The following is a 57,179-nucleotide window of genomic DNA, read 5'->3' as shown; positions in this document are numbered from 1 at the left end:
CCCAACCCGCACCGCACTTTGCTGGAAGTGATCAACACGCTTGACCAGTTCCAGAATGCGCCGGTCGCGCACCGCATCGCGCTCGGCCTGTTGCAAGGCAGACTCCCGCTGCTGGCGCATATAGCGCAGCACAAACGCCAAGGTCCCGGCCCACAACAGGGCCAGGACAATCACCGCTGCCTCAAGGAACAATCAGATGCTCTCCAGTTCCGACCATTCTTCTTCGCTCATCATCTTGTCCAGCTCAACCAGAATCAGCAGTTCGCCGTTCTTGTTGCACACGCCCTGGATGAACTTGGCCGACTCTTCGTTACCCACGTTCGGTGCGGTTTCCACTTCCGATTGGCGCAGGTAAACCACCTCGGCCACGCTGTCGACCAGGATGCCAACCACTTGCTTGTCGGCTTCGATGATCACGATACGGGTGTTGTCGCTGACTTCAACCGTGTCCAGGCCGAACCGCTGACGGGTGTCGATCACCGTCACCACGTTGCCGCGCAGGTTGATGATGCCCAGCACGTAGCTTGGCGCGCCTGGAACCGGGGCGATCTCGGTGTAGCGCAACACTTCCTGCACGCGCATCACGTTGATGCCGTAGGTTTCGTTGTCCAGCTTGAAGGTCACCCATTGCAGGATCGGATCATCCAAACCTTGTGCGGACGCTGACTTGTTCATTCATCTGACCCCTTCAAATGCCGCTATCGACGGCGTGTGTGCACGTAGGCCGCGCAACCGCACGGCCCTTATTGTTCAATCAACTGCGTTTGTTCTGTGGCATTGCCTTCACCGCACCACTGGCGATCAACTCGGCCAGTTCGGCGACATCCAGCAACGCGCACATGTGTTCGATCACAGTGCCCGCCAGCCACGGCCGCTGGCCGCGGTGGCTGCGCCATTTGATTTCATTCGGGTCCAGGCGCAGCGAGCGGCTGACTTGATGCACCGCCAGCCCCCACTCGTAGCCCTGCACCGAGATCACGTATTGCAGGCCCTGGCGAAAATCATCGCGGTAGCGGTCGGGCATCACCCAACGCGCCGTATCCAGCACCTTGAGGTTGCCGGCCTGGCTGGGCAGGATGCCGAGGAACCACTCCGGCTGCCCGAACAGCGGCGTCAGCTCCTGGCCTTCCAGGGAATAGATCGAGCCCAGGCACACCAGCGGCACCGCCAGGGTCAACCCGGCGACGTCGAACAGCAGGCACTCGAACGGCTCGGCAGCCCATGAGGGGCGACCGTCGCCCGTCATCGGCGGCGGCGTGATGCTGGGCGGCAGGTGCACGTCCACCAGCGGTTCGACCACCGGGGGCGCCACCACCGCCGGGGCGCTTGGCACCACCACCTGCGCATCCCGTGCCTGTTCTTCCATCACCGCCTGCTGGAATTCATCCAGCGGGCTTTCGGGTTCGACAGCAGGCTCAAGTACCAGAATCGGTTCTGGCAGTTCCTCGGCCGTCGCATCCTGCAGCAAGGCATCCAGGTAGGATTCCAGAGCCAGTTGCGGGCGGGTCTTGAATTCGACAGGACGGTTCATCACGCCACCTGCGCCACAAGCTGTTGCGACAGCAGGTGCTTGAGCAACGCACGGTAGGCCAGCACGCCACGGCTCTTGCCGTCGAACTGCGACGGTGTGAGCCCGGCACGGCTGGCGTCACGCAGGCGCGTGTCCACCGGGATGTAGCCATTCCAGATGGTGTCCGGGTAGGCATCGCGCAATACGCGCAAGGTGCCGAGGGACGCCTGGGTGCGACGGTCGAACAAGGTCGGCACGATGCTGAACGGCAGCGCCTGCTTGCGCGAACGGTTGATCATCGCCAGGGTGCTGACCATACGCTCCAGGCCCTTGACCGCCAGGTGCTCGGTCTGCACCGGGATCACCAATTGCTGGCTGGCCGCCAACGCATTGACCATCAGCACGCCGAGCAACGGCGGGCTGTCGATGATCGCGTAATCGAAGTCCTGCCACAGCTGCGCCAGGGTCTTGGCGATCACCAGGCCCAGGCCGCTCTGGCCTGGCGACTGGCGCTCCAGGGTGGCCAGGGCGGTGCTCGACGGCAGCAGGGAAATGCTTTCGTTGCTGGTGGGCAACAGCAGTTGCCCAGGCAGATCCGCCGGGACGCTGCCCTTGTGTAAAAACAAGTCATAGCAGCTGTGTTCCAGCGCATCCGGGTCGTAGCCGAAATAGCTGGTCATGGAACCGTGGGGGTCCAGGTCGACCACGACCACACGCTTGCCCGCTTCGGCCAGCAAACCGGCCAAGGCGATGGAAGTGGTGGTCTTGCCGACCCCACCCTTTTGATTGGCAACTGCCCAGACTCTCATTCGGTTGGTTCCTCCCGGCGGGCACAGGCGCGACCGAGACATTGCATACGGTTATTGAGCCAGCGACGGAGAATTGACGTTACTCGGTCGGACCGGCGGCTTGACAACGGGCGGTGCAGTTTGTGTGCCAGCACGCTTCAACGCCGCATCCGGGGTGGCATTGGCAGTGCCAGTACCGGTCAGGCTGCGACGCACATCCAGGTTGCGCGAGACCACCAGCACCACCCGGCGGTTACGGGCGCGGCCTTCCACCGTGGCGTTATTGGCCACCGGCTGGAATTCACCATAGCCCACCGACGCCAGGCGCTGGGGGTTCACGCCCTGCATGGCCAACATGCGCACGATGCTCGACGCGCGGGCCGAGGACAGTTCCCAGTTGGTCGGGTACTGCGCGGTGCTGATGGGGAAATTGTCGGTGAAGCCTTCCACGTGGATCGGGTTTTCAAACGGTTTGAGGATCGCCGCCACCTTGTCGATGATCGTGAACGCCTGGTCACTGGGCAACGCATCGGCACTGGCGAACAACAGACTGGAGTTCAGCTCGATCTCCACCCACAACTCATTGCCGCGCACGGTCATCTGGTTGGAGCTGATCAGGTCGCCAAAGGCGGCACTGATATCGTCGGCGATACTTTTGAGCGGGTCGCTGGTGCCGCCGATGCCGGCGGCGGTTTCATCACTGTTATTGACCAGGGGCTTGGCCGGGGTCACCGTCTTGGGCCGCTCTTCGCCGATGGGGATCGGCTTGAGCGCCCGCTCGGCATCGTTGAACACGCCGACCAGCGCCTGGGAAATGATCTTGTACTTGCCTTCGTTGATCGACGAGATCGAGTACATCACCACGAAAAACGCGAACAGCAAGGTGATGAAGTCCGCGTAGGACACCAGCCAGCGTTCGTGGTTGACGTGCTCTTCAGGCTCGCGACGGCGACGGCTCACAGGCAAATACCTCCCTGACCGCTATTGGCCGCTTTACTGTGGCGAGCGAGCTTGCTCGCGCTGGGGCGCGAAGCGGCCCCCATCCAGACAACGCGTTTGTTCAGACAGATTGCGGTACCTGGTTTTGGGGCTGCTTCGCAGCCCAGCGCGAGCAAGCTCGCTCGCCACATAAAGCTCACTGGCCACAGGTCAATGTGCATACCCATCAATCCATGAAGCCCTGAAGCTTCAATTCGATGGAGCGCGGGTTTTCGCCCTCGGCAATCGACAGGATGCCTTCGAGCAACATTTCGCGATAACGCGACTGGCGCATGGCAATCGACTTGAGCTTGCTGGCCACCGGCAGCAACACCAGGTTGGCACTGGCCACGCCGTAGATGGTCGCGACAAATGCCACGGCAATGCCGCTGCCCAGTTGCGAAGGGTCGGCCAGGTTGCCCATCACGTGGATCAGGCCCATCACCGCGCCGATGATGCCAATGGTCGGCGCATAGCCGCCCATGCTTTCAAAGACTTTGGCCGCATTGATGTCACGGCTTTCCTGGGTGTAGAAATCCACTTCGAGGATGCTGCGGATCGCTTCCGGTTCGGCGCCATCGACCAACAGTTGCAGGCCTTTGCGCGCGTAGCTGTCAGGCTCGGCATCGGCCACGCCTTCCAGGCCCAGCAGGCCTTCCTTGCGGGCGGTGAGGCTCCAATTGACCACACGGTCGATACCGCCTGCCAGGTCGACCCGTGGCGGAAAAATGATCCACACCAGAATCTGCATGGCACGCTTGAATGAGCTCAGGGGCGACTGCAACAACGCCGCGCCCACGGTGCCACCGATCACGATCAGCGCTGCCGGGCCGTTGGCCAAGGCGCCGAGGTGGCCGCCTTCCAGGTAGTTGCCACCAATGATGGCGACAAACGCCATGGTGATGCCGATCAGGCTCAACACATCCATCAGAGGCAGGCCTCCACCAGGTGCTTGCCGATGTCGTCCAGGCTGTAGACCGCATCGGCCAGGTCAGCCTTGACGATGGCCATGGGCATGCCATAGATCACGCAACTGGCTTCATCCTGGGCCCAGATGGCGCTACCGCCCTGTTTGAGCAGGCGCGCACCTTCACGGCCATCGGCGCCCATACCGGTGAGCACCACCGCCAGAACTTTGTCGCCATAGGACTTGGCTGCAGAACCGAAGGTGATGTCCACGCACGGCTTATAGTTCAGGCGCTCATCGCCCGGCAGGATTTTGATCGCGCCACGCCCGTCCACCATCATCTGCTTGCCGCCCGGCGCCAGCAGTGCCAGGCCAGGACGCAGGATGTCGCCATCCTCGGCTTCCTTGACGGTAATACGGCACAGCTTGTCCAGGCGCTCGGCGAAGGCTTTGGTGAACGCCGCCGGCATGTGTTGCACCAGCACAATCGGCGCCGGGAAGTTGGCCGGCAGTTGGGTCAGGACCCGCTGCAAGGCCACCGGGCCGCCAGTGGAGGTGCCGATGGCGACCAGTTTGTAAGCCTTGCGCTTGGGCGCGGGCGAATGCGCACTCGGCGCTGCGGCGGCACGTACCGGCGCTACCGCAGGCCGGGCCACGGGCGCAGGCGCCGGGCGCGCAAACGACGAGGTCGGCGCCGCTGCTGCGGGCGCAGGCGTGGCAGCTGGCGCGGGCGTGCTGAACAAGCTGCGACGGTTACTGCGGGAAATGCTGTGCACCTTCTCGCACAGCATCTGCTTGACCTTGTCAGGGTTGCGCGAGATGTCTTCGAAATTCTTCGGCAAAAAGTCCACCGCGCCGGCATCCAAAGCGTCGAGGGTCACCCGCGCGCCTTCGTGAGTCAGCGAGGAAAACATCAATACCGGTGTAGGGCAGCGTTGCATGATGTGGCGCACGGCCGTGATGCCATCCATCATCGGCATCTCGTAGTCCATGGTGATCACGTCCGGCTTCAAGGCAATGGCTTGATCGATCGCCTCTTTGCCGTTGGTGGCCGTGCCGACCACCTGGATCGTTGGATCAGCGGAAAGAATTTCCGAGACGCGGCGGCGGAAGAAACCCGAATCGTCCACCACCAGGACCTTGACTGCCATAAACACTCCGTTAGGCGGGGCGGGCATGACCGCCCTGCCCCTCCAGAATCAAATACGCCGTGCGGCGTAACGCTTGAGCATGCTTGGAACATCGAGAATCAGCGCGATGCGACCGTCACCGGTAATGGTCGCGCCCGACATGCCCGGGGTGCCCTGCAGCATCTTGCCCAAAGGCTTGATCACCACTTCTTCCTGGCCCACCAGTTGATCGACCACAAAACCGATGCGCTGGGTGCCCACGGACAGAATCACCACATGGCCTTCGCGCTGTTCTTCATGGGCGGCCGAGGCCACCAGCCAGCGCTTGAGGTAGAACAGCGGCAACGCTTTGTCGCGCACGATCACCACTTCCTGGCCGTCCACCACGTTGGTGCGCGACAGGTCGAGGTGGAAGATCTCGTTGACGTTGACCAGCGGGAAGGCGAACGCCTGGTTGCCCAGCATCACCATCAGGGTCGGCATGATCGCCAGGGTCAACGGCACCTTGATGACGATCTTGGAGCCCTGGCCCTTGGTCGAGTAGATATTGATCGAGCCGTTGAGCTGGCTGATCTTGGTCTTCACCACGTCCATGCCCACGCCACGCCCGGACACGTCGGAGATCTCGGTCTTGGTCGAAAAGCCCGGGGCAAAGATCAGGTTGTAGCACTCGGTATCGGTGAGGCGGTCGGCGGCGTCCTTGTCCATCACGCCGCGCTTGACCGCGATATTGCGCAAGATGGTCGGGTCCATGCCTTTGCCGTCATCGGTGATCGACAGCAGGATGTGGTCGCCCTCTTGCTCCGCCGCCAAAATCACCTTGCCGTTGCGGGACTTGCCGGCGGCTTCGCGTTCTTCCGGGGTTTCTACACCGTGGTCGACCGCGTTGCGCACCAAGTGGACCAGCGGGTCGGCCAGGGCCTCGACGAGGTTTTTGTCGAGGTCGGTTTCTTCGCCCACCAGCTCCAGGTTGATTTCTTTCTTGAGCTGGCGCGCCAGGTCGCGAACCAGGCGCGGGAAACGGCCGAAGACTTTCTTGATCGGCTGCATCCGCGTTTTCATCACCGCGGTTTGCAGGTCGGCGGTGACCACGTCGAGGTTCGACACGGCCTTCTGCATGGCTTCGTCGCCACTGTTCAGGCCCAGGCGCACCAGGCGGTTACGCACCAGCACCAGTTCGCCCACCATGTTCATGATGTCGTCCAGGCGCGCGGTATCCACACGCACGGTGGTTTCGGCTTCGCTGGCAGGTTTTTCCGCTGCCGCTGGGGCCGCTGCACGCGCAGGGGCCGGGGCGGCGGCAGGTGCTGGCTTGGCTGCCGGCGCAGGTTTGGCAGCAACCGGTGCCGCAGTGGCAGCGGCTGGTGCTGTAACCTGGGCGGCAGCGGCCGGGGCCACTTCGCTGAACTTGCCTTTGCCGTGCAACTCGTCGAGCAGAGCTTCGAATTCGTGATCGGAGATCAGCCCATCATCGGCAGGTGCTGCGCTGGCCGCTGGCGCAGCGGCGGCAGTGGCCGCCACCTCAGGCAGGGCTTCAGCCACAAAGGTGCCTTTGCCATGCAGTTGGTCGAGCAGTGCCTCGAACTCGTCGTCGGTAATGTCGGTGCTGGCGTTGGCAGCGGGTGCTTCTGGCGCAGCGGCAGGCGGGGCCACGGCATCTGCTGCGAACTGGCCTTTGCCGTGCAACTGGTCGAGCAACGACTCGAATTCGGCGTCGGTAATGTCTTCACTGCTCGGCGTCGCGGCGGGCTGCACCGGCGCTTCAGCTTCGGCCTTGACCGCGCTGAGGGAGTTGAGCAGTTGTTCGAACTCACTGTCGGTCACGTCCGGCTCGGCTTGCGCCACCGGCTCCGGCGCAGCCTCGACCACCGGCGCAGCCGCGGTGTCGGCAGGTTCGGCCAGGCGCGCCAGGGCGGCCAGCAGTTCCGGCGTGGCAGCGGTGATCGGTGCACGTTCACGCACCTGGCTGAACATCCCGTTGACCGCATCCAGTGCTTCGAGAATCACGTCCATCAATTCCGAGTCGACGTGACGCTCACCCTTGCGCAGGATGTCGAAGACGTTCTCGGCGATGTGGCAGCACTCCACCAGCTCATGGAGCTGGAGGAAGCCGGCGCCCCCTTTTACAGTGTGAAAACCGCGAAAAATTGCATTGAGCAGGTTCGCATCATCCGGTCGGCTTTCCAGCTCGACCAGTTGTTCGGACAGTTGCTCTAGAATTTCGCCGGCCTCTACAAGGAAATCCTGAAGGATTTCTTCATCGGCGCCGAAGCTCATGTGGGTGCTCCTTAGAAGCCTAAACTGGATAACAGGTCATCTACGTCATCCTGACCTGACACAACGTCTTCACGTTTATCGGCATGAATCTGCGGACCTTCACCCTTGGCGAGATGTTTTTGTGGATCTTTTTCAGAGAGGATCGCTTCACGGTCATGTTCGATGCCGGCAAAACGATCGACCTGGCCGGCCATCAGCACCAATTTGAGCAAGTTGCTTTCCACTTCGGTAACCAACTGGGTCACGCGCTTGATCACCTGGCCGGTGAGGTCCTGGTAATCCTGGGCCAGCAGGATGTCGTTGAGGTTGCTGGCCACCGTGCGGTTTTCCTGTTCGCTGCGCGACAGGAACCCGTCGACGCGACGCGCCAATTCACGAAACTCTTCAGCGCCCACTTCGCGGCGCATGAAGCGGCCCCAGTCCTGGCTCAAGGCCTGGGCTTCGGTGGCCATGCCGTTGACCAGGGGCGTGGCGTTTTCCACCAGGTCCATGGTGCGGTTGGCCGCTGCCTCAGTCAGCCTGACCACATAGGACAGACGTTCAGTGGCATCAGTGATCTGGGAAATTTCTTCGGCCTGGGGCATGCGCGGGTCAATCTGGAAATTGACGATTGCGCTGTGCAGCTCGCGTGTGAGCTTGCCCACTTCCTGGTACAGGCCGCGGTCACGGGTCTGGTTAAGCTCATGGATCAACTGCACCGCATCGGCGAACTGGCCTTTTTCCAGGCTGTCGACCAACTGGTGAGCATGTTTTTTCAGGGTCGACTCAAAGTCGCCCTGTGACGTTTCGTTATGCTCCATAGCTCCCCCGCGATGGCATTAGCCGTGGATGCGTTCGAAGATTTTCTCGATCTTCTCTTTCAAGGCCAGTGCCGTGAATGGCTTGACCACGTAACCGTTGACCCCGGCTTGGGCGGCTTCGATGATCTGTTCGCGCTTGGCTTCGGCGGTCACCATCAGCACAGGCAGGCTGCGCAGTTTTTCATCGGCGCGCACATGGCGCAGCAGGTCGATACCGGTCATGCCCGGCATGTTCCAGTCGGTCACCAGAAAGTCGATGCTCCCGCTGTTGAGGATCGGAATGGCCGTCAGGCCGTCATCCGCCTCGACCGTGTTGGTGAACCCAAGGTCACGCAACAGGTTTTTAATGATCCGCCGCATCGTTGAGAAGTCATCAACGATGAGGATTTTCATGTTCTTGTCCAATTCGACCTCCAAGCAGTCTTAAACGCGCCCAGCACCTGGACGCGCCATTTCAATCAACAGGCGTTACACAAAAAGGACTGCCCAGGGCACCACGGCACATAGCCGCGAAACCTTGCGATCTCACGGCAGCGTCTGCAGTGCCCCCACACTGCCTGTCAGCGCGCGCGCCACTCGGCCAATCGGCCCCGCAAGCGGGCTGCGCACTGGCTATGCAACTGGCTGACACGCGATTCGCTGACCCCCAGGACCTCACCGATTTCCTTGAGGTTAAGCTCTTCGTCGTAGTACAGCGCCAGCACCAGCCGCTCACGCTCTGGCAAATTGGCGATTGCATCGGCCAACGCGCCCTGGAAACGTTCATCTTCCAGGTCGCGCGACGGCTCCGTATGCGCGCTCGCGCCGTCCTCGTGCAGCCCTTCGTGCTCGCCGTCCTGTAAAAGGTCGTCGAAACTGAACAGGCGGCTGCCCAAGGTATCGTTCAAAATCCCGTAGTAATCGTCGAGACTCAATTGGAGTTCGGCCGCAACTTCATGATCTTTAGCGTCACGGCCGGTTTTTGCTTCAATTGCACGAATTGCATCGCTGACCATGCGCGTATTGCGGTGTACCGAACGCGGCGCCCAATCGCCTTTACGCACTTCATCGAGCATCGCGCCACGGATACGGATACCCGCATACGTTTCGAAACTGGCACCCTTGCTGGCGTCGTATTTGGTCGAGACTTCAAGCAGGCCGATCATGCCGGCCTGGATCAAGTCTTCGACCTGCACACTCGCAGGCAGGCGCGCCAACAGGTGATAGGCAATGCGCTTGACCAACGGCGCATAGCGCTCGATCAATTCGCCCTGGCTGTCACGTGCCGACTTTTTGTAAAGGTTGTAGCCGCTGGATGTCATAGCACCGGTCCTGCGCTCGTCTGATGCACCAAACGCTCGACGAAAAACTCCAGATGCCCCCGCGGGTTGGCGGGCAACGGCCAGGTATCGACCTTCTGGGCAATGGCCTTGAACGCCAGTGCGCATTTCGAACGAGGGAACGCTTCGTAGACCGCACGCTGCTTTTGCACGGCCTTGCGCACACACTCGTCATAGGGAACTGCGCCGACGTATTGTAAAGCCACATCGAGGAAGCGGTCCGTGACCTTGGTCAACTTGGCGAATAGGTTGCGCCCTTCCTGCGGGCTCTGGGCCATGTTGGCCAGAACGCGGAAGCGGTTCATGCCGTAGTCACGGTTAAGCAGCTTGATCAGCGCGTAGGCATCGGTGATCGAGGTGGGCTCGTCGCACACCACCAACAGCACTTCCTGCGCTGCGCGCACAAAGCTGACCACCGACTCGCCGATCCCGGCGGCGGTGTCGATCACCAGCACGTCGAGGTTGTCGCCGATGTCGCTGAACGCCTGGATCAGCCCGGCATGCTGCGCGGGGCTCAGGTGCACCATGCTCTGGGTGCCCGAGGCCGCCGGCACGATGCGAATGCCTCCGGGGCCCTGGAGCAGCACGTCGCGCAGCTCACAACGGCCTTCGATCACATCGGCCAGGGTATGTTTGGGTGTCAGCCCCAGCAGAACGTCCACGTTCGCCAAGCCCAGGTCAGCATCCAGCAGCATGACGCGACGGCCAAGCTCTGCCAGGGCCAGGGACAAATTCACTGACACGTTAGTTTTCCCGACGCCACCTTTGCCGCCGGTCACCGCGATCACCTGTACGGGATGCATGCTGCCCATTTTATTTCTTTACCTTGTCTTGCTTAGACGCAGGCTACATGGCTTGGCCGCGTGAATCGCTTGCAGACCATCGATGTAGGTACATTTCACGGTGTTCATCCTGCCTCAACCCACCCGTTTAGCCGGGTGGTGGTAAAGGTCGGCGAACATATCGGCCATCGCTTCCTCGCTAGGCTCGTCTTGCATTTGCACACTCACGGCACGGCTGACCAACTGATGACGGCGCGGCAGATGCAGATCATCCGGGATCCGCGGCCCGTCGGTGAGGTAGGCAACCGGTAACTCATGGCTGATGGCCAGGCTCAACACCTCGCCCAGGCTCGCGGTTTCGTCGAGCTTGGTGAGGATGCAACCGGCCAGGCCGCAACGCTTGTAACTGTGATAAGCAGCGGTAAGAACCTGTTTCTGGCTGGTGGTTGCAAGCACCAGGTAATTTTTTGACTTGATGCCTCGCCCGGCCAGGCTTTCGAGCTGCATGCGCAGCGCCGGATCACTGGCTTGCAGGCCGGCGGTATCGATCAGCACCACGCGCTTGCGCAGCAACGGGTCGAGGGCATTGGCCAGGGACTGGCCCGGGTCGACATGGGTCACCGGCACGTTGAGGATGCGGCCCAGGGTCTTGAGCTGCTCCTGAGCGCCGATACGGTAACTGTCCATGCTCACCAGGGCGATATTCTGCGCGCCGTATTTAAGCACGTAACGGGCCGCAAGCTTTGCCAGGGTGGTGGTCTTGCCCATGCCGGCGGGGCCGACCATGGCGATTACACCGCCCTCTTCCAGGGGTTCGATTTCCGGCGTGGCAATCATGCGCGCCAAGTGCGCCAGCAGCATGCGCCAGGCCTGCCGCGGCTCTTCGACTTCAGCGGTCAAGGCCAGCAGGTCGCGGGACAACGGGCCGGACAGGCCGATGCGTTGCAGGCGACGCCAGAGGTTGGCTTGCTGCGGCTTGCTGCCTTGCAGTTGGGTCCAGGCCAGCGAGCCGAGCTGCACTTCGAGCAATTCACGCAGGCCGTTGAGTTCAAAACGCATCGAGTCAATCACGCGCTGGTCAACTGCGGCAGCCGGGGCAGGCGCTGCAGGACGCGGCGGTTCGACAAAGGTGGGTTCAACCAGCGGCTCGGCGGCGGTCAGCGGCAGGCCGGCAAACAGCTGGCGATTGGTGCTGGCATCGCTGTCGCCACGCATGCTCAGTTCAGCCTGGGCCGACACAATGCGCGAGGCGGTCTTGCGCAGCTCGTCTTCGAGCTCCATGTTTGGCACGCGCGGGGCCAGCGCCTGGGGCGTGTAATCCAGGGCAGCCGTCAGCTCGACACCGCCGGCAATCCGACGGTTACCGATAATCGCGGCATCGGCGCCCAGCTCATCACGGACCAGTTTCATGGCCTGACGCATATCGGCGGCGAAAAAACGCTTAACTTGCATAACCCACTACCTCAGCCATTGGGCCCAACTGTCGCGACAATAGTCACTTGCTTATTGTCAGGAATTTCCTGGTAAGCCAACACGTGCAAATTCGGTACGGCCAGGCGTCCGAACCGCGACAACATCGCGCGAACCGGGCCGGCCACCAGCAGGATCACCGGGTTGCCCTGCATTTCCTGGCGCTGTGCGGCGTCGATCAACGAACGCTGCAGCTTTTCAGCCATGCTTGGCTCCAGTAAAACGCCCTCTTCCTGGCCTTGCCCTGCCTTCTGAATACTATTGAGCAATATTTGTTCCAACCTGGGCTCCAGGGTGATCACAGGCAGCTCCGACTCAGTCCCTACAATGCTTTGCACGATTGCGCGGGACACGCCGACACGCACCGCCGCCACCAGAGCGGCAGTATCTTGACTCTTGGCGGCATTGTTGGCGATGGCCTCGGCAATGCTGCGAATGTCGCGCACGGGCACCTGTTCGGCCAACAGCGCTTGCAACACCTTGAGCAACTGCGACAGTGACAGCACGCCAGGCACCAGCTCTTCGGCCAGTTTTGGCGACGATTTGGCCAGCAAGCCCATCAATTGCTGGACTTCCTCGTGGCCGATCAACTCGTGGGAGTGCTTGTAGAGAATCTGGTTGAGGTGCGTGGCGACCACGGTGCTGGCATCCACCACGGTGTAACCGAGGGACTGCGCCTGGCTGCGCTGGCTGACTTCGATCCACACCGCTTCCAGGCCGAAAGCCGGATCTTTGGCGGTAATGCCGTTGAGGGTACCGAACACTTGGCCGGGGTTGATCGCCAGTTCGCGGTCCGGGTAGATCTCGGCTTCGGCCAGGATTACCCCCATCAGGGTCAGGCGATAAGCGCTGGGGGCCAGGTCGAGGTTGTCACGGATATGCACAGTGGGCATCAAGAAACCCAGGTCCTGGGACAGCTTCTTGCGCACACCCTTGATCCGCGCCAGCAGTTGCCCACCCTGGTTGCGGTCGACCAGCGGGATCAGGCGGTAACCGACTTCCAGGCCGATCATGTCGATGGGCGTGACGTCGTCCCAGCCCAACTCCTTGGTTTCCTGGGCGCGGGCCGGGGATGGCAGCAGCTCCTGTTGACGGGCGATTTCCTGCTGGGCCTGGACTTTGACCTGGTTCTGCTTTTTCCAGAACAGGTACGCCGCACCACCCGCCAGGGCCGCCATGCTCAGGAACGAGAAGTGCGGCATGCCCGGCACAATGCCCATGATCGCCATGATGCCCGCCGCCACGGCCAGGGCCTTGGGCGAAGCGAACATCTGCCGACTGATCTGCTTGCCCATGTCTTCGGAGCCCGAAGCACGGGTAACCATGATGGCCGCCGCTGTGGATAACAACAGTGATGGCAATTGCGCCACTAAACCGTCACCGATGGTCAGCAAGGCATACACCTTGCCGGCATCGCCGAATGTCATGCCGTGCTGAAACATACCGACGGCCACACCGCCGATCAGGTTGATGAACAGAATCAACAGGCCGGCGATGGCGTCGCCGCGCACAAACTTGCTGGCACCGTCCATGGAGCCGTAGAACTCGGCTTCCTGGGCGACTTCCGCCCGACGGGCCTTGGCTTGGCCCTGGTCGATCAGGCCGGCGTTGAGGTCGGCGTCGATGGCCATCTGCTTGCCGGGCATGGCGTCGAGGGTAAACCGCGCGCTCACCTCGGAAATCCGCCCGGCGCCCTTGGTCACCACGACGAAGTTGATGATCATCAGGATCGCGAACACCACGATACCGACCACGTAGTTACCGCCGATGACCACCTCACCGAAGGCCTGGATTACCTTGCCGGCGGCGGCGTGGCCGTCCTGGCCGTGGAGCATCACCACCCGCGTGGAAGCGACGTTCAATGCCAGACGCAGCAGGGTCGCCACCAGCAGAATCGTCGGGAACACCGCGAAATCCAGCGGCCGCAAGGCGTACACGCACACCAGCAACACAACGACGGACAGGGCAATGTTGAAGGTAAAGAACACGTCGAGCAGGAACGGCGGCATCGGCAACATCATCATTGCCAGCATCACCAGCAACAACAACGGCACACCCAGATTGCCCCGCGACAGGTCAGTCAGGGTGCCACGGGCCGTGTTGAGCATTTGAGAGCGATCTACCACCGGTATTCCTCGGGTCCTTGAAGCAAAGTTTTGACGCTGGAGGGCGACTTGGAGGCGGGGTTGCAAGAAGCCTTCCAACTTTGCTTTCGGGGCCGATTTTCGAGTGGTAAACCGATTCAAGTGTGGGAGTTGGCTTGCCTGCGATGCGGTGTGTCAGGCGCACGACTTGAGTACTCTGCAAGGGTGACGCAGAGCGTCACGCGATGCGTTCCCACGCGGGAGCGTGGGAACGATCAAGAGGCTTGATACCTGAGGCTAGAACAATAACGCGGTTCCCTGGATCATTCCCACGCTCTGCGCGGGAATGCCGCCTGGGACGCTCCGCGTCCCGAGCCAGGCGCACGACTTGAGCACTCTGCAAGGGTGACGCAGAGCGTCACGCGATGCGTTCCCCACGCGGGAGCGTGGGAACGATCAAGAGGCTTGATACCTGAGGCTAGAACAATAACGCGGTTCCCTCGATCATTCCCACGCTCTGCGCGGGAATGCCGCCTGGGACGCTCCGCGTCCCGAGCCAGGCGCACGACTTGAGCACTCTGCAAGGGTGACGCAGAGCGTCACGCGATGCGTTCCCACGCGGGAGCGCGGGAACGATCAAGAGGCTTGATACCTGAGGCTAGAACAATAACGCGGTTCCCTCGATCATCCCCACGCTCTGCGTGGGAATGCCGCCTGGGACGCTCCGCGTCCCGAGCCAGGCGCACGACTTGAGCACTCTGCAAGGGTGACGCAGAGCGTCACGCGATGCGTTCCCACGCGGGAGCGTGGGAACGATCAAGAGGCTTGATACCTGAGGCTAGAACAATAACGCGGTTCCCTCGATCATTCCCACGCTCTGCGTGGGAATGCCGCCTGGGACGCTCCGCGTCCCGAGCCAGGCGCACGACTTGAGCACTCTGCAAGGGTGACGCAGAGCGTCACGCGATGCGTTCCCACGCGGGAGCGCGGGAACGATCAAGAGGCTTGACACCTGAGGCTAGAACAATAACGCGGTTCCCTCGATCATTCCCACGCTCTGCGTGGGAATGCCGCCTGGGACGCTCCGCGTCCCCAGCCAGGCGCACGACTTGAGCACTCTGCAAGGGTGACGCAGAGCGTCACGCGATGCGCTCCCACGCGGGAGCGTGGGAACGATCAAGAGGCTTGATACCTGAGGCTAGAACAATAACGCGGCTCCCTGGATCATTCCCACGCTCTGCGTGGGAATGCCGCCTGGGACGCTCCGCGTCCCGAGCCAGGCGCACGACTTGAGCACTCTGCAAGGGTGACGCAGAGCGTCACGCGATGCGTTCCCACGCGGGAGCGTGGGAACGATCAAGCCCGCACCCACATGTGATCCAGTTTTTAAACTGGCCGCACATTCTCAGCCTGGGGGCCCTTTGGTCCTTGCATGATGTCAAATTCTACTTTTTGGTTTTCAGCCAGGGTTTTTAGCCCCTGCGACTGGATTGCCGAGTAATGGACGAAAACGTCATCCCCCCCATCCTCCGGGGCAATAAAACCAAACCCCTTCTCCTCGTTAAACCATTTCACAGTACCCGCTGCCATTGCCGATCTCCTTACACTCACTCAGAACCCAACCCACCCCGGTGACGCACCCTGACGGGCAACGCATAGATGCCCTTGGGCCGATGGACCATTTGAAACCTCAGTTGCTTACCCACCGACAGCGCTGTGCAACGCCAATCCTTGCGATTGATAAATACCTCTTCTGCCTCATCATCCAATTCGATCAGCCAATCGCCCCTGACCCAGTCATAGGATTTGACAGTTCCTGTAGCCACCTTCAATCCCGCTCTCCCTGCATCTCGTTTACTACATACGCGCAGTGTTTGGTTCAGTCATAGAACAACGGGAAACATCCTTTGGCTACTGTCAGAGTTGACAGGTAGACGCGAGCTGCCGATGGGTGGTAGCGGTGGAACAGCAGAAGATTCATGCATCCGAGGGTTTCTTGCGCTTGCGGGGTTTTCGCGGTTTGGGAGGGGTGGGTGGAACGTTACCGTGTTGAGCGCCTGTCGACTGAACGGCAACCTCGTTGCCATCGCGATCCCGGGCAATAAAGCCGATGCCTTTGACCGCATCAAACCACCTGACCGTACCCCTATCCATCACCGCCTCCCGAGTCGTGCAGAGCTGCACGTCTCATCGCTGTATCAAACAGTGAAGGCGGCGTAATGGCTACTGTCAAAGTTGACAGGTAAACGGCACACCACTGTAGGAGCGAGCTTGCTCGCGGAGATGGGTAACGATAACGCGGGGAGCCAGGATGAACGCGACGACGGTGAGTTTTTCGCGAGCAAGCTCGCTCCTACAGTGAGCAGCAGCGTTCAGGAATCGCGACGCAGGTCCGGCGGGATCGGCAAATCCTTGAGCGGATCAGGCCGCTTGCCCTTGCCGGCGCGGTATTGACGGATTTGGTAAACGTAGGCCAGTACCTGTGCAACGGCCAGGTACAAGCCGGCCGGGATTTCCTGGTCCAGATCGGTGGAGTAGAAAATCGAGCGCGCCAATGCTGGCGACTCCAATAACAGAATGTCGTTGGCCACCGCGATTTCGCGGATTTTCAACGCGGTAAAATCACTGCCCTTGGCCAGCAGCATCGGTGCGCCGCCCTTCTCCGGGTCGTACTTAAGCGCTACGGCGTAGTGAGTCGGGTTGGTGATGACCACATCGGCGTCGGGCACCGAGGCCATCATCTTGCGCTGGGACATTTCCCGCTGCAGTTGGCGGATGCGTTGCTTGACCTCGGGGCGGCCTTCCTGGTCCTTGTGCTCGTCGCGCACTTCCTGCTTGGTCATCAGCAGTTTCTTGTGGCTTTCCCACAACTGGATCGGCGCATCCACGGCGGCGATGAGGATCAGCCCGGCCGCCATCCATAGCGCACTCCAGCCCACCACTTGCACGCTGTGGATGATCGCTGATTCCAGCGGCTCATGGGCAATGCGCAGCAAATCGTCGATATCGGACGACAACACCGCCAGCGCCACGAACAGAATCAGGAAAAACTTGGCCAGGGCCTTGAGCAATTCCACCAGGGCCTTGGCGGAAAACATGCGCTTGAGCCCCGCCCCCGGGTTCATGCGGCTGAACTTGGGCGCCATGCTGCCCGCGGCAAACAGCCAACCGCCGAGGGCCACCGGGCCGATCAGCGCGGCCAGCAACAAGGTGATCAGGATCGGCTGCACCGCCAGCAGCGCGATTTTGCCCGAGTGCAGCAGGTACTGGCCCATGGCATCGGGGTTGAGCAACACTTCGCGCGGCAAGCTGAAGTTGTGCTTCATCATCTCCAGCAGGTCCAGCGCCAGGCCACCGCCGTAGATCAGCAAGGCACCGGCGCCGGCGATCATGGTGGCGAAGGTGTTGAGCTCTTTGGAGCGCGCGATCTCGCCCTTTTCCCTGGAGTCCTTTTTACGTTTCTCCGTGGGGTCTTCTGTTTTGTCCTGACCACTCTCGCTCTCGGCCATGGCTCAGCGCGCCCGTGCCAGGTCACGTAAGAACTGCAAGGCATCGGTGGCCAGCGGTTGATACTGATTGAGAATGTCAGCCAGGCCGACCCAGAAAATCCCCATACCCAACACCAGGGTCAGCGGGAAACCAATCGAGAAGATATTCAGTTGCGGCGCCGCACGGGTCATCACGCCGAAGGCGATATTGACCACCAGCAGCGCAGTGATCGCCGGCAGCACCAGCAACAGCGAAGCCCCCAGTACCCAGCCGAGGCGCCCCACCAGCTCCCAGAAATGGTTGACCACCAACCCCGAGCCCACCGGCAAGGTGGTGAAGCTTTCGGTCAAGACTTCGAACGCCACCAGATGACCGTTCATGGCCAGAAACAGCAAGGTCACCAGCATGGTCAGGAACTGCCCTATCACCGCCGCCGACACGCCGTTGGTGGGGTCGACCATGGACGCGAAGCCCATGCCCATCTGGATCGAGATGATTTGCCCGGCGATCACAAACGCCTGGAAGAAAAGCATGAGGGAAAACCCCAGCATGGCACCGATCAGAATCTGTTCGGCAATCAGCAGCAAGGCGCTCAGGTCGAGGGCGTTCACCGGCGGCATCGGTGGTAGGCCAGGCACGATTACCACGGTGATCGCCACCGCGAAATACAAGCGCACGCGACGCGGAACCAGGGTGGTGCCGAACACCGGCATGGCCATCAGCATCGCCGTGACGCGAAACAGCGGCAGGATGAACGAGGCCACCCAGGTACTGATCTGGGTGTCGGTCAAGGCCAGCAACGATTGCATCGGCTCAGCCGATCAACTGCGGAATACTGCCGTACAACTGCAGGATGTATTCCATGAAGGTTTGCACCAGCCACGGGCCGGCGACAATCAGGGTCACCAGCATCACCAGCAGGCGCGGCAGGAAGCTCAGGGTTTGTTCGTTGATCTGGGTGGCGGCCTGGAACATCGCCACCAGCAGGCCCACCAACAGGCTCGGCACCACCAGCACGGCGACCATCAGGGTGGTCAGCCACAGCGCTTCACGGAACAGGTCGACGGCGACTTCTGGCGTCATAGCGCTATACCCCTCCGAAACTGCCGGCCAAGGTGCCAATAATCAGCGCCCAACCGTCCACCAGCACAAACAGCATGATCTTGAACGGCAACGAGATGATCAGCGGCGACAGCATCATCATACCCATGGCCATCAACACGCTCGCCACCACCAAGTCGATGATCAGGAACGGGATGAAGATCATGAAACCGATCTGGAACGCGGTCTTCAATTCGGAGGTGACGAACGCGGGTACCAGGATGGTCAGCGGTGCCTGGTCCGGGGTGGCGATGTCGGTGCGCTTGGACAGGCGCATGAACAGCTCAAGGTCGCTGGAGCGGGTTTGCGACAGCATGAAGTCCTTGATCGGGCCCTGGGCCTTGTCGATGGCATCCTGGGCTGTGAGCTTTTCCGCCAGATAAGGTTGCAGGGCTTGCTGGTTCACCTTGTCGAACACCGGCGCCATGATGAACAGTGTCAAAAACAGTGCCATGCCGGTGAGGATCTGGTTCGACGGCGTCTGCTGCAGGCCCAGGGCCTGGCGCAGGATCGAGAAGACGATGATGATCCGCGTAAAGCTGGTCATCAGCATGACGAACGCTGGGATGAAACTCAGCGCCGTCATGATCAGCAGGATCTGCAGGCTGACCGAATATTCCTGGGCGCCCGCCGCGTTGGTGCCCAGGGTGATCGCCGGGATCGACAACGGGTCGGCGCCCAGGGCCATCGGCGCGGCCAGCAACAGCATGAGCGTCAACAAAACGCGCATTACTTCTTATCCTTCTGATCCTTGCCCAGCAACTCCATCAGGCGCTGGGCGAATTCTGGCGTGGCGGCTTCGGTCTTGACCGCGTCCACCGGGGTCTTGAGTACATGCAGCGGGGTGATGCGGCCGGGGGTGATGCCGAGCAGGATCTGCTCTTCGCCCACCTGCACCAGCACCAGCCGATCACGCGGGCCGAGGGCCCGCGAGCCCACCAGCTCTATCACTTGGCCGTTGCCCGGGCCGATGCGCTGCACGCGGCGCATCAACCAGGCCAGCAGGAAGATCAGGCCGATCACCAGCAACAGGCCCAGCACCAGTTGCGTCAACTGCCCGCCGACGCTGCCGACCGCTGGCGCCGCAGCCACCTGCGCCACCGGCTCAGCCGCCAAGGCGCTCAATGGCAGCGCCAGCAACAGTCCCGCCATCGAGTACTTCATCTCAGCGCAACTTCTTGATGCGTTCGCTCGGGCTGATCACGTCGGTCAGGCGGATGCCGAACTTCTCGTTGACCACCACCACCTCGCCATGGGCAATCAGGGTGCCGTTGACCAGCACGTCCAATGGCTCGCCGGCCAGGCGGTCCAGTTCGATCACCGAGCCCTGGTTGAGCTGCAAGAGGTTGCGGATGTTGATTTCGGTGCTGCCCACTTCCATGGAAATCGACACCGGGATGTCGAGGATCACATCCAGGTTCGGGCCATCGAGGCTCACCGGGTCGTTGTTCTTCGGCACGCTGCCGAATTCTTCCATGGCCAGGCGGTTGCCGGCCGGCGCGGTGGCGGCGTCGGCGGCCAGCAGCGCGTCGATGTCGTCCTGGCCAACATCGCCGGTTTCTTCCAGGGCCGCAGCCCACTCGTCAGCCAGGGCCTGGTCTTCGGCGGAAGTGTTTTCGTGTTCGGTAGCCATTACATGTCCTCGGCGCAGCAAACAATCATGAATTGGGGTTGAATCAGCGGCGGTTGATCGGCTCAACCACTTGCAGCGCCAGGTTGCCCTTGTGGGAACCGAGCTTGACCTTGAACGACGGCACGCCGTTGGCGCGCATGATCAGCTCTTCCGGCAAGTCGACGGGGATGATGTCCCCAGGCGCCATGTGCAAAATATCGCGCAGGCGCAACTGGCGGCGGGCCACGGTGGCGCTCAGCGGCACGTCGACGTCCAGCAGGTCTTCGCGCAGGGCCTTGACCCAGCGTTCGTCCTGGTCGTCGAGGTCGGACTGGAAGCCGGCGTCGAGCATTTCGCGCACCGGTTCGATCATCGAGTAAGGCATGGTCACGTGCAGGTCGCCGCCACCGCCATCGAGTTCGATGTGGAAGGTCGACACCACAATGGCCTCGCTGGGGCCGACGATGTTGGCCATGGCCGGGTTCACTTCCGAGTTGATGTACTCGAAATTGACCTCCATGATCGCCTGCCAGGCTTCCTTCAAGTCGATGAAGGCCTGCTCCAGCACCATGCGCACCACCCGCAGTTCGGTAGGGGTGAATTCACGCCCTTCGATCTTGGCGTGACGGCCGTCGCCACCGAAGAAGTTGTCCACCAGCTTGAACACCAGCTTGGCGTCGAGGATGAACAGCGCGGTACCGCGCAACGGCTTGATCTTGACCAGGTTGAGGCTGGTGGGCACGTACAGCGAGTGCACGTATTCACCGAACTTCATCACCTGCACGCCGCCCACGGCCACGTCCGCCGAGCGGCGCAGCATGTTGAACATGCTGATGCGGGTGTAGCGGGCAAAGCGTTCGTTGATCATCTCCAGGGTCGGCATGCGTCCCCGCACGATGCGATCCTGGCTGGTCAGGTCATAACTTTTGACGCTGCCGGGTTCGGCAGCCATTTCGGTCTGTACCAGACCATCGTCCACGCCATGCAACAGCGCGTCGATTTCATCCTGGGACAGCAGGTCTTGCACGGCCATGTCGTGATCCTACTGCAATACGAAGTTAGTGAAGAGCGCCTGCTCGACCACGACTTTGCCGAGTTCTTTCTGGGCCACTTCCTGCACGCTGGCAGTGACCTTCTGGCGCAGCATTTCCTGGCCGACTGGCGTGGCCAGGCTGTCGAAGCTCTGCCCGGAGAACAGCATCACCAGGTTGTTGCGGATCACCGGCATATGCACCTTGAGGGCATCCAGGTCCGCCTGGTTGCGCGCCAGCAAGGTGATGCTCACCTGCAGGTAGCGTTGACGACCATTCTGGTTGTAGTTGGCGACAAAGGCCGGAAGCATCTGCTCGAAGATTGCCGGTTGCTTGACGTTCGTGGCAGTTTCGGCGGTGGGCGCCGGTTTACTCGCACTGCTGTGCATGATGTACCAGGTGCCGCCCACCGAGGCACCGATCGCCAGGAGCAGGCCCAGCACAATCAACAGGATCAGCTTGAGCTTGCCTTTGCCTGCGGGGGGAGTTGCTGCGTCGTCGCTCTTCGCCATGCCAATAATCCGTCACTATTCGGGGATTCGTAGATCTATGGCAAGGCAAGAGCAAGTGTTATGCCAGAGTTGTCTGGCAGGCGCAGGAAGATGATCGTTCCCACGCTCTGCGTGGGAATGCATCTTGTGACGCTTCGCGTCACCGTGTGCAATGGTCGAAAACATCGCCGACTTCGGGACGTGGAGCGTCCGGGGCGGCATTCCCACGCAGAGCGTGGGAACGATCAGCCACTGACCGGGTTTGAGCAGGAAGTCAGGCGTAGTAGTCGACGGCGCTGGAGCCGATCACGCTCTGGCTCACGGGCGCTGCCACTTCGGCCACATCCACAGGGCCACCGGCGTCGCCGCTGTCAGCGCGCCTGCCGCTGCTACTGACGCCTCGCGCCTGGCTCTGCTGTTGCTGCTGGTCCTGGCCCCGCGACTGGTCGGAGACATTCACATCCACCTGCCCCATGCCCTGCTGGGCAAACATCTCGCGCAAACGGCCAGACTGGCTTTCCAGCGCTTCACGCACCACCGCATGGCCGCTCATGAAGTTGACCTGGGCCTGCTGGTCCGCCGTCATGTTGACCTTGATGTCCAGGCGCCCCAGCTCAGCGGGCTGCAACTGGATCTCGGCCGACTTGAGGTTGGCGCTGGACAGGTACATTACGCGGTTGACCACCTCCTCGGTCCAGCCGCTCTGGTGCATGGCCAGGGGCGCATTGGGGACGGGCGGCAAGGCATTCGCGGTTTTCGGCGTGGCCGCCTGGGTCAGCGCAGCCAGGCGGTTGGCGAAGTCATCCACACGGGTGTCGCTGCTGGCGTTCTTGAGGTCCTTGAGGCCGTCATCGATCAGCGCGCCGAAGGCCTTGTCGCCTCCCTGGTCGGTGCTGTCCTTGGTGGCTTGCTGGTCGACCATGTTGGCCAGGCCGGCGGCAAAGCTCTGCGCGGCGGTCGGCTGGTCCTGAGTGGTGGGCGCGGCTTTCTGCGGCGCCTGGCTGCTGGCCGAGACATGACCGCCCTGCTCCATCGCCAGGCGCACGGCCGGCATCGAATCCAGCGGGTCGGCCTCAGGGTCGAAGGTTGGCTGCTTGGGCTCCTCGGTTACCGCGATGAGCGGCTGGGCGTTGTCATCTGCGGCCGTGACGGCAGGCGCTTGTACCGGTACGGGGACCGCCACAGGCGTCACGGTGGCAACCAGCGCCGGGTCGGCAACCGGTTGCAACGCCAGGGACGGGTCGGCAGGTTGCTCACCCTCAGTGTCAGCGCTGTCGTCGCTTTTGGCCGGCTTGGCAGGCAAGGGATTGCCGCTATCGGCAACCGCTGGCGCGCTGGCGGCAGGTTTATCGTCGCCGGCGGCCGGTTTGGCGCTGGCATCAGAAGCCTTGTCGCGCACCGGTTTGGCTGGCGCGTCGTCGCTCTTGGCCTGCGGCTTGGCAGCTTGCTTGGCAAACACTTGAGCGAAGCCAGCGCCCTTGTCCCGCGGAGCCGCAGGCGCTACGGCAGGCGTGGCGGCCGGCGCTTGAGGCTTGGCCGCAGCGGCAGCCTGAAGAAGCGAATTGGGAGCGACTGGCATAAGTAAGGGTCTCCACTGCATGGGGTCGGGAATGCAGTCTGTGGAGGTAGAGCAAGAGTCGGGCCAAGTCAGGCCAATAAAATATCAAACCCCAGAAAACCGCTCCCGTTCATGCTCATAAAGCGGCCGAACCAGCGCAAACTCACGATCAATCTGATCCACCAACGCCCCCAAGTCGGAAGCAGACTTGAAGGACTCGGTCTCCAACCGCTCACACAACGTTGCCAACCGCAGCGCCCCCAAGTTGCCACTACTGCCCTTGAAGCTGTGTGCGATGCGCCCCAACGTCTTGGCGTCGTCCCGCGCCTTGCGCAGCGCTTGCACGCGCTCTTCAGAATCATGCAGAAAGGTGTCCAGCAGCGTGGGGTATTCGCTTTCCATGACTTCCTGCAAACCCGACAACACCTCGGGGTCCATATGAATCTCAGCCACTTGCTCGCTCCTTGATCAAGAATCGGCGGATTATGCCAGAGCCGCCCAACAAAACTCCACGCAGACAGTGCGCCCGCCATCGGACCAGCCTACAGCGCTGCTCAGTTGACGCACCAGGCTCAGTCCCCGACCAGACAGACGGTCGATGTCCACGGGGCGCGCCAGCTCTTGCTCCACATCAAAACCCTGCCCGCTGTCTTCGAGGCGCAAGGTCAGTTTGCCGCCCTTGTCGGTGGGCACCACCTGCATATGCACGCGCACATAGCCGCTGTCCAACTGCGCCAGGCGCTCATGGCGCTGGCGATAATACTGCGCAAACCCTTGGGCATCGCGCTTGAGGCGTGAGTCCAGGCCCAGCACGCCATGCTCCAGCGCGTTGGAATACAACTCGGCCATCACACTGTAAAGCGCCCCGCTCTGCTCGCGCAGGCCGTGGATCTCCAACAGCAGCTGCAGCAGGTACGGCAGCGGGTTGTAGGTCCTGAGCGTCTGGGCGCGGAATTCGAAACTCACCGACCAATCCAGCGGGCACGACTGGCCGCTGTCGGCATACATCGATTCTGCCGCCCGCAAGGGTTGGCCCGCCTGCAACGTGATCTCGACCATGCTGACGTCATCGCGCGCCTGGCCGCGAAAGGCCGCCAGGGCCTGCTCGATGTCCTCGAACAGGCGGTCGGGCTCGCGGTTGGCGGCGAACACCTGCTGCAAGCGCTCGGCACCGAACAGTTGATCGTTGGCGTCAGCGGTGTCCAGCACGCCGTCGGAGAGCAGGAATACCCGGTCGCCCAACGCCATGGGCCAGACCTCGGTGCTGTCATCGAACGCCTCTGCCGACAACACCCCCAACGGCAGGTGCCGCGACATCAATGGCGTGCGCCTGCCCGTGGCGACTTCATGCACGTAGCCTTCGGGCATGCCGCCGTTCCACACCTCCACCGCACGCCGCTGGGCGCTCAGGCACAGCAAGGTGGCACAGCAGAACATGTCTACCGGCAGGATGCGCTTGAGCTTGGCGTTCATTTCCCGCAGGGTCTGCGTGAGGCCGTAGCCCTTGGCGGTCATGCCGTAGAACACCTCGGCCAGGGGCATGGCACCGATAGCGGCCGGCAAGCCATGGCCAGTGAAATCCCCTAGCAGCACGTGCATATCGCCGGACGGTGTGTAGGCCGCCAGCAACAGGTCACCGTTGAACAACGCATAAGGCGATTGCAGGTAGCGGATATTCGGCGCGGCGTTGATGCAACCGGAATGGGCGACCTTGTCGAACACCGCCTTGGCCGCCCGCTGCTCATGCATCAGGTGTTCGTGATGCCTGGCGATCAGGTCACGCTGTTGCAAAACCGTGGCTTGCAGGCGGCGCAGGCGGTCCATGGCGTTGATCTTGGCCGCCAGGATCAAGGGGTTATAGGGCTTGGGCAGAAAGTCATCGCCGCCGGCGTCCAGGCACTGGGCCAGGGCTTCGCTTTCGCGCAGCGACGTGAGGAAGATGATCGGCACCAGCGCCTCCCCCGCCAGTTGCTTGATCTGCCGCGCGGCTTCAAAGCCATCCATGACCGGCATCAGTGCGTCCATCAACACCAGTTGCGGACGCTCGCGGGCAAACACCTCAATCGCTTCGGCGCCATTGCTGACAGTCAGCGCCTGATGGCCTTGGCGGCGGATGATGCTCGCCAGCAACAGGCGGTCGGCGGCGCTGTCTTCGGCGATCAGGATGGTCAGCGCCTCCAGGACAGGGGCCAGGGCGCTCAATTGATATCGAACAGTTTGTCGAAGTTGGAGATGGCGAGGATCTTGCGCACGTCGTTGCTGCTGTTGATCACTCTGACTTCGGCGTCATCACCGCCGGCATGATCCCGTAGCAACAGCAGCATGCCGAGGGCTGAACTGTCCATATAGGTGGCATCCTTGAGGTCGACGATATAGGTCTCGGGGACCTTGTAGAAACGCTCGTAGGCTTCCCGAAACGCCTGGTGGCTGCCGAAATCGAACCGGCCCTTGATTGCGATCGTCAACTTCTTCCCGTCCAGGGATACTTCTGACTCGACTGACATGTGACTGCTTCCTTGTCATTGCACTAGACACAAGGTGTAGCAGTTGAAGCGCATCTGAGCAACACAGTGAATCAACTGTGGGAGCTGGCTTGCCTGCGGTGGCGGCGTGTCAGCCACTGAATCTTTAACTGAACCACCGCCATCGCAGGCAAGCCAGCTCCCACACTGGATTTGTGGTGCCGGTTAGAACTGTTCTGGGCGGGGAAGGCGCTGGGACAATTCATCGAGCAGTTTTTGCTCGCGCTTGTCTTCGATGGCTCGCGCTTCGTCGATGTAGCGCTGCACCAGCTTGCGCAGCCCCTCGACCCGGGCAAACGCCTGTTGCCAGGCCTCGCGGGCTTTGTCGAGGTTGGCCTCGTGCCAGGCCAGGCTCTGGCGTTGCTGGCCGACGGCGGTTTCAAGCTGATTGAGAAAGCCCTGGTACCCCATCAACCACTGGCCGGAAACACCCTGGCTGCCGCGCTCGATCCACTGTTGTTGGTACTCGCCACGAAAACGCTCCAGGTCGCCCAGCTTGCTTTGGGCCAACCGCACCTGGCCCTGGAAGTAACCCAGGCGCTGTACGGCGGCTTTCTCGGCCTTTTCGGCCATGTCCACCACCGGGGCCAGGCGTGCGGCGCGGCTGTTGGCCATGGATTAGCCGCCCGGCGCCGGGGCGAAGATGGACTGCAAGTGCGACTGGCTCTCGCCCATGGTGATCTTGTCGTTGAGACCCTGGCGCAGGTAAGTCACCAGTTGCGGCTGCAAGGCGATGGCCAGGTCAGTGTCGCGGTCGCCACCGGCCACATAGGCGCCGACGCTGATCAGGTCACGGCTTTGCTGGTAGCGCGACCACAGCTGCTTGAACTGCTGGGCACGGGCCATATGCTCCGGCGTGACCACCGCCGGCATCACCCGGCTGATGGACGCTTCGATATCGATGGCTGGGTAATGCCCCTCTTCCGCCAGGCGCCGCGACAGCACGATGTGGCCGTCGAGCACGCCCCTGGCCGAGTCGGCAATCGGGTCCTGTTGGTCGTCGCCTTCAGACAACACGGTGTAGAACGCGGTGATCGAGCCACCGCCGGCTTCGGCATTACCGGCACGCTCTACCAGCTTGGGCAGCTTGGCAAATACCGACGGGGGGTAACCCTTGGTCGCGGGCGGCTCACCGATGGCCAAAGCGATCTCGCGCTGGGCCTGGGCGAAACGCGTGAGGGAGTCCATCAGCAACAGGACGTTCTTGCCCTTGTCGCGAAAATATTCGGCGATGCGCGTGCAGTACATCGCCGCACGCAGGCGCATCAACGGTGCATCGTCTGCCGGAGAAGCGACGACAACAGAACGCTTGAGCCCTTCTTCACCGAGGCTGTGCTCGATGAACTCCTTCACTTCGCGGCCCCGCTCGCCGATCAGCCCCACCACGATGATGTCGGCCTCGGTAAAGCGCGTCATCATGCCCAGCAATACCGACTTACCCACGCCGGTACCGGCGAACAGGCCCAGGCGCTGGCCGCGACCGACCGTCAATAAACCGTTGATGCTGCGAATGCCCACATCCAGCGGCACGCTGATGGGGTTGCGCTTGAGCGGGTTGATGGTGGGGCCGTCCATCGGCACCCAGTCTTCGGCCTTCATGCCGCCCTTGCCGTCCAGCGCACGGCCGGCACCGTCGAGTACGCGGCCCAGCATGCTCATGCCCATGGGCAGGCGGCCGGTGTCGGCCAGCGGTACCACGCGGGCGCCGGGGGCAATGCCGGTGAGGCTGCCGACCGGCATCAGGAAAATCTTGCTGCCCGAAAAGCCCATCACCTCGGCTTCGACTTGCACCGGGTGGTAGCTGTTGTCGTTTATCACCAGGCAGCGGCTGCCCATTGCGGCGCGCAGGCCCTCGGCTTCGAGAGTCAGGCCGACCATACGCAACAGGCGCCCTTCGAGGACCGGCTGGCCGGGCAACTCCGTGGCCTCGGCGTAGCTGCCCAGGCGCTTGGCGAAGCTCGTGCGATCAAGGCGCATCGGTGGCGTCCAGGTCAACGCTCAGGTCCGGCTCGGCGGGGTGCAGGGCTTGTTCATGCAGTTGATCGAACAACTTGGCCATGATCTGGCTGATACGGGTTTCCACCGTTGCATCGATGCGGCTGTGCTCGGTTTCGACACGGCAACCACCGGGCTGCAACGAAGCGTCTTCGACGATGCGCCAGGTTTCTTCATGACGCTCGCGCAGGGCTTTGACCTGTTCGAAATCCTGCGGATTGATGTACAGCCGCACATTGCCGACGCCCAGGGGCAGCAGCTTGAGGGCTTCACGCATCACGCCTTCGATCTGGCTGGAATCGAGCACCAGCTCGCGCTGGATCACCTGACGAGCAATGTGCTGCACCAGGCCAACCATGGATTTTTCCAGCTGCGAGTCCTGTTCGGCGATAGGGTCGAACAGGTTGCCCATCAGGCGCTCCAGGCTACCCAACTTGGTGGCCAGCGCCGCTTCGGCCTCCTGGCGAACCTTGAGGGTGGTGCTGCGAAAACCGTCTTTTTCCCCCGCCGCGAAGCCTTCGTTGTAGGCCTCCTGGCGAATGGTTTCCAACTCTTCGAGGGTCAGTGGCTGGACTTCATCCAGCGGCACTTCTTCCATCTCTGCCGGAGGTTCTTCAACCGGTTCAGGCTCGGGCTCCGGCACATGGGGGTCGAAACTGGGCAGCGACCAGATGTCGAAGCCGCCGACATCCCGCGCGCGAATCAGATCGCTGGGTGCCTCATCTTTATTCGACATGCAAGGCGCCTTAGATCATTTCTTCGCCGCCCTTCCCGCCGAGAACGATTTCTCCGGCTTCGGCCATACGGCGGGCAATGGTGAGGATTTCTTTCTGGGCGGTTTCCACGTCGCTGACGCGCACCGGGCCCTTGGCTTCCAGGTCGTCGCGAAGCAATTCGGACGCACGCTTGGACATGTTCTTGAAGATCTTTTCTTTGACGTTTTCGTCCGAGCCCTTGAGCGCCAGCACCAGCACGTCCGAGGACACTTCGCGCAGCAGCGCCTGGATGCCGCGGTCGTCGACATCGGCCAGGTTGTTGAACACGAACATCAGGTCTTCGATCTGGCCGGACAGGGTGTCGTCGATCTCGCGGATCGAGTCCATCAACTGGCCTTCGACTGAGCTGTCGAGGAAGTTCATGATGTCGGCTGCGCGCTTGATGCCACCCAGGGTGGTGCGCGAGGCGTTGGAATTGCCGGAGAACTGCTTCTCCAGAATGGTGTTGAGTTCTTTGAGCGCCGCCGGTTGCACAGTGTTCAGCGACGACACACGCAGGATGATGTCCAGGCGCACTTTATGGTCGAAGTGGCCAAGCACTTCGCCGGCCTGGTCCGGGTCCAGGTAGGCCACCACGATCGCCTGGATCTGCGGGTGCTCGTAGCGGATCACGTCGGCCACTGCCCGCGGCTCCATCCACTTGAGGCTATCCAGGCCGCTGGTGTTGCCACCCAGCAGGATGCGGTCGATCAGGCCGTTGGCCTTGTCTTCGCCCAGGGCCGAGGTGAGCATCTTGCGAATGTAGCTGTCGGATCCGACGCCCAGGCTGGTCTGGTCGCCGACGATCTCGACGAACTCGCTCATCACCTGCTCGACTTGCTCGCGGTGCACATTGCGCATCTGCGCCATGGCCACGCCCACTCGCTGGACCTCTTTAGGGCCCATGTGGCGCAGCACTTGGGCAGCGTCGGTTTCACCCAGGGACAGCAGCAGCACGGCGGCTTTGTCGACCCGGGACAGCTTGGCCACAGCGGCTCGATCATTCATCTGCGTTAATCCACTCTTTCACGACCTGAGCCACACGGCCCGGGTCTTCTGCCACCAGACTCTTGATTGCGTTCAACTGAGCGTCATAGCCTTCGCTCGGGCTTGGCAACAGGATGCTTTGCGGGCCGCCGAGGCTGACGCGGTCGTTGGCCAGTTCGCCGTCCAGGCCGCCCATGCCACCCAACTCGACGTCACCACCGGCCAGCGCCAGTTGCTTCTTGCCGCCGCCGGTGATGTTGTTGAGCACCGGGCGCAATACGCCGAACACCAACACCAGGATGAACAGCACCCCCAGCACTTGCTTGACGATGTCCCAGAACCACGGCTGGGTGTAGAACGCCGGGTCGGCGATCACTTCACCGCGCTCGGCGGAGAACGGCATGTTGATCACGCTGACGCTGTCGCCACGGCTGGCGTCGAAACCAACGGCGTCCTGCACCAGGCGGGTGAAGCGCGCCAGTTCGTCAGCCGTCCACGGTGCACGGGTCACCGCGCCGTCCGCTGGGTTGACCTTGACTTGGTCATCGACCACCACCGACACCGACAGGCGATTGATCTTGCCCTGCTGCTGCTTGGTGTGGCTGATGGAACGGTCGAGTTCGAAGTTCTTGGTGGACTGGTTACGCTTGTCCGCAGGGTATGGCGCAAGCATCGGCTGGCCGGTGGCCGGGTCCATGATCTGCTGGCCGTTGGCGTCCAACAGCGGCTGGCCAGGCTGGATCGCGCCAGCCGTGGCGGCGGCGCCACCAGTGGTTTGCGGTGCCGAGGCCGGCGCGGGTGGCTGGTTGCTCAGGGCGCCTGGCACACCTTGGGGGCCATTGCTGGCGGTGCGTTGTTCGCTGGTGGACTGCTCGCTGCGCAGGGCCGGCTGGTCCGGGTTGAACTGTTCGGAGGTGGATTCGACGGCGCTGAAGTCCACGTCGGCCGACACTTCAGCCTTGTAGCGGTCGTTGCCCAGTACCGGTTGCAGGATGTTATGCACGCGCTGGGTGAGCATGCTTTCCATGCGGCGGCTGTAGTCGAACTGCTTGCCGGCCTGGGTCAGCGCGGAGTTTTCGGCCATGTCGGACAGCAGGTTGCCCTTTTGGTCCACCACGGTGATTTGCGACTTGCTCAATTCGGGAACACTGGTGGCAACCAGGTTGACGATCGCCAGTACCTGGCCAGGCTCCAGGGAGCGGCCAGCAAACAGCTCCACCAAGACCGAGGCGCTGGGCTTGCGTTCGTCACGCACGAACACCGAGCTTTTCGGAATCGCCAGGTGCACACGGGCGGCCTTGACGTTATTGAGGCTGGAAATGGTGCGCGCCAGTTCGCCTTCCAGGCCACGACGATAGCGGGTGGCTTCCATGAACTGGCTGGTGCCCAGGCCCTGGTCCTTGTCGAGGATTTCAAAACCAATGTTGCTGTCGGACGGCGCCACGCCAGCGGCGGCCAGTTTCATCCGCGCGCGGGCTACGTCATCAGCCTTGACCAGCAAGGCGCCGGAGTTGGGCTCCACGGTGTAGGCGATGTCGGCGGCGGCGAGGGTTTCCATGATCTGCTTGGAATCCATGCCCGACAGGCTGCCGTACAGGGGGCGGTAATCGGGTTGCTGCGACCACAGCACCACGGCAAAACCAATCGCCACGCTGGCGGCCAGGCCCACCATCAGGCCCACCTGACGCAGCATGGTCATTTCCGAGAGGTTTTCCAGGAACGACAGGCCAAACAACGGCGGTTTGCCGTCGGCCTTGGCGGGGAGGTTGTCGGAGACTGCTTCAGCCATGACTTAAATCTCGTCCTTAAACCGGCATCTGCATGATGTCTTGATACGCCTGAACCAGCTTGTTACGCACTTGGGTCAAGGCCTGGAAGGACACACTGGCCTTTTGCGAGGCGACCATCACATCGGTGAGGTCCACGCCGCTTTTACCGATCTCGAAGGCCGTCGCCAACTGGCTGGACGCCTGCTGGGTATCGCTGACTTTATTGATTGCCTGACCGAGCATGTCGGCAAAATTGCTTTGGCCCAATTCCGGCGCTGGCGCGACGGATTTCGGTTGAGCCATGGCGTCCATTTGCATGGCGCGCATATCCAACATCAACCGATTGAACTCAATACCCTGGCTCATGACCTTCTCTCTCCGACGACCCGCAATTTTTTGACACTACGCAGCGGTTACTAGGGGTGGTAGCAACAAGGGTGCCAGCTCTGTGACAACTCGTAAGAAAAGGCGACAAAGCTTGTCGAACTTGTTACCGGTCATGTGGCGAAAAGATACGCTTCCACATCCGTACCGGCGTCGCGCATCTGCGCCAGCTTGTAGCGCAAGGTGCGCGGGCTGATGCCCAGGCGCTCGGCCGCTTCTTTGCGACGGCCGCGCTCGGCGCGCAGGGTGTCGATGATCATCTGGAATTCACGGCGGCGCAGGTCATCGCCCAGGGCACCGGCTGATTCCGCCTCGGCGACCACTGGAGCCGGGGCCAGGCTCGGCAACGGCGCAGCGCCATTGCCCATGGCCAGGCAGAAATCCTGGGGCTGGATCAAACCGCCCTGCTGCAAAATCAGCGCACGCTGGATCGCGTTGTCCAGCTCGCGCACGTTGCCCGGCCATGGGTAACTGACCAGGCACGCCTGGGCCTCGGGCGATAAACGCGCCTGGGCATGCTTCATTTTTTTGACGTGGTTGTTGAGAAGACGCTCGGCCAGGGGAATGATATCCGCCGGCCGCTCACGCAATGGGCGCCAAGCCAGCGGGAACACCGACAACCGGTAAAACAGGTCTTCACGGAAGCGCCCCGCCGCCACTTCGCCCGCCAGGTCGCGGTTGGTGGTGGCAACCACGCGGATATCCAACTGGATCGGCTTGCGTGCGCCCACGCGCTCCACTTCACGCTCCTGCAATACTCGCAGCAACTTGGCTTGCAGGCCCAGGGGCATTTCCGAGATTTCGTCGAGCAGAATGGTGCCGCCGTCGGCTTGTTCGAACTTGCCGGCCTGGGCCGCGATGGCGCCGGTGAACGAGCCCTTTTCATGGCCAAACAAGGTGGCTTCCAGCATGTTGTCGGGGATCGCCGCGCAGTTGATCGCAATGAACGGTTGTTTGGCACGGCCCGATTGCTGGTGGATATAACGCGCCAGCACTTCTTTACCGGTGCCGGACTCGCCGGAAATCAGCACAGTGGAATCACTGCGCGCCACCCGCGCCGCCAGTTCAAGCAACTGCGCGCTGGCCGGTTCAAAGGCAATCGGGCCATCGCCGTCGGCTGCGGGCATCACGCCCAGGGCATGCCGGGCGACCAGTTCGATCAAAGCCTTGGGCTCGAACGGCTTGACCAGGTAATCCGCCGCGCCCTGACGCATGGCATCCACCGCCCGCTCCACCGCGCCATGGGCGGTCATCAGCAGCACCGGCAGCTGCGGCTGGCGCACCCGCAGCAGGCCGAGCAACTGGTGGCCGTCCATGCCGGGCATGTTGACGTCGCTGACCACCAGGCTGAAGGTTTCCTGCTCGACCGCCTCCAAGGCTTCCTCGGCAGAGCCGACCGCACGGTAGTCATGGCCCGCCAACAGCAGCGTGTCAGCCAATGCTTCACGCAGGGCGCGATCGTCTTCCACCAATAAAACCTTGATAGCCATCATCCTCTTACTCCGCGCTTGCCGCGCTGGAAAACAGCGGCAAGGTCATCAATGCACAGGTGCCACGCCCCAGGCGCGAACGCAGCTGCAATTGTCCCTGATGGGCACGGGCCACTGCCTTGACCACGGTCAGGCCCAGGCCAGTGCCGTTGGTCTTGGTGGTAAAAAACGGCTCGCCCAGGCGCTGCAGCACCTGCGGGGCGATACCGCTGCCGCTGTCGCTGACGCACAGGCGCAGGGTTTGTCCGCGGCTATACAGGTGCACTTTCAGGCGCGCCCCGGGGCCACTGGCCTGGGTAGCGTTTTCGATCAGGTTGAGCAGCGCGCCCACCAGGGTGTCGCGGTTGCACAGCAATTCGCCCTGGTGGCTATCGCACTGCCAGCGCAGGTTGGCCTCCTGCACATGGGTCGCCGCTGCCGCTTGCAGGGACTGCATCAAACCGGCAGGGGTAACGCGATCGGTCAGCGGCAGTTCGCCGCGGGCAAATACCAGCATGTCACGTACTTGGTGTTCCAACTCATGCAGGCGCTCCTTGAGGCGCCCGGCAAAGCGTTGGTGGGTGGCCGCTGGTAATTGCTCGTCAGTCAAATGGCTGGCGTAGATCAATGCCGCCGACAACGGCGTACGAATCTGATGCGCCAAGGAAGCGACCATCCGTCCCAGGGACGACAGCCGCTCATGGCGAGCCAACTGATCTTGCAGGTGCCGGGTTTCTGTCAGGTCATTGAGTAGCACAAGCTGGCCGGGCTCGGCGTCCAGGGAACGGGTCGCAATGGACAGCCGGCGCCCGTCCTTGAGTGAGACTTCGTGGCCGTCGTCTTCACGGGGGGCAAAACAGCGGGTGATGACTTCACGCCACAGCTCGCCTTCCAGCGGCAAGCCAAGCAGGTCGCAGGCCGCCGGGTTGGCTTCGCGAACGCGGCCTTGGTCGTCGATGACGATCACGCCACCGGGCAACAGGTCCAGCAGGTTTTGCAGACGGTTGGCCAGACGCTCTTTCTCGGCCAGCTCTTGCATGCGCTGGGCGCTGACCACCGCCAGTTCGCCTTTAAGCTCGGAAACCCGGGCCTCAAGCAGGCTGTAGGAGTCGGTCAGCTGGTTCGACATCTGGTTGAACTGCGAGAGCGCGTGCTCCAGGCCCTGGCGGGTCGGCGGTTCTACAGGCGAAACCAGCCCCTGGATGGCAGGGGCCGAAGATAGTTGGGCGGCGTGGGGCATGATGCTCTCTCGCTTGGCTGACCGTCAGTTAAACGGAACGTTGCGAGGGCTGTAGCAATACCCGTGCCGAAAAAAAACCACCTATAAATCAGGTAGTTGAAAAACAGGCGTCAATCATCCGCCTGTTCATCACCTTCTTTGCGGCTCATACCGTACTTGCGCATCTTCTCCACCAGGGTGGTGCGACGGATACGCAGGCGCTCGGCGGCCCGGGCGACGATGCCGTTGGCATCGTCCAGCGCCTGTTGGATCAGGCCTTGCTCCAGGTTGCCGAGGTAGTCCTTGAGATCCAGTCCTTCGGGCGGCAACATCGCGCTAGCGCCAAAGTCTGGAGTATGGCCGTTGATTGCCACGCGCTCTTCCATGTCGCTGCGCAGGCTGTCCATCTGCTCGTCCTCGTCGTCGACGTAGCGGAATTTCTTCGGCAACTCGACCACGCCGATCACCCCGTACGGATGCATGATCGCCATGCGCTCCACCAGGTTGGCCAGCTCGCGGACGTTGCCCGGCCAGCCGTGGCGGCACAGGGACATGATTGCCGCGGAGTTGAAACGAATGGAGCCGCGCTTCTCGTGCTCCATGCACGAGATCAGTTCGTTCATCAGCAACGGGATGTCTTCCACGCGCTCGCGCAGCGGGGCCATCTCGATAGGGAATACGTTGAGGCGGTAGTACAGGTCTTCGCGGAAGCTGCCGACCTCGATCATGCTTTCGAGGTTCTTGTGGGTGGCGGCAATGATGCGCACGTCCACGCTCTGGGTCTTGTTGCTGCCCACGCGCTCGAAGGTGCGTTCCTGCAATACGCGCAGCAGCTTGACCTGCATCGGCAACGGCATGTCGCCGATTTCGTCGAGGAACAGTGTGCCGCCATTGGCCAGCTCAAAGCGCCCGGCACGGCTGGTGATTGCCCCGGTAAAGGCGCCCTTCTCGTGGCCGAACAATTCGCTTTCCAGCAGCTCTGCCGGGATCGCCCCGCAGTTGACCGGCACAAAGGGCCCGTCGCGACGCTTGGAGTGATAGTGCAGGTTGCGCGCGACCACTTCCTTGCCGGTGCCCGACTCGCCGAGGATCAGCACGCTGGCGTCGGTATCGGCCACTTGCTGCATCATCTGGCGCACGTGCTGGATGGCGCGGCTGGTGCCGACCAGGCTGCGGAACAGGTTGGGTTCACGGTGACGGCCGCGCTCGCGGGCCTGGTCGTACATCTCGCGATAGACCTGGGCACGGTGCAGGGAATCGAGCAATTTGCTGTAGCTGGGCGGCATTTCCAGGTTGGATAGCACGCGGCGGCGCTGGTCTTCCGGCAGGTCCACGGAAGAAATATCGCCCATTAGCAACACCGGAAGGAACTCATCCCAGGTAGACAGTGTCTTTAACAGGCCCAGAACTGCGCCAGGAGCGTTTACCGTCCCGATCAATACACAAATGACTTCACGGCTCGACGACAACGAGCTGACCGCCTGCTGCCAATCGTGGCTGCCGCAGGGCAAATTTTCTTCACCGAGAAAATTTAAAATCACCGCTAAATCGCGGCGGCGGACGCTATCGTCATCGATCAGCAGAATTTTGGTTTCACGCCACATGCAATAGCAACTTCCCTAGTAAAACTTCCTGCCCCGGAATGAGGGCAATCAAGACGTCTGTAAGATTTCTTACCTTCTAGACGTCTGAAATCTGAAAACAGCACTAGTTAAGTCAAAAATGATGGCATAGTCAAATATATGACGCGCCGTTCGGATTAACTGCGCCCTTTCAACCGAACAGATGGTAAACCTTTGACGCATTTTTCGCTTGGTTGATCTGCGACATCTCTTCGAAAATCGCCTGGCGCTCGCCGGTCGTCACTTCAAGCAACTGCTGGTAAACCGCCAACAGGCTTTCCAGCTTTCCACGCAGCGCATCCTCATCCACCGGCGCTTCGCTCAGCACCTGATCGATCACACTGCGGCAGCCCAGGTCGAGCTCGCTGATGGCATCCCAGTTGCGCGCAGCCAGCGCGTCGACCAGGGCTTCACGGGTTTCATCAATGCGTTGCAGTGCGTGGCTCATGACGAGTTCCTCAAGGCCCGTGGCCTTATTCTGCTGCGCCTTGTGGCGCGCCGATAGCATCCCAGCCTTCTTTTACGGTAATCATCAAGCGAGCGACTTCGTCGATGATCTCGGCGTCGTTTTGTTGGTTAGCCTCCATCAACCGGTTGGTCATGTACACATAAAGGCTTTCCAACTGCTGAACATAAGCCGGGTTATCACTCTTTTCAGCATCCAGGCCATCGCGCAGCCCGATAACGATGTCGATGGCCTTGCCGAGCATCAAACCCTTCTGTGCGATGTCACCACGCGCCAGGGCGCCCTTGGCCTGGGACATGCGATCCAGGCCGCCTTCCATCAGCATCTGCACCAGGCGATGCGGGCTGGCTTCGGAGATCTGTGCGTGGGAATTGACCTTCTGGTATTGGCGAAGGGCTCGCATGGGGTTCATGTTTCTACCTCGTGACAGGCGACAGCGAAAAGGATTCTAGTAACCAATATGTCGACTGGGCCGCAAAAAGCTTTAACACCGGTCGTCTTTCGGTACGAAAAGGCCAGGCAGGTTGCCTGGCCTTTTGCGTGAGTGGCGATCAGTTATTGGTTTTAGGGTTGTTCAAGGCATTGAGCGTGGTCATGACGCTGGTGCTTTGCTGGCGCAGTTGGGCAACCAGGGTGTCCATGGCGTTGTATTTGGCGGAGAGGCTGTTGGTCAGCAGTTCCATGCGCTCGTTCAGGGTTTCCTGCTGCTTTGCGATGTCCTTGAGACTGTCGGTCAACGAGGTAGAACGCGTTGCCAGAACCCCGGTAGAGGCCTTGGCAAAGTCATCCGTTGCACTTTTCATGCGCGCCAACATGCCGTCTTTGCCGCTGAACATACTGTTGATATCGGCTGCATTAGTCTTGACTGCAGCGTCCCACTTTTTGTCATCGATTGTCAGCAAGCCGGTGGTAGAGCTTGTGCTCACGCCAAATTGAGCCAACGACTTGAAAGTGCCAGTCCCCGAAAGGGTATTGAATTCATTGCGGATCGCCGCCTGCAGCGAACGCATGGTCGAGTCACCCGTCAATGCCGCAGCCGTTGTGCTGCCGTCAAGATTCTTGGTGACCTTGGTTTCGGCATTCATTGCGGAGATCAAAGCATTGTAGGTATCAACGAAGCCTTTGACCCCGGACTTGAGCGCCGTGTTGTTGGTACTGACGGTGATCAGCGTAGCGTTTTTATCGCCAGAGGTGCCCGTCTTGTAAGTCGAAGGCGCCACCAGCTTGATGTTCACACCACTGAGCGCGCCCTCGATACTGTTGGTCTTGGACACAGACGCAACACCATCAATGCTGTACAGCGCATCCTTGGGCAGATCGACGACCGTTGAACCCACATCCAGGCCGGAGGTGCCGGAAAGCGTAAGGTCGGAACCGGTACCCATGGTGGTAGAGGTCAGGATCAATCGGGAACCATTGGAGTCGGTCTGGATATTGGCACTGAGCCCGGAAGTACCAAACTGGGTATTGATCGAATCCCGCACCTGCTGCAAGGTCGCGCCGGCTGGAACATTGACGCTGTAATCCTTGCCCGACTGAGAGATGGTCAAGGTGGTCGGCTTATCCGTAGCGTTCACCACAGAAGAGGTGCCACCGGAGAAGTTCTTGCTGGATAATTTTGACGCCTGGGCCAACTGGTCAACGATCAGTCGGAAGCTGCCGTTCGAAGCTGTGTTATTGGCAGTCATGGTCGCCGTTTTTTCATCCGAGGACGAGCCGGTCAATCCGGTGAAACTACTGTCTTTGGTCATGGCGTCCAAAGCACTACGAAACGCATCCAGTGCCGCCTGAATCTTGCCGATCGAAGACAGCGTGGTGGTCGCCTTCTGGGACGCGGTATTGATCTGCGTCTGCTTGGGCACCTTTTCGGCGTCCACCAAGGACTTCACGATCGCTTGCGTATCGATGTTCGAACCGATACCACTTACCGTTGAACCCGCCATCATCTATCTCCTGTTCGGTGGCTGCCGTTATCTTGACTTATTACGCCTCAAGACCTGACAGCAACAAATTTCATGCCAGCTCACACCTTGTCGTCAAACAACACGTTGCTTGCGCTGGAAAGGTTCTGTGCCAGTTTCAACGCCGTTTCCGACGGAATCTGACGGATCACTTCACCACTGTCGGTGGCAATGACCTTGACCACGACCCGGTGGGTCGAATCGTCAATGGAAAAATCCAGGCTGCGCTGGGCAGCCTGGACGAATTCGCGAATGTCGGTTACTGCTTTTTCCAGGTCCGCGCGCTCAGGCTCTTTGCCGGTTGCCGCTACTTCCTGAGCCTTGCTGCTGTTTTGATCGGCAGTTGCCTTGGGAGGCGCGCCTTGAGGGGCAACCGGCGGATAAGACTGGTTCAGCTTTACACTCATGTCCATGTCCAATCTCCTCTAAACCGAAAAAACGGAAGGGCACGTAAACGCGCCCTTCCGTTAGTTACCAAGCGCGCTGATTACTGAAGCAGTTTCAGTACAGCGGATGGCAGTTGGTTAGCCTGCGACAGGATCGCGGTGGAAGCCGACTGCAGGGTTTGCTGCTTGGTCAGTTCCGCGGTTTCGGCAGCGAAGTCGACATCCTGAACGGTGGAACGCGCAGCGGTAGAGTTTTTCTGGATGTTCTGCAGGTTGTCTGCAGTGGTAGTCAGACGGTTCTGGGTGGCACCCAGACCCGAACGAACGCTGTCGATGGTGCCGATGGCCTTGTCGATAACCGACAGTGCGTTTTGAGCCATATCAGCGCTGGTCACATCAGTATTGGCGATGGTGGTTTTGGTGGAAGCAGCAGTGGTAGCCGCAGCTGCACCGAACAGCCCCCCAACACCATCCCCCGACAAGGAGTAACCCTTGGAGGAATCCAGCGATACTTGGCCGGTGGCAGTCATCTTGGTTGTATCGGACAGAGCGGTGCCTGCGCCGGTAGGGTATGCACCGGAACCATCTTTGGATTTGATAGTGATAGCGGCCGCACTGGCAGCGCCGGCTGCAACAGCACCAAACTCGATGTTCTCACCAGTATCGGACTTGACCGAAAGCGTTTTCTTGGCTTCGTCGAAGTTGACACTGATACCCAGCTTGGCGGCGTTGGACTTCAATTGATCAGCCAAGCCAGCCTGGCTAGTTACGCCCGTCATTGTGACAGTCTGGCCATTGACAGTCATTGAAAACGTGGCAGCAGCGGCAGGTGTAGCGCCCGTGGTAAACGCGGCATTATCAACTTCAATCTGAACTTCAGTGCTCGCGGTAGCTGTGAGGCCGCCAATTGCACCATTCATTTTGCTGGCGATACTCTGCGCCGAAGCACCAACCGGGACAGCAATTGCACTGCTCACCTGGCCATTACCGGTCACGGTAATAGTGCCAGCTGCACTGCCGATACCATTCTCGGTAGGAGTAATTGCAACACTCTTGATCTGCTGCGAACCAATATTGTTGGCGGCAACGTTTTCCAGGCTCAGGTTGATGGTTTCGTTAGCATTGGCACCCACTTGGATAGCCTTGGTGCCATACGAACCGTCCAACAGTTTCTGGCCACCGAAAGTGGTGGTTTGCGAGATACGGGTCAGTTCTGCGGTCAGGGCCTGGTATTCGTCGTTGTTCGACTTACGGTCGTCGGCGCTCAGGGAGCCGGTAGCCGAGGACAGGGCCAGGGTACGCATTTTTTGCAGGATGTCGGTCGAAGCCTGCATCGCGCCTTCAGCGGTCTGAGCGATGGAGATGCCGTCGTTCACGTTTTTTACAGCTTGGCCCAGGCCGTTGATTTGGCTGGTCAGGCGGTTAGCGATCTGCAGGCCGGCAGCGTCGTCTTTAGCGCTGTTGATACGCAGGCCGGAAGACAGGCGCTGCATGGAAGTGGCCAGGGCGCCGCCAGCTTTGTTCAGGTTGCCCTGAGTCGTGATGGAAGCAATGTTGGTGTTTACTGTTAAAGCCATGACGAAATCCTCGTTGGATGGATACTGCGGCTTCCGGCCCTGGCAACCGCCGGGTGTGGCCTGAGAACCTACGTAATAGTTATCGTCGTGGTAGCCGGTTGCTTGAGGGTTTTTTTGATTTTTTTTACTAGCCCTGTGCCAGCCCTTGTATTTCAACGGCTTATAGAGGCGTGAAACGCCAGTAATCACGGGTTACTGGCGCCAAAACTTCGCCTTCAAGACGCCCCCCCTGGTAGGAGCGAGCTTGCTCGCGAAGAACGTTAACGATGACGCGGGCATTCAGAATGCACGCGGCGCCCTCAGGTTCTTCGCGAGCAAGCTCGCTCCTACAGGGGGCGCAAAAAAAACGCCGATGATCATTCGATCATCGACGTTTTTCATGAAGCCGCTAAAGCATCACGGACGATAGAGAATCGCCGAGCCCCACGACAGCCCCACACCAAAGCCGCTGATTGCCACGCGCTTCCAGGCGGCGTCCATCACGTGCTTTTCCAGCAGCAACGGAATGCTCGATGACACGGTATTGCCGGTCTCGACCATGTCCTTGATGAACTTGTCCACCGGCGCTTCTTCAAAGCGGCGCGCCACGGCGTCAACGATGGCTGCGCTGCCCTGGTGGATGCAGAACGCATCAATGTCATCTGCCTTGAGGTCCGACTCATTGAGCAGTTCGTGCAAGTGTGCCGGCACCTTGAGCAAGGCGAAGTTGAACACCTGGCGGCCGTTCATGAAGAACACACCATCGCTGACCTTCAAGTGAGGCGCGCCGGAACCGTCGGTACCGAACTTGGATTTGCCCAGCAACCACGGCGCGTCCTCGCCCATCCAGGTGGCGGTGGCGGCATCACCGAACAGCATGGTGGTGTTGCGGTCTTCCGGGTCGACGATCTTGGAATACGGGTCGGCGGTGATCAGCAGGCCGTTTTTCAGGCCGGCGGCTTCCATGAAGCCTTTCATCGCGTAGATGCCGTACACGTAGCCGGAGCAGCCCAGGGAAATATCGAAAGCGGCAACGTGAGTCGGCAGGCCCAATTTGTCCTGGACGATGGCGGCGGTGTGGGGCAAGCCCTCTTCATCGCCGTTCTGGGTGACGACGATCAGCGCGTCGATGGACTCGCGCTTCAAATCCGGGTTGTTGGCAAACAATGCATTGACGGCTTCGACGCACAGGTCGGAAGTCTCCTGTGCAGCTTCCTTGCGCGGCAGGAACGCCGAACCGATCTTGCCGATGATGAACTCTTCATCCTTGGCGAATTTGGCACCCTGGGCGTAGTTATCGATCCCGTCTGCCGGCACGTAACTGGCGATGCTTTTTATGCCAATCATTGTGGCTTCCCAATACTAAATAGCTGGAGAACACCCCTCGGACTACGCCGGGAGTGCTGACAATAAAGGGGATAACCCCATGAAAATCTCGCTGAAAGCCGCCCGATAAAGGCCCTGTGACGACTTATCCTTTTCACACGATACAGTGAAGATGCGCTTTATGACTCACAGGTCACTCAATTTTGCGCGCTTTGTGCAAAAACCGGCAACATTTCCAGGCCAGAAACGACAACGGCCTCCCCTGTCGCCAGGGGAGGCCGTTGTTCATTGCGACGATTACATGCGGCTGAACAGGTTCAGCTGGGAGATTTTAACGAACGCCAGTTGCGAGGCCTGCAACATGGTTTGCTGCAAAGTGAGGTTGATCGCCGCTTCGCCCATGTCAATGTTCGCCAGATCGCTCATGGTGCTTTTGTTTGCAGTGCCGATACTGATGTTTTCCGCCGACTGGATATCCAGTGCAGCTTCGCGGGCCCCGATGGAACCGCGCACGTTGTCGACCTGGGCACGTGAATTGGCAAAATTACTGATGGAAGCGTCGAGCGCATCCTTGAGCTTGACCATCGCAGCCGGGTTGCCGTCGGCCGGTTGCTCCAGCGCCTTGCGCAGTTGGCTCAGGGTATCCAGCGCATTCTGGGTCTTGGCAGTGCTGGCAGCGACCGCAAACTGATCGCCGGCTTGCGGTGTGCCGCTGACATCAAAGGTCACGCCTGCTGCCGTCACGGTCGTACCGCCACCGGTGTCGCCGGTGGCGATCGCTTTGCTGTCGGCACTGTAGGGCTGGGCATAGACTTCATACGCCGTGCCACTGGTGAACTTGATCACCGCCCCGCTGTTAGCCGGGAACGTACTGGCATAGGTGGCCGGGTTGCTCACCTGCGCATTCGTCAGCTGCGCAGTGGAGGCATTACTGGGCGTGCGCGAAACACTGAAGGTGTCGGGTTTGGCGGCCAGGCTGAACGAACGGTCCTTGACCAGCGCATCGGCGTCCGGCCCCGTCGCCATATCCTTGAGATCCACCGCAATATCAAAATTCACGCCGCGCAGGCTCACGGTGGAGCCGCCTTCCTTGGTGGAATCAAAGGTGCCGTTGCCAGGGATTTCCGACGTGATGTCGTTGCCGTTCTTGTCGGAGACCTTGTACTGAGTGCTGCTGGTAAAGGTCAGCTTGTAAGGCTCGCCATCGGCGAATTTATTCGTGTAATCCGAGCCTGAAGTCACCAGGCCGGCCGACACTGAGACTTTATGATCATTGGGCACTGGCGCCGTCGCCGGCGGCACGATTGCAGGTGCGATCCAGGTCGCCTGGGTGCGGCCCGAGTTAACGGCACCGTCCATGATGCTCTTGCCGGTGTCACCGGCACTGACTCTCAGGGAATCGGAAACCTGCAGGCTCAGCGGCGTTTCATCACCCTGATAGGTGTAGGTGCCGTCGCTGTTACGGCTATAGGGCGGCGTCGAGGTCTTGGAGCCGGAAAACAGATAGTTGCCCGAGGAATCCTTGCTGTTAAGCAAGCCCAGCACCTGGTCTTCAAGCGCACCGATCTGGCCGGCAATCGACTTGCGGTCGGCATCGCTGCGCGAACCGCCCGCTTCAATGGCCAAGGTACTGGCCGCCTGCAGTGCCTCGTTGATTGCACCCAATACGCTTTCCTCGTTGGTCAACGAGTTCTTCAAACTGGTGATATTGCCGTTGAACTGCCCGAGCATGTCCTTCTGCTGTTGCAGCAACAACAACCTCGCCGCCGCCACCGGGTCATCCGCTGCGGTTTGCACGCGCACACCGGAACTGGCCTGCTCCTGGGCCTTCACAACGCTGGAATAGTTGTCCGTGTACTTGGCGGCACTGGTTTCAAAATACTGTGCAGTGGAAATACGCATCGTCCCAGACTCCCTTAAAGACTATTGATCAGCGTGCTGAAGGTTTCTTGCGCAGCCTTGATGATCTGCGACGAGGCGGTGTAGTACTGCTGGAATTTGATCATGTCGCCCGCCTCTTCATCGAGGTTGACCTGGGACACGGAGTTGCGCGCATCCTGGTTGGCCTTGAGCAAGGCGCCCGTGGCCGTGGTGTCGGTATTGGCCGACGCGGCCTTGGCTCCGACGGTCGACACCAGGCGACTGTTGGCCGCCACCAGGCTCACTCCGCCGCCACTGCCATCGGACAGGCCGACGGTGGCTTTGGTTTGCAGGTCGAGCAACGCCTGGGCGTTACGGTTATCCGACTTGCCCGAGGCGTTGAAGGAAAACGTGGTGCTGTCGCCAGCGGCGGGCGACCCGGCGACCGTGGTATCGAACTTGAAGCTTTTGGCCGGCACCAGCAGCGTGCCGTTGGCATCCCGCATCGGTACATCGACCGTGATTTTGTTGCCTTGGCCCGGCACGATGGTGCCGGTGCCAATCGGGTTGCCCTGGGCATCGTTGAGCGTGTAGCCCTGGGTGCCGTCGGCGGCCGGCTTGCCGAATACCATCTTCACTGGCATCGAGTGCTCAATGCCGGTACGCAGTTGCGCGGTATCGGCGCCACCATGAATATCGATAGGCAGGGTCAGGGTCGGCGGTGTAAAGGTGCCGGTACCCTGGTTGGTCTTGCTGCCCTCGCCCAGCAATGGCCCGGCGAACGCGATTTTATTGGCGTCCGTCAAAGTCGTGCCGATGTTGGTCGCACCGCTGGCGGTAGGGCTGACTTTGAAACTATCGCCCGCCGCCATCGGCCCCTTGCCATCCAGCGCCAGGGTGAACCCATCGATCACCGGCGGCGGCGCGGTATTGGTGTCGAACGCGCCCATGGCCTTGCCGTCGGAGCGCACCACCGTGTAGTTGTTGCCGCTGGTAAAGGTCACTTTGTAGTCGTAGGTCGACAGCTTGCTGGTGTCCGCAATGGTCACATTCAAATTGCCGGAGCCCGTGCTGTTGCCCAGCGCGCCCTGACTGCGCTGGGCAATGGCCGCCGCGCTGTTGATGTCCTTGAACAGCGATGAGCCGAAGTCACCGTTCAAGTCCAGGCCCTGCCCCAGTTGGCTGTTGATGGTATCGGCTGTCGCCAGGGCGATACGCCCCAAGTCATTGATGGCCGGCATCAGGGCATCACTGCGATAACGCAACAGGCCGCCGATGCTGCCCCCACTGAGCACGTTGCCCAAGTCGATCGCCGTACCGCCGCCGGCATTGAGCGCAATGGTGTACTGGCTTGGGTCGCTAGCGCTCGGCACTGCCGAGAGGGTGTTGGACCGGTCGCCCAATACCAGGGATTGGCCCGTGCCGGTGCTGACGCTGAACACACCATTCTGTTCACTGGTGGTCACACCCACCAGTTCATTGAGCGAGCGCACCGCCTCGTTACGGGCATCCAGCAGGTTGGCCGGGGCGCTGTTGCTTGAGCCCTGGGCCTGGGTGATCTGCTTGTTGAGCGAAGCAATCGAGGAGGTCAACTGGTTGACCTGGTCACTCATGGTGCTCAACTGGCCATTGATCGACTCTTTCTGTTGAGTCAATTGGCTGGAGATGGCGTTGAAACGGTTACTCAGGGTCTGGGCGCTGGTCAGCAGCACTTGCCGGGCAGACACGTCGCTGGGGTTGGCCGCGGAGGTCTGCACAGCGGCAAAAAACGCGCTGAGCACCGAAGACATGCCGGTTGTCTTGTCCGACAAAGTCTTGTCGATAGCGCTGGCCTGGCTGGAATAAGCCTTGGCATCGTTATTGAGCGCCGTGCTGTTCTGGTAGGCCGCGTCCAGGAACTCGTTATAGACCCGACGCACATCCGCCAGCGTGGTGCCGCTGCCAATGTACACACCGCCGTACGGGTTGTTGGCACTCGCATTCTGCGTGGTCTGCTGGCGCGAATAACCCGAGGTGTTGGCGTTGGCGATGTTATTACTCAAGACCGACAACGATCCTTGAGCGGCATTGAGCCCTGACATCCCGATACTGAGCAAACTCATGGTTCAGACCTTATAAATGTGTGGTTGCGCCAGCGGCAGCGTAGTTCTGGTAACTGTTCATGTTTTTTGCGATCTGCGAAATCTTGCTGGCGTAATCCGGGTCGGTTGCATAACCGGCTTTTTGCAACTCGCGTACAAACTGTTCCGGGTTGTCGGCTGATTTCACAACTTCTTTATAGCGATCATGGCTTTGCAGCAGGGTCACGAGGTCGTGGAAGCTGTCTTGGTAGGAGCTGTAGGAACGGAATTGCGCCGTTTCCTTGACCATCGCCCCATCGCGAAACTCGCTGGTGATCGCCCGGGCCTGACCGCCCTGCCAGCTCTGCCCGGCCTTGATGCCGAACAGGTTGTGGCTGCTGCTGCCGTCTTCGGCACGCATGACTGATTTGCCCCAACCGGTTTCCAGTGCCGCCTGGGCCACCAGGTATTTGGGGTCGATACCAATCCGTGCGGCAGCGGCCTTGGCCATCGGCAACATGGTGGCGACAAATTCATCCTGAGAGCTGAAGGCTTTCTTGGCCGGCGCCAGCGGTGGCTGGGCAATGGCGCGGCCATACACCTGCATGCGCCCGCTCGGCACGGCAAAGCTACGTGCACTGCTGTTGATGACCGTGTCGTCGGCAGCGCTATTACGCAGGGGCGCGGCTTTGGCTTCGACCGGAGCGTTCGGCACGATGCCCGCCAGCAGGCGGTCGGCCAGCTTGCTGGGCAAGGCGATACGGCGCTGGTTCATCAGTTCCATGTCGTTGGCATGGGTGCTGGCGCCCTCAGGCACGGCCACACGATACGCCCACAAAGGCCGCTGGCCATTGGAGCGGCCCAACGGGCCTTCGGCCTGGGTACCGGCGGCAATCTCGGTCGGCACATCGACTTTCTTCACCGGCGCGTCCGCCGCCGGGCCTTGCAAGGTGGCGGCCTGGGCCTCCACCGGCTTGTTCTTCTGCATCTGGCGCATCAGCACATCGGCCAGGCCGATACCGCCACCTTCGCGCGACATCGACACTGCCAGTTGCTGGTCGTACATTTCCTGGTACTGCTTGGCGGCCGGGGTGTTCAGCGGGTTGTCCTTGCCCAGGGCCTCGGTGGCCGAACGCATGGACTTGAGCATCTCGTTCAAAAACAGCGACTCGAATTCCTGCGCCACTTTGCGCAGGTTGCCTTCGCTGTTTTTGTCGTCACCGACCTTGAGCTGGTTAAGCCGGTTCAGGTCGGAGTAAGACCCCGAGTCCGCCGTGCTGCTGATGCCGCTCTTGCGCATATCCATGGCCATGGCCTCAGATCACGATCAGGTCGGCTTGCAACGCGCCAGCCTGCTTCAAAGCTTCGAGGATCGCCATCAAGTCGCCGGGCGCAGCGCCCACCTGGTTCACCGCACGGACAATCTCGTCCAGGGTGGTGCCGGGGCCGAACTTGAACATCGGCTTGGCTTCTTGCTGGGCATTGACGCGCGAGCGCGGGACCACGGCCGTCTGGCCACCGGACAACGGCCCAGGCTGACTGACGATCGGGTCTTCGGTGATGGTCACCGTCAGGCTGCCGTGGGTCACCGCCGCTGGCGAAACCTTGACGTTCTGGCCGATCACGATGGTGCCGGTGCGCGAGTTGATGATGACTTTGGCCACGGCCTGGCCGGGGTCCACCTCAAGGTTTTCCAGGATCGACAGGTAGTCCACACGCTGGCTTGGGTCCAGAGGCGCAGTGACGCGAACCGAGCCGCCGTCGATGGCCTGGGCCACGCCAGGGCCGAGCATGTCGTTGATCTTGTCGACCACGCGCTTGGCGGTGGTGAAGTCGGAGCGGTTGAGGTTCAGGGTCAGGCTGTTGCCCTGGTTGAAACCACTCGGCACGGTGCGTTCAACCGTGGCGCCACCGGGGATACGCCCGGCCGACGGCACGTTGACGGTGATCTTCGAGCCGTCGCGGCCTTCGGCGTCAAAACCGCCGACCACCAAGTTGCCCTGGGCAATGGCGTAGACGTTGCCGTCGATACCTTTGAGCGGCGTCATCAGCAAGGTGCCACCGCGCAGGCTCTTGGAGTTACCCATGGACGACACGGTGATGTCCACCACCTGCCCCGGCTTGGCAAACGCGGGCAGATCGGCGCTGATTGACACCGCTGCGACGTTCTTCAACTGCACGTTGCCCGAGCCTGGCGGTACCTTGATGCCGAACTGCGAGAGCATGTTGTTGAAGGTTTGCAGGGTGAACGGCGTCTGGGTGGTCTGGTCACCCGTGCCGTTAAGCCCCACGACCAGGCCATAACCGATCAACTGGTTGGAGCGCACGCCGGAAATACTGGCGATGTCCTTCAGGCGCTCGGCCTGGGCCACAGCACTCAAGGCCAGCAAAAGCGCCATCGCCATCAGCAGTTTGAACTTCAAAATGGCCACCTAGAAAGGGAACAGCGGGCTGAGGAAGAAGCGGTCGAACCAGCCCGGCTGGCTCGCATCGGCAAACGAACCGGTGCCCGAGTAGGTAATGCGTGCATCGGCAATGCGCGTCGACGGCACGGTGTTATCGGTGGAGATGTCATCGGCGCGGACCATGCCGGCGATGCGCACCAGCTCGTCGCCGGTGTTGAGGGTCATCCACTTTTCACCGCGCACGGCAATGATGCCGTTGGGCAATACATCGGCGACGGTCACGGTGATCGAACCGGTCAGGCTGTTGCCCTGCCCGGCCGCGCTCTTGCCGTTGGTGGCGCGGTCGCCGCTGTAGCCGGCGTCCAGGCTCAGGTCACCACTGCCCAGCGGGTTGTTGGTGTTGAGGCCGCCGCCGAACAGCGAAGTCAGGCCGATGCTGGTCTTGCTGTTTTTGCCGATCTGCGAGTTGGCGTTCTTGCTGGCCTGGGTCTTCTCGTTCAGGGTGATGGTGATGATGTCACCGACCCGGAACGCCTTGCGGTCGCTGTACAGGTTCTGCTCGAAACCGGCCTGGTAGATCGAGCCATTGTTGGCCGCCGCCGGCAGCGGTGTGCGTGGCAACACCGGCGCGTAGTACGGGTCATTGGGCTTTGGCGTAGGGGCGACACAGCCCGCAAGCACGGCGATCCCACTCAATGCCAACACACAAACATAGCGATTCATGACCCTAACCTCACGGTGTTGCAGGCACCCTCAAGGGCGCCCCATAGACTTGATTACAGATTCTGCGTAACGAACGAAAGCATCTGGTCGGCGGTGGAAATCACCTTGGAGTTCATCTCGTAGGCGCGCTGGGTGGTGATCATGTTGACCATCTCCTCAACGGTGCTGACGTTGGAGGTTTCCAGGGTGCTTTGCAGCGTGGTGCCGAAGCCGTTCAAGCCAGGGGTGCCGATTTGCGGCGCGCCACTGGAGGCGGTTTCCAGGAACAGGTTGTTGCCCATGGCCTGCAGGCCGGCCGGGTTGATGAAGTCGGCGGTTTGCAGGTTGCCGATCACCTGGGACGCTGGGTTGCCAGCGACGGTGATGGACACGGTGCCGTCGTTGCCGACGGTGAAGGTCTTGGCGTCGGGCGGCACCACGACAGCAGGCTCCAGGGCGAAACCGTTGGCGGTCACGATCTGGCCGTTGGAGTCCAGGTGGAAGGTGCCGTCACGGGTGTAAGAAGTGGTGCCATCCGGTTGCAGCACTTGAAAAAAGCCCCGGCCGTTGATCGCCATGTCCAGGGGCTGGCCGGTTTGCTGCAGGTTGCCGGCGCTGAAGTTTTTCTGGGTGCCGACGATCTGCACACCGGTACCCAGTTGCAGGCCCGACGGCAGTTCGCTGTCCTGGGTCGATTGGGCGCCCGGTTGCTTCTTGATCTGATAGAGCAAGTCCTGGAACTCGGCGCGGTCACGTTTGAAGCCCGTGGTCGACACGTTTGCCAGGTTGTTGGAAATGGTCGTCAGGTTGGTGTCCTGGGCGGACAGGCCTGTCTTGGCAACCCATAGAGCCGGAAGCATGCTGTTCTCCTTCGTGCGCCGGATGGTTGGCGCTGCGTTGCAAATTAGTTAATGGGCTTGGATCAGCTCATCTGCATGACGCGCGTCATGGCCTGGTCGTCTTCTTTAGCGCTGTTCATCATCTTGATGTGCAGCTCGAACTGCTTGGCCAGCGCCAGCACTGCGGTCATTTCTTCCACGGCATTGACGTTGCTCGCCTGCAGGAAACCCGAGGTCAGCCGCACGTTCGCGTCAGCCTGGGCCGGTTGGCCATCCTTGGTGTGGATGGTGCCGTCCAGGCCCTTGGTCATGTTCTTGAGGTCAGGCTGGACCATCTTGATACGGTCCACTTCCGCCATCACCCGCGGGCCTTCGCCCATGGCGCGGATACTGATAGTGCCGTCCGAACCCACTTCGATTTTCTGCTGGGGCGGCACGGCGATCGGGCCACCGTTGCCCATGATCGGCATACCGTTGCCGGCCCGCAGCACGCCCAGGGCATCCACGTTCATGCTGGCGCTGCGCACGTAGGCTTCGCCGCCATCGGGGGTCTGCACCGCCATCCAGCCGTCGCCGCTGACGGCTACGTCCAGGTCGCGGCCGGTCTCGATCATCGCGCCCGGTGAAAAGTCGGTAGCCGGACGTTCGGTCATGGCAAACGCCCGCGCCGGAAAGCTGTCACCGAACACCGGCATCGAACGCGCCTGTTCCAGGTCGCGCTGGAAGCCGTTGGTGGAAATGTTCGCCAGATTGTTGGCATGGGCCTTCTGCGCCAGTGCATTCTGGCTGGCGCCGGTCATTGCCACATAAAGGTACTTGTCCACGCTCTATCCTCTTTCTGACGGACGCTTGCCGCCCACCGCTGTACTGAGGAGGCTTAAGCAATTTGCGAACCAACTTTTTAAAAGAGGCGCAAATCCAGGCGCGGCGGGGGTTTCGTGGAGGTATGTGAAATTGGTAGGGGAGAAACAGTCGAAAAAACGGCGGACTACTGCCGCCTGCGGCAAACACCGGCCTTAAATCCGGTACAGATCAAAGCCGGCTTGCCTGCGATAGCGTTGGTTCAGTGACAGACTCATTGACTGACATGCCGCCATCGCGGGCAAGCCCGCTCCCACAGGGGATTGATGCCGGGCGCTGATGCCGTGGGCAATACCCAACCAATGTGGGAGCTGGCTTGCCTGCGATAGCGGTGGTTCAGTCACAAATTCATTGACTGACACGCCGCCATCGCGGGCAAGCCCGCTCCCACAGGGGATTGATGCCGGGCGCTGATGCCGTGGGCAATACCCAACCAATGTGGGAGCTGGCTTGCCTGCGATAGCGGTTGGGCGGGCACTGATATGCCAACTGACAGTCCGTTATCGCCGGCAAGCCAGCTCCCACCGTTTTAACTACGATCAGCCTTGAGCACTTCGTAATCACGCAGTTTGTTGGCAATGGTGGTGTGCGACACCCCCAGGCGCTTGCCCAACTGGCGACTGCTCGGGTGTTCGGCGTACAGGCTTTCCAACACCGCCTTCTCAAAGCGCCCGACGATATCCTCCAGGCTACCCTCCAGGGAAAAATCGCCCAGCGGCTGACGCACGCCATAATCCGGCAACCGAATATGCTCAACCTTGACCGTACCGCCCTCACACAACGACACCGCCTGGAACAGCACGTTTTCCAGCTGCCGCACATTGCCCGGCCAATGGTAGTGGCTGAGCTTGTCCATGGCCGCAGGTGCCAGCTTGGGCAGTGGGCAACCGATCTGCCGGCTGGCCTGGTCGAGAAAGTGCTCGACCAACGGCGCAAGGCCATCCAGGCATTCGCGCAACGGCGGGATATGCAACGACAGCACATTCAGCCGATGATAAAGGTCCTGACGAAACTCACCCCGGGCGCAGAGTTCCGACAAATCTACCTGGGTCGCGCAGATCACCCGCACGTCCAGGTACACCTCTTCATCACTGCCCACCCGGCGAAAACAACCGTCCTGCAGAAAGCGCAGCAGCTTGACCTGCAAGCGCGCGCTCATTTCTCCCACGCCATCCAGAAACAAGGTACCGCCCGCCGTCAGCTCAAGCAGGCCCAACTTACCTTCCGCCCGCGCCCCTTCAAATGCGCCGGGGCCATAACCAAACAGTTCGGTCTCGGCCATCGACTCGGGCAACCCCGCGCAGTTGAGCGCCATCAACGGCGACTGCCCGCGCGGGCTGGCCAAGTGGCAGGCCCGGGCCAACAGCTCCTTGCCGGTGCCGGTTTCGCCTTCTATTAATAGTGGCGCATCCAGCGGCGCCATGCGCCGCGCTTCACGCACCACTGCGGCCATGACCTTGGAGCTCTGGAAGATGCTGTCGAAACCGCGCAGCTCTTGCTTGCGCACGTTATAGATACGCTCACCGACCCGGTCGGCACGGTGCAGGGTGAGCACGGCGCCGGCCATGGCTTCACTGTCATCGTGCTCGGAGGATTGCAGGGGCGCGATGTCCGCCAGAAATACGTCACCCTTGACCTTGACCCGCAGGCCATTGATTCGCGATTTGCTGGCGCGCACCAGTTCCGGCAGGTCGAAATCCTCGGCGTAACGCGACAGGGGAATCCCCGGCACTTCATCTACCCGTACGCCAAGCAACTGCGCCGCCGCACGGTTGGCGGCCACGATGGAGCCGCCCATATCAATGGACAGCACCGGGAATTCCAGGGCGCCGAGCAATGCGTTGAGTTCCATATGCCGCCGCTCGCTGGGCATCAGCCCTACCCGCTTGACCCCGAACACTCCGGCAATCGCCTCGAACTGCGGGCGCAACGCCTGGAACTGCATGTTCACCAGGTTGGGGCAGAACAGGTAGATGGCATTGCCGTGCTCGCCGCCGACTTCGCCCTTGGCGACGTTGACGCCGTACTCCACCAGCAGGTTGAGGATGTCCCGCAGGATGCCGATGCGGTTTTGGCAGTGCACTTTGATACGCATGGAAAGACTCGAAAAGGGAGTAGACGCCGCGGCTTTTTGTCGCTGGGCGCAGATAGTCGTCAAGATTATGTGACAGCGCGGTGGCTTTTCCCAGCCCATAGCTGCGACTAGCGGGCCTGTCGTAACGAATACTTTACGATAATCGGTAATTTTTCCTACACCAGTCCGTTAAGGCTGATGGAATCCGGCGCCTATCCGGTTATCAATAGGAGCATCCCAGGACATAACAAGAACGAATGCCTAGCAGGAGAGCCGTATGAAGCAGACGCACTACGTGGCCCGCGAGCCCGATGCGCAAGGTTTTATCCACTACCCGCCAGAAGAACATGCGGTGTGGAACACCCTGATCACTCGCCAATTGAAAGTGATCGAGGGCCGCGCCTGCCAGGAATACCTGGACGGTATCGATAAGCTCGGCCTGCCTCTGGACCGCATTCCCCAGTTGGGCGAAATCAACAAGGTGCTGGCCGACACCACCGGCTGGCAAGTCGCCCGCGTGCCGGCGCTGATCCCCTTCCAAACCTTTTTTGAATTACTGGCCAGCAAGCAGTTTCCGGTGGCGACTTTTATTCGCACCCGTGAAGAATTGGACTACCTGCAAGAGCCGGATATTTTTCACGAGATCTTTGGCCACTGCCCGCTGCTGACCAACCCCTGGTTCGCTGAATTCACTCACACCTACGGCAAGCTCGGCCTGGCGGCCACCAAGGAGCAACGGGTGTACCTGGCGCGCCTGTACTGGATGACTATCGAGTTCGGCCTGGTGGACACGCCCCAGGGCCGGCGTATCTACGGTGGCGGCATTCTGTCGTCGCCTAAAGAAAGTGTGTATTGCCTGTCGGACGAGCCCGAGCACCAGGCCTTTGATCCGCTGGAAGCGATGCGCACCCCCTATCGCATCGACATCCTGCAACCTTTGTACTTCGTATTGCCCGAGCTCAAGCGCCTGTTCGACGTGGCGCAGGAGGACATCATGGGTATGGTGGAGCGCGGTATGCAGTTGGGTCTGCACGCACCGAAATTCCCACCCAAGCCCAAAGCCGCGTGAACCTTGCGTTTTAAGGCCAGGTGAGTCTGTTCCCTGGCCCCGCGTTGCTTTAGGGTAACGCCACTGACCTTCAATCATTCGAATTCAGGACACCTTCCATGACCACCTTGAACCAAGCCCACTGCGAAGCCTGCCGCGCCGATGCCCCGCAAGTCAGCGATGAAGAACTGCCGGTGCTGATCAAGCAGATCCCTGACTGGAACATCGAAGTGCGCGACGGCGTGATGCAGCTGGAAAAGGTTTTCCTGTTCAAGAACTTCAAATTTGCCCTGGCTTTCACCAACGCCATGGGTGAAATCTCCGAAGCCGAAGGCCATCACCCAGGCCTGCTCACCGAGTGGGGCAAAGTCACCGTGACCTGGTGGAGCCACTCCATCAAGGGCCTGCACCGCAACGACTTCATCATGGCCGCGCGCACCGACGAAGTGGCCAAGACCGCCGAGGGCCGCAAGTAATGCATTTCGATGCCATCGACCGCGTGCCCGGCGACCCGATCCTAGGGCTGATGGACCTGTATACCCAGGATGCCAACCCGAACAAGTTCGACCTGGGCGTAGGGGTCTATAAAGACGACCAAGGCCTGACGCCGATTCCTCACTCGGTGAAACTGGCGGAACAGCGCCTGGTCGACACGCAAGTGACCAAGACCTATATCGGTGGCCATGGCGATGCAGCCTTCGGCAGCCTGATCAGCCAACTGGTGCTAGGCGCCGACTCGGCCTTGCTGCGTGACCGCCGCGCTGGCGCCACACAAACCCCAGGCGGCACCGGCGCCCTGCGCTTGAGTGCCGACTTTATCGCCCACAGCCTGCCGGGCCGTGGCGTGTGGCTGAGCAACCCGACCTGGCCGATCCACGAAACCATTTTTGCCAAGGCCGGGCTCAAGGTCAGCCATTACCCTTACGTGGGCAGCGACAACCGCCTGGATGTGACGGCGATGCTGGCAACCCTGTCCAGCGTGCCCAAGGGCGACGTGGTATTGCTGCACGCGTGCTGCCATAACCCGACCGGCTTTGACCTGTCCCAGGATGACTGGCGCCAGGTGTTGCAGATCGTGCGTGAACGCCAGTTGCTGCCGCTGATCGACTTCGCCTACCAGGGCTTTGGCGATGGCCTGGAGCAGGACGCCTGGGCGGTGCGCCTGTTTGCCGCCGAGCTACCGGAAGTGCTGATCACCAGTTCGTGCTCGAAAAACTTCGGCCTGTATCGCGACCGCGTGGGTGCATTGATCGTGTGTGCGGCGGATGCTGAAAAGCTCACCGATGTGCGTAGCCAACTGGCGAATATCGCTCGCAACCTGTGGTCGACACCGCCGGATCACGGTGCCGCCGTGGTGGCGACCATCCTCGGTGATGCACAGTTGAAAAAGCAGTGGAGCGAGGAAGTCGAGGCCATGCGTTCGCGGATCGCCCATTTGCGCGCAGGATTGGTGGAAGCGCTTGCACCCCATGGCCTGGCCGAGAAATTCGCACATATCGGCGCGCAGCGTGGGATGTTTTCCTATACCGGCTTGAGTGCCGAGCAGGTCAAGCAACTGCGCGAGAAGCACAGTGTGTATATGGTCAGTTCGGGGCGGGCTAACGTGGCTGGGGTTGATGCAACGAGGCTGACGTTGCTGGCTCAAGCCATCGCCGACGTCTCCAACTGAAGCAACAGGATTAACTGTGGGAGCTGGCTTGCCTGCGATGGCGGTGGTTCAGTTGCAGATTAATTGCCTGACCCGCCGCCATCGCGGGCAAGCCCGCTCCCACATTTGAATCGTGGGGTGTCAGGTAGATCAGCGTCGGCTGTCAGGCCGTCACGGGAGCAAGCTCCCTCGCCACAGGTTCAGCCAGCGACCATTTCGGCCTTTAGCATTGCTTCTTTGGCCTGCGCATCCGCCAACCGATACAACTCGATATGCCCATCCCAGTGCTCGATCAAGGCCGTGCACGACTCCACCCAATCCCCGCAGTTGAGGTAATCCACCTCGCCCACCTTGCGAATCTCGGCATGGTGAATATGCCCGCACACCACCCCGTGCAATTCCCGCTTGGTCACCTCGTGGGCAATCGCCTCTTCGAAATCGCTGATAAAACTCACCGCCGTCTTGACCTTGTGTTTCAGGTACGCCGACAGCGACCAATAACCGTAGCCATACCGCGCACGCCAGTGGTTCAGCCAGCGGTTCAGCGTCAGGGTGAATTCGTAGGCCGAGTCGCCGAGGAAAGCGAGCCAGCGGTGATAGCGCGTGATCACATCAAACTGGTCGCCATGAATCACCAGCAAATGGCGGCCATCGGCGGTGACGTGCACAGCCTCATCGACCAATTGGATATTGCCCAGGATCAGCTTGGAATAGCGACGCAGGAACTCGTCATGGTTGCCGGTGACATAGATCACCTCGGTGCCACGCTTGGCCATGGTCAGCAAGCGGCGGATCACGTTGGTGTGGGCTTGAGGCCAATACATGCCGCCGCGCAGTTTCCAACCGTCGATGATGTCACCGACCAGGTAGACCTTGTCGGCGTGGTAGCCCTTGAGAAAGTGCGAAAGGTGTTCGGCCTGGCAATCCCGAGTGCCCAGGTGCACGTCGGAAATCCACAGGGTTCGCACCCGTTGCTTGCGGCTGGGCTTGGTGAACTCGGCACGGGTCATGGGCATCCCTCGACGCTGTTTTGGCGAGCTTGCGCCTTGGCGATTAATAGCCCATGACAAGCGTGCGTCAGTCTGATGACAGCGCCTGCGGCCCGCCAAGCGTTGTAGACTGACGGCTTGCCGCCCTGGAGACCGCGATGAGCCCGACCCTCACGCTACGCCACTACCTCGAAGCGCCCATTGCCCACAGCCATGACCATGCGCAGTTGGTGTTCGGCCTTTCCGGGCACCTGGAGCTGGAGGTCGATGGCCGTGGCAGCCAGGTACGCGAAAGCAGCGTGATGGTGCTGCCCTTCTCCGCCCACCACGCCTGCATCAGCCGCGATGGCAGCCGCTGCCTGGTGCTGGATGTGCCGACCGAGCACTGGGTGGTGCAATCCTTGGGCGAACATGCCGATGCCAGCCGCCGCTTGCTCGACCAACCCGCGCGCCTCGCGCTGGATGCTCGGCAACACCAACTGGTGCAGTGGCTGGCACAAAGCCCGGTGCACGACCCGCTGATCGTCCAGCAAGGCGCTGTGTTGTTACTGGCCAGCCTCAACCACCCTCAGGCTCAACCGCTGCCTGGCCGGCGTCTGCCTTATGCCGCGTTCAATAGCCATATCGAGCGCCATGCGGCGCGTCCGCTCCAGGTGGCCGACCTGGCGCGGATTGCCGATTTGTCCGTGCCGCGCCTGCATGCGCGGTTCATGGCGGAGTGCGGGCAAACGCCGATGGACTATCTACGCAGTCGCCGCTTGCACTTGGCGCTCAGGCTTTTACGCGAAACCTCCCTACCCATCGGCGAGATTGCCGAGCGCGTCGGCTACGCCTCGCAAAGTGCATTTTGCGCGGCCATGCTTCGGGCGTTTGGCGCCTCGCCCGGTGCATTGCGTCGAGCGGGCTAGCAAGAGTCTTGCGCTAAAAATCACCCCACCCGCGACAGACG

Annotated in this window: 55 protein-coding genes (1 of these 55 running past the window's edge); 4 read left to right on the top strand and 51 right to left on the bottom strand. The window is 61.1% G+C overall.

The annotated features are described in order from the left end of the window. The 50 genes from GIW79_RS07655 to GIW79_RS07400 form a co-directional block, all read right to left on the bottom strand. Positions 1-192 carry the 5' end (the start) of a DUF2802 domain-containing protein gene (locus tag GIW79_RS07655; protein ID WP_054896355.1) on the bottom strand. Its footprint begins 201 nt before the window's first position, so 192 of the gene's 393 nt are visible here — the first part of the coding sequence; its start codon is at positions 190-192; its stop codon lies beyond the left edge, outside the window. Further along, complete coding sequence (locus GIW79_RS07650) at positions 193-675, bottom strand: chemotaxis protein CheW (protein ID WP_003192896.1); 483 nt, start codon at positions 673-675, stop codon at positions 193-195. 79 nt (positions 676-754) lie between these two features. Continuing rightward, the gene (locus GIW79_RS07645; RefSeq protein ID WP_054920403.1) at positions 755-1,531 is read right to left on the bottom strand and encodes a CheW domain-containing protein; all 777 of its coding nucleotides are present in this window, start codon (positions 1,529-1,531) and stop codon (positions 755-757) included. After that, positions 1,531-2,319 (bottom strand): ParA family protein, encoded by a 789-nt coding sequence (locus GIW79_RS07640; protein WP_014719332.1) that lies wholly within the window; start codon positions 2,317-2,319, stop codon positions 1,531-1,533. The genes GIW79_RS07645 and GIW79_RS07640 overlap by 1 nt, the downstream gene beginning before the upstream one ends. A gap of 51 nt (positions 2,320-2,370) precedes the next feature. After that, positions 2,371-3,258 (bottom strand): flagellar motor protein MotD, encoded by an 888-nt coding sequence (gene motD, locus GIW79_RS07635; protein ID WP_054896357.1) that lies wholly within the window; start codon positions 3,256-3,258, stop codon positions 2,371-2,373. A gap of 205 nt (positions 3,259-3,463) precedes the next feature. After that, positions 3,464-4,204 carry a flagellar motor protein gene (locus tag GIW79_RS07630; RefSeq protein WP_003192902.1) on the bottom strand — a complete coding sequence of 247 codons (741 nt, stop codon included), beginning with the start codon at positions 4,202-4,204 and terminating at the stop codon, positions 3,464-3,466. Then, complete coding sequence (locus GIW79_RS07625; protein WP_034126798.1) at positions 4,204-5,334, bottom strand: protein-glutamate methylesterase/protein-glutamine glutaminase; 1,131 nt, start codon at positions 5,332-5,334, stop codon at positions 4,204-4,206. The genes GIW79_RS07630 and GIW79_RS07625 overlap by 1 nt, the downstream gene beginning before the upstream one ends. Positions 5,335-5,382: 48 nt before the next feature. Beyond that, positions 5,383-7,590 (bottom strand): chemotaxis protein CheA, encoded by a 2,208-nt coding sequence (locus GIW79_RS07620; protein ID WP_198862293.1) that lies wholly within the window; start codon positions 7,588-7,590, stop codon positions 5,383-5,385. A gap of 11 nt (positions 7,591-7,601) precedes the next feature. Then, on the bottom strand, positions 7,602-8,390 hold the full coding sequence (locus GIW79_RS07615) for a protein phosphatase CheZ (RefSeq protein ID WP_003192906.1): 789 nt from the start codon (positions 8,388-8,390) through the stop codon (positions 7,602-7,604). 18 nt (positions 8,391-8,408) lie between these two features. Next, a complete protein-coding gene (locus GIW79_RS07610) occupies positions 8,409-8,783 on the bottom strand; it encodes a chemotaxis response regulator CheY (protein WP_003192908.1) in 375 nt (124 codons plus the stop codon). A 167-nt stretch (positions 8,784-8,950) separates the two neighbouring features. Then, positions 8,951-9,691 (bottom strand): RNA polymerase sigma factor FliA, encoded by a 741-nt coding sequence (gene fliA / locus GIW79_RS07605; protein WP_003192909.1) that lies wholly within the window; start codon positions 9,689-9,691, stop codon positions 8,951-8,953. Continuing rightward, positions 9,688-10,521 (bottom strand): flagellar synthesis regulator FleN, encoded by an 834-nt coding sequence (gene fleN, locus GIW79_RS07600; protein WP_003192912.1) that lies wholly within the window; start codon positions 10,519-10,521, stop codon positions 9,688-9,690. Before fleN ends, fliA begins: the two co-directional genes overlap by 4 nt. A gap of 105 nt (positions 10,522-10,626) precedes the next feature. Further along, complete coding sequence (flhF, locus tag GIW79_RS07595) at positions 10,627-11,943, bottom strand: flagellar biosynthesis protein FlhF (protein ID WP_003192914.1); 1,317 nt, start codon at positions 11,941-11,943, stop codon at positions 10,627-10,629. Positions 11,944-11,954: 11 nt separating this feature from the next. Further along, positions 11,955-14,069 carry a flagellar biosynthesis protein FlhA gene (gene flhA / locus GIW79_RS07590; protein WP_034126796.1) on the bottom strand — a complete coding sequence of 705 codons (2,115 nt, stop codon included), beginning with the start codon at positions 14,067-14,069 and terminating at the stop codon, positions 11,955-11,957. 1,362 nt (positions 14,070-15,431) lie between these two features. Further along, positions 15,432-15,635 carry a cold-shock protein gene (locus GIW79_RS07585; RefSeq protein ID WP_236455030.1) on the bottom strand — a complete coding sequence of 68 codons (204 nt, stop codon included), beginning with the start codon at positions 15,633-15,635 and terminating at the stop codon, positions 15,432-15,434. A gap of 782 nt (positions 15,636-16,417) precedes the next feature. Beyond that, positions 16,418-17,554 carry a flagellar biosynthesis protein FlhB gene (gene flhB / locus GIW79_RS07575; RefSeq protein ID WP_054920172.1) on the bottom strand — a complete coding sequence of 379 codons (1,137 nt, stop codon included), beginning with the start codon at positions 17,552-17,554 and terminating at the stop codon, positions 16,418-16,420. A 3-nt stretch (positions 17,555-17,557) separates the two neighbouring features. Next, a complete protein-coding gene (gene fliR, locus GIW79_RS07570; RefSeq protein ID WP_034126792.1) occupies positions 17,558-18,343 on the bottom strand; it encodes a flagellar biosynthetic protein FliR in 786 nt (261 codons plus the stop codon). A gap of 4 nt (positions 18,344-18,347) precedes the next feature. After that, a complete protein-coding gene (fliQ, locus tag GIW79_RS07565) occupies positions 18,348-18,617 on the bottom strand; it encodes a flagellar biosynthesis protein FliQ (protein ID WP_003192936.1) in 270 nt (89 codons plus the stop codon). A 4-nt stretch (positions 18,618-18,621) separates the two neighbouring features. After that, positions 18,622-19,365, bottom strand: a complete 744-nt coding sequence (gene fliP / locus GIW79_RS07560) for a flagellar type III secretion system pore protein FliP (protein ID WP_003192937.1) — start codon at positions 19,363-19,365, stop codon at positions 18,622-18,624. Beyond that, positions 19,365-19,799, bottom strand: a complete 435-nt coding sequence (fliO, locus tag GIW79_RS07555; RefSeq protein WP_034126791.1) for a flagellar biosynthetic protein FliO — start codon at positions 19,797-19,799, stop codon at positions 19,365-19,367. The genes fliP and fliO overlap by 1 nt, the downstream gene beginning before the upstream one ends. 1 nt (position 19,800) lies before the next feature. Beyond that, complete coding sequence (gene fliN / locus GIW79_RS07550; RefSeq protein ID WP_003192941.1) at positions 19,801-20,268, bottom strand: flagellar motor switch protein FliN; 468 nt, start codon at positions 20,266-20,268, stop codon at positions 19,801-19,803. A 43-nt stretch (positions 20,269-20,311) separates the two neighbouring features. After that, entirely contained in the window at positions 20,312-21,280 is a 969-nt protein-coding gene (gene fliM, locus GIW79_RS07545) for a flagellar motor switch protein FliM (protein ID WP_014719344.1), read from the bottom strand. Between the two features lie 9 nt (positions 21,281-21,289). Next, positions 21,290-21,790 carry a flagellar basal body-associated protein FliL gene (gene fliL / locus GIW79_RS07540; RefSeq protein WP_019818373.1) on the bottom strand — a complete coding sequence of 167 codons (501 nt, stop codon included), beginning with the start codon at positions 21,788-21,790 and terminating at the stop codon, positions 21,290-21,292. A 253-nt stretch (positions 21,791-22,043) separates the two neighbouring features. Further along, on the bottom strand, positions 22,044-23,348 hold the full coding sequence (locus tag GIW79_RS07535; protein WP_236455261.1) for a flagellar hook-length control protein FliK: 1,305 nt from the start codon (positions 23,346-23,348) through the stop codon (positions 22,044-22,046). A gap of 84 nt (positions 23,349-23,432) precedes the next feature. After that, positions 23,433-23,780: an Hpt domain-containing protein gene (locus tag GIW79_RS07530; protein WP_014719347.1), complete on the bottom strand. Its 348-nt coding sequence runs from the start codon at positions 23,778-23,780 to the stop codon at positions 23,433-23,435. 30 nt (positions 23,781-23,810) lie between these two features. Next, positions 23,811-25,529: an ATP-binding SpoIIE family protein phosphatase gene (locus GIW79_RS07525; protein ID WP_236455259.1), complete on the bottom strand. Its 1,719-nt coding sequence runs from the start codon at positions 25,527-25,529 to the stop codon at positions 23,811-23,813. Beyond that, positions 25,526-25,831: an STAS domain-containing protein gene (locus GIW79_RS07520; RefSeq protein WP_034126788.1), complete on the bottom strand. Its 306-nt coding sequence runs from the start codon at positions 25,829-25,831 to the stop codon at positions 25,526-25,528. Before GIW79_RS07520 ends, GIW79_RS07525 begins: the two co-directional genes overlap by 4 nt. Positions 25,832-26,014: 183 nt before the next feature. Beyond that, positions 26,015-26,464: a flagellar export protein FliJ gene (fliJ, locus tag GIW79_RS07515; protein WP_003192954.1), complete on the bottom strand. Its 450-nt coding sequence runs from the start codon at positions 26,462-26,464 to the stop codon at positions 26,015-26,017. 3 nt (positions 26,465-26,467) lie between these two features. Then, the gene (fliI, locus tag GIW79_RS07510) at positions 26,468-27,826 is read right to left on the bottom strand and encodes a flagellar protein export ATPase FliI (RefSeq protein ID WP_034126786.1); all 1,359 of its coding nucleotides are present in this window, start codon (positions 27,824-27,826) and stop codon (positions 26,468-26,470) included. Beyond that, on the bottom strand, positions 27,816-28,580 hold the full coding sequence (fliH, locus tag GIW79_RS07505; RefSeq protein ID WP_014719350.1) for a flagellar assembly protein FliH: 765 nt from the start codon (positions 28,578-28,580) through the stop codon (positions 27,816-27,818). The genes fliI and fliH overlap by 11 nt, the downstream gene beginning before the upstream one ends. Before the next feature lie 10 nt (positions 28,581-28,590). Beyond that, entirely contained in the window at positions 28,591-29,607 is a 1,017-nt protein-coding gene (fliG, locus tag GIW79_RS07500; RefSeq protein WP_003192957.1) for a flagellar motor switch protein FliG, read from the bottom strand. Continuing rightward, positions 29,600-31,375: a flagellar basal-body MS-ring/collar protein FliF gene (gene fliF / locus GIW79_RS07495; protein ID WP_014719351.1), complete on the bottom strand. Its 1,776-nt coding sequence runs from the start codon at positions 31,373-31,375 to the stop codon at positions 29,600-29,602. The genes fliG and fliF overlap by 8 nt, the downstream gene beginning before the upstream one ends. Positions 31,376-31,391: 16 nt before the next feature. Continuing rightward, positions 31,392-31,721 carry a flagellar hook-basal body complex protein FliE gene (fliE, locus tag GIW79_RS07490; protein WP_003192959.1) on the bottom strand — a complete coding sequence of 110 codons (330 nt, stop codon included), beginning with the start codon at positions 31,719-31,721 and terminating at the stop codon, positions 31,392-31,394. A gap of 131 nt (positions 31,722-31,852) precedes the next feature. Beyond that, positions 31,853-33,229: a sigma-54-dependent transcriptional regulator gene (locus tag GIW79_RS07485; protein WP_236455257.1), complete on the bottom strand. Its 1,377-nt coding sequence runs from the start codon at positions 33,227-33,229 to the stop codon at positions 31,853-31,855. 7 nt (positions 33,230-33,236) lie between these two features. Then, positions 33,237-34,448 carry a sensor histidine kinase gene (locus GIW79_RS07480; RefSeq protein WP_054898642.1) on the bottom strand — a complete coding sequence of 404 codons (1,212 nt, stop codon included), beginning with the start codon at positions 34,446-34,448 and terminating at the stop codon, positions 33,237-33,239. Between the two features lie 110 nt (positions 34,449-34,558). Further along, entirely contained in the window at positions 34,559-36,031 is a 1,473-nt protein-coding gene (locus tag GIW79_RS07475; protein ID WP_236455255.1) for a sigma-54 dependent transcriptional regulator, read from the bottom strand. A gap of 169 nt (positions 36,032-36,200) precedes the next feature. Then, positions 36,201-36,497 carry a flagellar protein FliT gene (locus tag GIW79_RS07470; RefSeq protein WP_034126783.1) on the bottom strand — a complete coding sequence of 99 codons (297 nt, stop codon included), beginning with the start codon at positions 36,495-36,497 and terminating at the stop codon, positions 36,201-36,203. A gap of 25 nt (positions 36,498-36,522) precedes the next feature. Further along, the gene (gene fliS / locus GIW79_RS07465; protein WP_054898643.1) at positions 36,523-36,927 is read right to left on the bottom strand and encodes a flagellar export chaperone FliS; all 405 of its coding nucleotides are present in this window, start codon (positions 36,925-36,927) and stop codon (positions 36,523-36,525) included. Positions 36,928-37,066: 139 nt separating this feature from the next. After that, positions 37,067-38,458, bottom strand: a complete 1,392-nt coding sequence (gene fliD, locus GIW79_RS07460; RefSeq protein WP_060764474.1) for a flagellar filament capping protein FliD — start codon at positions 38,456-38,458, stop codon at positions 37,067-37,069. Between the two features lie 80 nt (positions 38,459-38,538). Next, positions 38,539-38,889, bottom strand: coding sequence for a flagellar protein FlaG (locus GIW79_RS07455; protein WP_060764473.1), 351 nt, complete (start codon positions 38,887-38,889; stop codon positions 38,539-38,541). A 74-nt stretch (positions 38,890-38,963) separates the two neighbouring features. Beyond that, a complete protein-coding gene (locus GIW79_RS07450; RefSeq protein ID WP_060764472.1) occupies positions 38,964-40,439 on the bottom strand; it encodes a flagellin N-terminal helical domain-containing protein in 1,476 nt (491 codons plus the stop codon). A 396-nt stretch (positions 40,440-40,835) separates the two neighbouring features. Further along, a complete protein-coding gene (locus GIW79_RS07440; RefSeq protein ID WP_054898647.1) occupies positions 40,836-41,765 on the bottom strand; it encodes a ketoacyl-ACP synthase III in 930 nt (309 codons plus the stop codon). A gap of 276 nt (positions 41,766-42,041) precedes the next feature. Continuing rightward, entirely contained in the window at positions 42,042-43,646 is a 1,605-nt protein-coding gene (locus tag GIW79_RS07435) for a flagellar hook-associated protein 3 (RefSeq protein ID WP_034126777.1), read from the bottom strand. Between the two features lie 14 nt (positions 43,647-43,660). Further along, positions 43,661-45,706, bottom strand: a complete 2,046-nt coding sequence (gene flgK, locus GIW79_RS07430) for a flagellar hook-associated protein FlgK (protein ID WP_034126776.1) — start codon at positions 45,704-45,706, stop codon at positions 43,661-43,663. Between the two features lie 10 nt (positions 45,707-45,716). Next, positions 45,717-46,976, bottom strand: coding sequence for a flagellar assembly peptidoglycan hydrolase FlgJ (gene flgJ, locus GIW79_RS07425; protein ID WP_038451059.1), 1,260 nt, complete (start codon positions 46,974-46,976; stop codon positions 45,717-45,719). A gap of 4 nt (positions 46,977-46,980) precedes the next feature. Then, positions 46,981-48,090, bottom strand: a complete 1,110-nt coding sequence (locus GIW79_RS07420; protein ID WP_175550974.1) for a flagellar basal body P-ring protein FlgI — start codon at positions 48,088-48,090, stop codon at positions 46,981-46,983. Between the two features lie 6 nt (positions 48,091-48,096). After that, positions 48,097-48,792: a flagellar basal body L-ring protein FlgH gene (gene flgH, locus GIW79_RS07415; RefSeq protein WP_014719364.1), complete on the bottom strand. Its 696-nt coding sequence runs from the start codon at positions 48,790-48,792 to the stop codon at positions 48,097-48,099. A 53-nt stretch (positions 48,793-48,845) separates the two neighbouring features. Beyond that, the gene (gene flgG / locus GIW79_RS07410; protein ID WP_003192986.1) at positions 48,846-49,631 is read right to left on the bottom strand and encodes a flagellar basal-body rod protein FlgG; all 786 of its coding nucleotides are present in this window, start codon (positions 49,629-49,631) and stop codon (positions 48,846-48,848) included. Between the two features lie 62 nt (positions 49,632-49,693). Further along, the gene (locus GIW79_RS07405; RefSeq protein WP_003192988.1) at positions 49,694-50,434 is read right to left on the bottom strand and encodes a flagellar basal body rod protein FlgF; all 741 of its coding nucleotides are present in this window, start codon (positions 50,432-50,434) and stop codon (positions 49,694-49,696) included. 566 nt (positions 50,435-51,000) lie between these two features. Then, positions 51,001-52,566: a sigma-54-dependent phenylalanine hydroxylase transcriptional regulator PhhR gene (locus GIW79_RS07400; RefSeq protein WP_003192990.1), complete on the bottom strand. Its 1,566-nt coding sequence runs from the start codon at positions 52,564-52,566 to the stop codon at positions 51,001-51,003. Positions 52,567-52,822: 256 nt separating this feature from the next. Here GIW79_RS07400 and phhA point away from each other — a divergent pair, with 256 nt between their 5' ends. The 3 genes from phhA to GIW79_RS07385 all read left to right on the top strand — a co-directional run bounded on the left by phhA (position 52,823) and on the right by GIW79_RS07385 (position 55,262). Continuing rightward, a complete protein-coding gene (gene phhA / locus GIW79_RS07395; protein ID WP_003192992.1) occupies positions 52,823-53,614 on the top strand; it encodes a phenylalanine 4-monooxygenase in 792 nt (263 codons plus the stop codon). Positions 53,615-53,712: 98 nt separating this feature from the next. Then, entirely contained in the window at positions 53,713-54,069 is a 357-nt protein-coding gene (locus GIW79_RS07390; RefSeq protein WP_003192995.1) for a 4a-hydroxytetrahydrobiopterin dehydratase, read from the top strand. After that, a complete protein-coding gene (locus GIW79_RS07385; RefSeq protein ID WP_127881085.1) occupies positions 54,069-55,262 on the top strand; it encodes an amino acid aminotransferase in 1,194 nt (397 codons plus the stop codon). The genes GIW79_RS07390 and GIW79_RS07385 overlap by 1 nt, the downstream gene beginning before the upstream one ends. A 179-nt stretch (positions 55,263-55,441) precedes the next feature. On the opposite strand, the gene GIW79_RS07380 is transcribed toward GIW79_RS07385, so the two are convergent. Beyond that, positions 55,442-56,251, bottom strand: coding sequence for a UDP-2,3-diacylglucosamine diphosphatase (locus tag GIW79_RS07380; RefSeq protein WP_054898652.1), 810 nt, complete (start codon positions 56,249-56,251; stop codon positions 55,442-55,444). Between the two features lie 137 nt (positions 56,252-56,388). On the opposite strand from GIW79_RS07380, the gene GIW79_RS07375 reads away from it, so the two are divergent. After that, positions 56,389-57,138 (top strand): helix-turn-helix domain-containing protein, encoded by a 750-nt coding sequence (locus GIW79_RS07375; RefSeq protein ID WP_236456223.1) that lies wholly within the window; start codon positions 56,389-56,391, stop codon positions 57,136-57,138. The last annotated feature ends 41 nt before the right edge of the window (positions 57,139-57,179 follow it).

Origin of the sequence: Pseudomonas sp. PA-7-1E (assembly GCF_021605325.1) — a bacterium.
Lineage (GTDB): Bacteria > Pseudomonadota > Gammaproteobacteria > Pseudomonadales > Pseudomonadaceae > Aquipseudomonas > Aquipseudomonas fluorescens_BV.
Note: the sequence above shows the minus strand (reverse complement) of the source record. Positions and strands in the feature narration are given on the sequence as shown.

Excerpts from the sequence above, each read along its gene's own strand:
- GIW79_RS07650 (WP_003192896.1), bottom strand. The coding sequence starts at position 675 with ATGAACAAGTCAGCGTCCGCACAAGGTTTGGATGATCCGATCCTGCAA.
- GIW79_RS07645 (WP_054920403.1), bottom strand. The coding sequence starts at position 1,531 with ATGAACCGTCCTGTCGAATTCAAGACCCGCCCGCAACTGGCTCTGGAA.
- GIW79_RS07640 (WP_014719332.1), bottom strand. The coding sequence starts at position 2,319 with ATGAGAGTCTGGGCAGTTGCCAATCAAAAGGGTGGGGTCGGCAAGACC.
- GIW79_RS07630 (WP_003192902.1), bottom strand. The coding sequence starts at position 4,204 with ATGGATGTGTTGAGCCTGATCGGCATCACCATGGCGTTTGTCGCCATC.
- GIW79_RS07625 (WP_034126798.1), bottom strand. The coding sequence starts at position 5,334 with ATGGCAGTCAAGGTCCTGGTGGTGGACGATTCGGGTTTCTTCCGCCGC.
- GIW79_RS07620 (WP_198862293.1), bottom strand. The coding sequence starts at position 7,590 with ATGAGCTTCGGCGCCGATGAAGAAATCCTTCAGGATTTCCTTGTAGAG.
- GIW79_RS07615 (WP_003192906.1), bottom strand. The coding sequence starts at position 8,390 with ATGGAGCATAACGAAACGTCACAGGGCGACTTTGAGTCGACCCTGAAA.
- GIW79_RS07610 (WP_003192908.1), bottom strand. The coding sequence starts at position 8,783 with ATGAAAATCCTCATCGTTGATGACTTCTCAACGATGCGGCGGATCATT.
- fliA (WP_003192909.1), bottom strand. The coding sequence starts at position 9,691 with ATGACATCCAGCGGCTACAACCTTTACAAAAAGTCGGCACGTGACAGC.
- fleN (WP_003192912.1), bottom strand. The coding sequence starts at position 10,521 with ATGGGCAGCATGCATCCCGTACAGGTGATCGCGGTGACCGGCGGCAAA.
- flhF (WP_003192914.1), bottom strand. The coding sequence starts at position 11,943 with ATGCAAGTTAAGCGTTTTTTCGCCGCCGATATGCGTCAGGCCATGAAA.
- flhA (WP_034126796.1), bottom strand. The coding sequence starts at position 14,069 with ATGCTCAACACGGCCCGTGGCACCCTGACTGACCTGTCGCGGGGCAAT.
- GIW79_RS07585 (WP_236455030.1), bottom strand. The coding sequence starts at position 15,635 with ATGGCAGCGGGTACTGTGAAATGGTTTAACGAGGAGAAGGGGTTTGGT.
- flhB (WP_054920172.1), bottom strand. The coding sequence starts at position 17,554 with ATGGCCGAGAGCGAGAGTGGTCAGGACAAAACAGAAGACCCCACGGAG.
- fliR (WP_034126792.1), bottom strand. The coding sequence starts at position 18,343 with ATGCAATCGTTGCTGGCCTTGACCGACACCCAGATCAGTACCTGGGTG.
- fliQ (WP_003192936.1), bottom strand. The coding sequence starts at position 18,617 with ATGACGCCAGAAGTCGCCGTCGACCTGTTCCGTGAAGCGCTGTGGCTG.
- fliP (WP_003192937.1), bottom strand. The coding sequence starts at position 19,365 with ATGCGCGTTTTGTTGACGCTCATGCTGTTGCTGGCCGCGCCGATGGCC.
- fliO (WP_034126791.1), bottom strand. The coding sequence starts at position 19,799 with ATGAAGTACTCGATGGCGGGACTGTTGCTGGCGCTGCCATTGAGCGCC.
- fliN (WP_003192941.1), bottom strand. The coding sequence starts at position 20,268 with ATGGCTACCGAACACGAAAACACTTCCGCCGAAGACCAGGCCCTGGCT.
- fliM (WP_014719344.1), bottom strand. The coding sequence starts at position 21,280 with ATGGCCGTGCAAGACCTGCTGTCCCAGGATGAAATCGACGCGCTGTTG.
- fliL (WP_019818373.1), bottom strand. The coding sequence starts at position 21,790 with ATGGCGAAGAGCGACGACGCAGCAACTCCCCCCGCAGGCAAAGGCAAG.
- GIW79_RS07535 (WP_236455261.1), bottom strand. The coding sequence starts at position 23,348 with ATGCCAGTCGCTCCCAATTCGCTTCTTCAGGCTGCCGCTGCGGCCAAG.
- GIW79_RS07520 (WP_034126788.1), bottom strand. The coding sequence starts at position 25,831 with ATGTCAGTCGAGTCAGAAGTATCCCTGGACGGGAAGAAGTTGACGATC.
- fliJ (WP_003192954.1), bottom strand. The coding sequence starts at position 26,464 with ATGGCCAACAGCCGCGCCGCACGCCTGGCCCCGGTGGTGGACATGGCC.
- fliI (WP_034126786.1), bottom strand. The coding sequence starts at position 27,826 with ATGCGCCTTGATCGCACGAGCTTCGCCAAGCGCCTGGGCAGCTACGCC.
- fliH (WP_014719350.1), bottom strand. The coding sequence starts at position 28,580 with ATGTCGAATAAAGATGAGGCACCCAGCGATCTGATTCGCGCGCGGGAT.
- fliG (WP_003192957.1), bottom strand. The coding sequence starts at position 29,607 with ATGAATGATCGAGCCGCTGTGGCCAAGCTGTCCCGGGTCGACAAAGCC.
- fliF (WP_014719351.1), bottom strand. The coding sequence starts at position 31,375 with ATGGCTGAAGCAGTCTCCGACAACCTCCCCGCCAAGGCCGACGGCAAA.
- fliE (WP_003192959.1), bottom strand. The coding sequence starts at position 31,721 with ATGAGCCAGGGTATTGAGTTCAATCGGTTGATGTTGGATATGCGCGCC.
- GIW79_RS07485 (WP_236455257.1), bottom strand. The coding sequence starts at position 33,229 with ATGGCTATCAAGGTTTTATTGGTGGAAGACGATCGCGCCCTGCGTGAA.
- GIW79_RS07480 (WP_054898642.1), bottom strand. The coding sequence starts at position 34,448 with ATGCCCCACGCCGCCCAACTATCTTCGGCCCCTGCCATCCAGGGGCTG.
- GIW79_RS07475 (WP_236455255.1), bottom strand. The coding sequence starts at position 36,031 with ATGTGGCGTGAAACCAAAATTCTGCTGATCGATGACGATAGCGTCCGC.
- GIW79_RS07470 (WP_034126783.1), bottom strand. The coding sequence starts at position 36,497 with ATGAGCCACGCACTGCAACGCATTGATGAAACCCGTGAAGCCCTGGTC.
- fliS (WP_054898643.1), bottom strand. The coding sequence starts at position 36,927 with ATGAACCCCATGCGAGCCCTTCGCCAATACCAGAAGGTCAATTCCCAC.
- fliD (WP_060764474.1), bottom strand. The coding sequence starts at position 38,458 with ATGGCGGGTTCAACGGTAAGTGGTATCGGTTCGAACATCGATACGCAA.
- GIW79_RS07455 (WP_060764473.1), bottom strand. The coding sequence starts at position 38,889 with ATGGACATGAGTGTAAAGCTGAACCAGTCTTATCCGCCGGTTGCCCCT.
- GIW79_RS07450 (WP_060764472.1), bottom strand. The coding sequence starts at position 40,439 with ATGGCTTTAACAGTAAACACCAACATTGCTTCCATCACGACTCAGGGC.
- GIW79_RS07440 (WP_054898647.1), bottom strand. The coding sequence starts at position 41,765 with ATGATTGGCATAAAAAGCATCGCCAGTTACGTGCCGGCAGACGGGATC.
- GIW79_RS07435 (WP_034126777.1), bottom strand. The coding sequence starts at position 43,646 with ATGCGTATTTCCACTGCACAGTATTTTGAAACCAGTGCCGCCAAGTAC.
- flgK (WP_034126776.1), bottom strand. The coding sequence starts at position 45,706 with ATGAGTTTGCTCAGTATCGGGATGTCAGGGCTCAATGCCGCTCAAGGA.
- flgJ (WP_038451059.1), bottom strand. The coding sequence starts at position 46,976 with ATGGCCATGGATATGCGCAAGAGCGGCATCAGCAGCACGGCGGACTCG.
- flgH (WP_014719364.1), bottom strand. The coding sequence starts at position 48,792 with ATGAATCGCTATGTTTGTGTGTTGGCATTGAGTGGGATCGCCGTGCTT.
- flgG (WP_003192986.1), bottom strand. The coding sequence starts at position 49,631 with ATGCTTCCGGCTCTATGGGTTGCCAAGACAGGCCTGTCCGCCCAGGAC.
- GIW79_RS07400 (WP_003192990.1), bottom strand. The coding sequence starts at position 52,566 with ATGCGTATCAAAGTGCACTGCCAAAACCGCATCGGCATCCTGCGGGAC.
- phhA (WP_003192992.1), top strand. The coding sequence starts at position 52,823 with ATGAAGCAGACGCACTACGTGGCCCGCGAGCCCGATGCGCAAGGTTTT.
- GIW79_RS07390 (WP_003192995.1), top strand. The coding sequence starts at position 53,713 with ATGACCACCTTGAACCAAGCCCACTGCGAAGCCTGCCGCGCCGATGCC.
- GIW79_RS07385 (WP_127881085.1), top strand. The coding sequence starts at position 54,069 with ATGCATTTCGATGCCATCGACCGCGTGCCCGGCGACCCGATCCTAGGG.
- GIW79_RS07380 (WP_054898652.1), bottom strand. The coding sequence starts at position 56,251 with ATGACCCGTGCCGAGTTCACCAAGCCCAGCCGCAAGCAACGGGTGCGA.
- GIW79_RS07375 (WP_236456223.1), top strand. The coding sequence starts at position 56,389 with ATGAGCCCGACCCTCACGCTACGCCACTACCTCGAAGCGCCCATTGCC.